This window comes from Weissella cibaria KACC 11862 (genome assembly GCF_000193635.1).
GTDB lineage: Bacteria > Bacillota > Bacilli > Lactobacillales > Lactobacillaceae > Weissella > Weissella cibaria.
Genome location: NZ_AEKT01000035.1, coordinates 1 through 57,671 on the forward strand (window position 1 = coordinate 1; position 57,671 = coordinate 57,671).

General features: G+C 43.6%; 55 protein-coding genes and 1 tRNA gene (1 of these 56 running past the window's edge). 3 read left to right on the forward strand and 53 right to left on the reverse strand.

The window, feature by feature from the left end:
• Window positions 1-84: 84 nt before the first annotated feature.
• The 3 genes from ESE_RS0107765 to yjeM all read right to left on the reverse strand — a co-directional run bounded on the left by ESE_RS0107765 (window position 85) and on the right by yjeM (window position 2,199).
• Window positions 85-156 (reverse strand) — tRNA-Gly (locus tag ESE_RS0107765).
• A 78-nt stretch (window positions 157-234) separates the two neighbouring features.
• Entirely contained in the window at window positions 235-609 is a 375-nt protein-coding gene (locus ESE_RS0107770) for a hypothetical protein (protein ID WP_010373603.1), read from the reverse strand.
• Window positions 610-714: 105 nt separating this feature from the next.
• Window positions 715-2,199, reverse strand: a complete 1,485-nt coding sequence (gene yjeM, locus ESE_RS0107775) for a glutamate/gamma-aminobutyrate family transporter YjeM (RefSeq protein WP_010373605.1) — start codon at window positions 2,197-2,199, stop codon at window positions 715-717.
• 255 nt (window positions 2,200-2,454) lie between these two features.
• Here yjeM and ESE_RS0107780 point away from each other — a divergent pair, with 255 nt between their 5' ends.
• Window positions 2,455-2,883, forward strand: a complete 429-nt coding sequence (locus tag ESE_RS0107780) for a hypothetical protein (RefSeq protein WP_010373607.1) — start codon at window positions 2,455-2,457, stop codon at window positions 2,881-2,883.
• Window positions 2,884-2,929: 46 nt separating this feature from the next.
• On the opposite strand, the gene ESE_RS11910 is transcribed toward ESE_RS0107780, so the two are convergent.
• From ESE_RS11910 to ESE_RS0107985, 41 genes are all read right to left on the reverse strand, one after another.
• Complete coding sequence (locus tag ESE_RS11910) at window positions 2,930-3,748, reverse strand: glycoside hydrolase family 73 protein (RefSeq protein ID WP_010373609.1); 819 nt, start codon at window positions 3,746-3,748, stop codon at window positions 2,930-2,932.
• A gap of 118 nt (window positions 3,749-3,866) precedes the next feature.
• Complete coding sequence (locus ESE_RS0107790) at window positions 3,867-4,868, reverse strand: nucleoid-associated protein (RefSeq protein ID WP_010373612.1); 1,002 nt, start codon at window positions 4,866-4,868, stop codon at window positions 3,867-3,869.
• A gap of 60 nt (window positions 4,869-4,928) precedes the next feature.
• Window positions 4,929-6,401 carry a HAMP domain-containing sensor histidine kinase gene (locus ESE_RS0107795; RefSeq protein ID WP_010373614.1) on the reverse strand — a complete coding sequence of 491 codons (1,473 nt, stop codon included), beginning with the start codon at window positions 6,399-6,401 and terminating at the stop codon, window positions 4,929-4,931.
• Between the two features lie 15 nt (window positions 6,402-6,416).
• Window positions 6,417-7,106: a response regulator transcription factor gene (locus ESE_RS0107800; RefSeq protein ID WP_010373616.1), complete on the reverse strand. Its 690-nt coding sequence runs from the start codon at window positions 7,104-7,106 to the stop codon at window positions 6,417-6,419.
• Window positions 7,107-7,204: 98 nt separating this feature from the next.
• Window positions 7,205-7,996 carry a YibE/F family protein gene (locus tag ESE_RS0107805; RefSeq protein WP_010373618.1) on the reverse strand — a complete coding sequence of 264 codons (792 nt, stop codon included), beginning with the start codon at window positions 7,994-7,996 and terminating at the stop codon, window positions 7,205-7,207.
• A complete protein-coding gene (locus tag ESE_RS0107810) occupies window positions 7,993-9,099 on the reverse strand; it encodes a YibE/F family protein (protein ID WP_010373620.1) in 1,107 nt (368 codons plus the stop codon). Before ESE_RS0107810 ends, ESE_RS0107805 begins: the two co-directional genes overlap by 4 nt.
• Window positions 9,099-10,043 (reverse strand): primosomal protein DnaI, encoded by a 945-nt coding sequence (gene dnaI / locus ESE_RS0107815; protein WP_010373621.1) that lies wholly within the window; start codon window positions 10,041-10,043, stop codon window positions 9,099-9,101. The genes ESE_RS0107810 and dnaI overlap by 1 nt, the downstream gene beginning before the upstream one ends.
• A 6-nt stretch (window positions 10,044-10,049) precedes the next feature.
• Window positions 10,050-11,405 carry a DnaD domain protein gene (locus tag ESE_RS0107820; protein WP_010373623.1) on the reverse strand — a complete coding sequence of 452 codons (1,356 nt, stop codon included), beginning with the start codon at window positions 11,403-11,405 and terminating at the stop codon, window positions 10,050-10,052.
• A gap of 15 nt (window positions 11,406-11,420) precedes the next feature.
• Entirely contained in the window at window positions 11,421-12,014 is a 594-nt protein-coding gene (gene coaE, locus ESE_RS0107825) for a dephospho-CoA kinase (RefSeq protein ID WP_010373625.1), read from the reverse strand.
• 3 nt (window positions 12,015-12,017) lie between these two features.
• Window positions 12,018-12,851: a bifunctional DNA-formamidopyrimidine glycosylase/DNA-(apurinic or apyrimidinic site) lyase gene (mutM, locus tag ESE_RS0107830; protein WP_010373628.1), complete on the reverse strand. Its 834-nt coding sequence runs from the start codon at window positions 12,849-12,851 to the stop codon at window positions 12,018-12,020.
• A 189-nt stretch (window positions 12,852-13,040) separates the two neighbouring features.
• The gene (gene polA / locus ESE_RS0107835; RefSeq protein WP_010373630.1) at window positions 13,041-15,755 is read right to left on the reverse strand and encodes a DNA polymerase I; all 2,715 of its coding nucleotides are present in this window, start codon (window positions 15,753-15,755) and stop codon (window positions 13,041-13,043) included.
• 98 nt (window positions 15,756-15,853) lie between these two features.
• Window positions 15,854-16,585, reverse strand: coding sequence for a Bax inhibitor-1/YccA family protein (locus ESE_RS0107840; protein ID WP_010373631.1), 732 nt, complete (start codon window positions 16,583-16,585; stop codon window positions 15,854-15,856).
• A 147-nt stretch (window positions 16,586-16,732) separates the two neighbouring features.
• Entirely contained in the window at window positions 16,733-18,073 is a 1,341-nt protein-coding gene (gene murC / locus ESE_RS0107845; protein WP_010373634.1) for a UDP-N-acetylmuramate--L-alanine ligase, read from the reverse strand.
• A gap of 100 nt (window positions 18,074-18,173) precedes the next feature.
• The gene (locus ESE_RS0107850) at window positions 18,174-18,608 is read right to left on the reverse strand and encodes a hypothetical protein (RefSeq protein ID WP_010373635.1); all 435 of its coding nucleotides are present in this window, start codon (window positions 18,606-18,608) and stop codon (window positions 18,174-18,176) included.
• Between the two features lie 16 nt (window positions 18,609-18,624).
• The gene (gene ytpR, locus ESE_RS0107855) at window positions 18,625-19,263 is read right to left on the reverse strand and encodes a YtpR family tRNA-binding protein (RefSeq protein ID WP_010373637.1); all 639 of its coding nucleotides are present in this window, start codon (window positions 19,261-19,263) and stop codon (window positions 18,625-18,627) included.
• 27 nt (window positions 19,264-19,290) lie between these two features.
• Window positions 19,291-20,364: a glutamyl aminopeptidase gene (gene pepA, locus ESE_RS0107860; protein ID WP_010373640.1), complete on the reverse strand. Its 1,074-nt coding sequence runs from the start codon at window positions 20,362-20,364 to the stop codon at window positions 19,291-19,293.
• A 25-nt stretch (window positions 20,365-20,389) separates the two neighbouring features.
• A complete protein-coding gene (udk, locus tag ESE_RS0107865; RefSeq protein WP_010373641.1) occupies window positions 20,390-21,022 on the reverse strand; it encodes a uridine kinase in 633 nt (210 codons plus the stop codon).
• Between the two features lie 40 nt (window positions 21,023-21,062).
• Window positions 21,063-22,433: a sensor histidine kinase gene (locus tag ESE_RS0107870; RefSeq protein ID WP_010373642.1), complete on the reverse strand. Its 1,371-nt coding sequence runs from the start codon at window positions 22,431-22,433 to the stop codon at window positions 21,063-21,065.
• A gap of 9 nt (window positions 22,434-22,442) precedes the next feature.
• The gene (locus ESE_RS0107875; RefSeq protein WP_010373643.1) at window positions 22,443-23,156 is read right to left on the reverse strand and encodes a response regulator transcription factor; all 714 of its coding nucleotides are present in this window, start codon (window positions 23,154-23,156) and stop codon (window positions 22,443-22,445) included.
• 158 nt (window positions 23,157-23,314) lie between these two features.
• Window positions 23,315-27,694, reverse strand: coding sequence for a glycoside hydrolase family 70 protein (locus tag ESE_RS0107880; RefSeq protein ID WP_123157484.1), 4,380 nt, complete (start codon window positions 27,692-27,694; stop codon window positions 23,315-23,317).
• A gap of 394 nt (window positions 27,695-28,088) precedes the next feature.
• A complete protein-coding gene (locus tag ESE_RS0107885; protein ID WP_010373646.1) occupies window positions 28,089-29,303 on the reverse strand; it encodes an MFS transporter in 1,215 nt (404 codons plus the stop codon).
• A 121-nt stretch (window positions 29,304-29,424) separates the two neighbouring features.
• Window positions 29,425-30,378, reverse strand: a complete 954-nt coding sequence (locus tag ESE_RS0107890) for a DMT family transporter (RefSeq protein ID WP_010373647.1) — start codon at window positions 30,376-30,378, stop codon at window positions 29,425-29,427.
• Between the two features lie 279 nt (window positions 30,379-30,657).
• Window positions 30,658-31,680: a WxL protein peptidoglycan domain-containing protein gene (locus ESE_RS0107895; protein ID WP_010373649.1), complete on the reverse strand. Its 1,023-nt coding sequence runs from the start codon at window positions 31,678-31,680 to the stop codon at window positions 30,658-30,660.
• 107 nt (window positions 31,681-31,787) lie between these two features.
• On the reverse strand, window positions 31,788-32,756 hold the full coding sequence (locus ESE_RS0107900; RefSeq protein ID WP_010373651.1) for a WxL protein peptidoglycan domain-containing protein: 969 nt from the start codon (window positions 32,754-32,756) through the stop codon (window positions 31,788-31,790).
• Window positions 32,757-32,879: 123 nt separating this feature from the next.
• On the reverse strand, window positions 32,880-34,013 hold the full coding sequence (gene rpoD / locus ESE_RS0107905; RefSeq protein ID WP_010373653.1) for an RNA polymerase sigma factor RpoD: 1,134 nt from the start codon (window positions 34,011-34,013) through the stop codon (window positions 32,880-32,882).
• 15 nt (window positions 34,014-34,028) lie between these two features.
• The gene (gene dnaG / locus ESE_RS0107910; RefSeq protein ID WP_010373654.1) at window positions 34,029-35,942 is read right to left on the reverse strand and encodes a DNA primase; all 1,914 of its coding nucleotides are present in this window, start codon (window positions 35,940-35,942) and stop codon (window positions 34,029-34,031) included.
• Window positions 35,943-36,245: 303 nt separating this feature from the next.
• Window positions 36,246-36,779 carry a 6-phospho-3-hexuloisomerase gene (gene hxlB, locus ESE_RS0107915; RefSeq protein ID WP_010373656.1) on the reverse strand — a complete coding sequence of 178 codons (534 nt, stop codon included), beginning with the start codon at window positions 36,777-36,779 and terminating at the stop codon, window positions 36,246-36,248.
• Window positions 36,780-36,802: 23 nt separating this feature from the next.
• Window positions 36,803-37,429: a 3-hexulose-6-phosphate synthase gene (hxlA, locus tag ESE_RS0107920; RefSeq protein ID WP_010373658.1), complete on the reverse strand. Its 627-nt coding sequence runs from the start codon at window positions 37,427-37,429 to the stop codon at window positions 36,803-36,805.
• A gap of 175 nt (window positions 37,430-37,604) precedes the next feature.
• Window positions 37,605-38,054 (reverse strand): universal stress protein, encoded by a 450-nt coding sequence (locus ESE_RS0107925; RefSeq protein WP_010373660.1) that lies wholly within the window; start codon window positions 38,052-38,054, stop codon window positions 37,605-37,607.
• Window positions 38,055-38,119: 65 nt separating this feature from the next.
• On the reverse strand, window positions 38,120-39,454 hold the full coding sequence (locus tag ESE_RS0107930) for an MFS transporter (RefSeq protein WP_010373662.1): 1,335 nt from the start codon (window positions 39,452-39,454) through the stop codon (window positions 38,120-38,122).
• A gap of 164 nt (window positions 39,455-39,618) precedes the next feature.
• Window positions 39,619-40,674 (reverse strand): SepM family pheromone-processing serine protease, encoded by a 1,056-nt coding sequence (locus tag ESE_RS0107935; RefSeq protein WP_029237496.1) that lies wholly within the window; start codon window positions 40,672-40,674, stop codon window positions 39,619-39,621.
• A 1-nt stretch (window position 40,675) separates the two neighbouring features.
• Window positions 40,676-41,155 carry a pantetheine-phosphate adenylyltransferase gene (gene coaD / locus ESE_RS0107940; protein WP_010373666.1) on the reverse strand — a complete coding sequence of 160 codons (480 nt, stop codon included), beginning with the start codon at window positions 41,153-41,155 and terminating at the stop codon, window positions 40,676-40,678.
• Window positions 41,156-41,157: 2 nt separating this feature from the next.
• A complete protein-coding gene (gene rsmD, locus ESE_RS0107945) occupies window positions 41,158-41,712 on the reverse strand; it encodes a 16S rRNA (guanine(966)-N(2))-methyltransferase RsmD (RefSeq protein WP_010373668.1) in 555 nt (184 codons plus the stop codon).
• Window positions 41,712-42,023 carry a YlbG family protein gene (locus ESE_RS0107950; RefSeq protein ID WP_010373670.1) on the reverse strand — a complete coding sequence of 104 codons (312 nt, stop codon included), beginning with the start codon at window positions 42,021-42,023 and terminating at the stop codon, window positions 41,712-41,714. Before ESE_RS0107950 ends, rsmD begins: the two co-directional genes overlap by 1 nt.
• On the reverse strand, window positions 42,020-43,252 hold the full coding sequence (locus ESE_RS0107955) for an FtsW/RodA/SpoVE family cell cycle protein (RefSeq protein ID WP_010373673.1): 1,233 nt from the start codon (window positions 43,250-43,252) through the stop codon (window positions 42,020-42,022). The genes ESE_RS0107950 and ESE_RS0107955 overlap by 4 nt, the downstream gene beginning before the upstream one ends.
• Window positions 43,253-43,395: 143 nt before the next feature.
• Window positions 43,396-45,240, reverse strand: coding sequence for a translational GTPase TypA (typA, locus tag ESE_RS0107960; protein WP_010373675.1), 1,845 nt, complete (start codon window positions 45,238-45,240; stop codon window positions 43,396-43,398).
• A gap of 102 nt (window positions 45,241-45,342) precedes the next feature.
• Window positions 45,343-46,125: an inositol monophosphatase family protein gene (locus ESE_RS0107965; protein WP_010373677.1), complete on the reverse strand. Its 783-nt coding sequence runs from the start codon at window positions 46,123-46,125 to the stop codon at window positions 45,343-45,345.
• Window positions 46,126-46,129: 4 nt separating this feature from the next.
• Entirely contained in the window at window positions 46,130-46,417 is a 288-nt protein-coding gene (locus ESE_RS0107970) for a UPF0223 family protein (RefSeq protein WP_010373679.1), read from the reverse strand.
• Between the two features lie 5 nt (window positions 46,418-46,422).
• Complete coding sequence (def, locus tag ESE_RS0107975; protein WP_010373681.1) at window positions 46,423-47,010, reverse strand: peptide deformylase; 588 nt, start codon at window positions 47,008-47,010, stop codon at window positions 46,423-46,425.
• Window positions 47,011-47,058: 48 nt separating this feature from the next.
• Window positions 47,059-47,541, reverse strand: coding sequence for a hypothetical protein (locus tag ESE_RS0107980; protein ID WP_010373684.1), 483 nt, complete (start codon window positions 47,539-47,541; stop codon window positions 47,059-47,061).
• 2 nt (window positions 47,542-47,543) lie between these two features.
• On the reverse strand, window positions 47,544-48,137 hold the full coding sequence (locus ESE_RS0107985; protein WP_010373686.1) for a hypothetical protein: 594 nt from the start codon (window positions 48,135-48,137) through the stop codon (window positions 47,544-47,546).
• Window positions 48,138-48,344: 207 nt separating this feature from the next.
• Here ESE_RS0107985 and ESE_RS0107990 point away from each other — a divergent pair, with 207 nt between their 5' ends.
• Window positions 48,345-48,557, forward strand: a complete 213-nt coding sequence (locus ESE_RS0107990; protein WP_010373688.1) for a DNA-directed RNA polymerase subunit epsilon — start codon at window positions 48,345-48,347, stop codon at window positions 48,555-48,557.
• A 1-nt stretch (window position 48,558) separates the two neighbouring features.
• Complete coding sequence (gene rnjA, locus ESE_RS0107995; RefSeq protein ID WP_010373701.1) at window positions 48,559-50,238, forward strand: ribonuclease J1; 1,680 nt, start codon at window positions 48,559-48,561, stop codon at window positions 50,236-50,238.
• Between the two features lie 51 nt (window positions 50,239-50,289).
• Here the strand turns inward: rnjA and ESE_RS0108000 are convergent, their stop codons facing one another.
• From ESE_RS0108000 to ESE_RS0108045, 9 genes are all read right to left on the reverse strand, one after another.
• The gene (locus ESE_RS0108000; protein ID WP_010373702.1) at window positions 50,290-50,769 is read right to left on the reverse strand and encodes a VIT1/CCC1 transporter family protein; all 480 of its coding nucleotides are present in this window, start codon (window positions 50,767-50,769) and stop codon (window positions 50,290-50,292) included.
• 24 nt (window positions 50,770-50,793) lie between these two features.
• On the reverse strand, window positions 50,794-51,324 hold the full coding sequence (locus ESE_RS0108005) for a flavodoxin domain-containing protein (RefSeq protein ID WP_010373703.1): 531 nt from the start codon (window positions 51,322-51,324) through the stop codon (window positions 50,794-50,796).
• Window positions 51,325-51,443: 119 nt separating this feature from the next.
• Window positions 51,444-52,130 (reverse strand): YjjG family noncanonical pyrimidine nucleotidase, encoded by a 687-nt coding sequence (locus ESE_RS0108010; RefSeq protein ID WP_010373704.1) that lies wholly within the window; start codon window positions 52,128-52,130, stop codon window positions 51,444-51,446.
• 262 nt (window positions 52,131-52,392) lie between these two features.
• Window positions 52,393-53,334 (reverse strand): diacylglycerol/lipid kinase family protein, encoded by a 942-nt coding sequence (locus ESE_RS0108020; protein WP_010373705.1) that lies wholly within the window; start codon window positions 53,332-53,334, stop codon window positions 52,393-52,395.
• Between the two features lie 139 nt (window positions 53,335-53,473).
• Window positions 53,474-54,004 carry a peptide-methionine (S)-S-oxide reductase MsrA gene (gene msrA, locus ESE_RS0108025; RefSeq protein WP_010373706.1) on the reverse strand — a complete coding sequence of 177 codons (531 nt, stop codon included), beginning with the start codon at window positions 54,002-54,004 and terminating at the stop codon, window positions 53,474-53,476.
• Window positions 54,005-54,021: 17 nt separating this feature from the next.
• Window positions 54,022-54,870: a MetQ/NlpA family ABC transporter substrate-binding protein gene (locus tag ESE_RS0108030; protein ID WP_010373707.1), complete on the reverse strand. Its 849-nt coding sequence runs from the start codon at window positions 54,868-54,870 to the stop codon at window positions 54,022-54,024.
• Window positions 54,871-55,273: 403 nt separating this feature from the next.
• Window positions 55,274-56,623, reverse strand: coding sequence for an FAD-dependent oxidoreductase (locus ESE_RS0108035; protein WP_010373708.1), 1,350 nt, complete (start codon window positions 56,621-56,623; stop codon window positions 55,274-55,276).
• A 254-nt stretch (window positions 56,624-56,877) separates the two neighbouring features.
• Window positions 56,878-57,045 (reverse strand): hypothetical protein, encoded by a 168-nt coding sequence (locus tag ESE_RS12370; RefSeq protein ID WP_010373709.1) that lies wholly within the window; start codon window positions 57,043-57,045, stop codon window positions 56,878-56,880.
• Between the two features lie 11 nt (window positions 57,046-57,056).
• Window positions 57,057-57,671, reverse strand: the 3' end of a protein-coding gene (locus tag ESE_RS0108045; protein ID WP_010373710.1) for an ABC transporter permease/substrate binding protein. 1,104 nt of this gene lie beyond the right edge of the window; the window shows 615 of its 1,719 coding nt (coding positions 1,105-1,719); its start codon lies off the right edge, out of view — the gene reads right to left on this strand; its stop codon occupies window positions 57,057-57,059.

Genomic DNA, 57,671 nt, shown 5'->3' on the forward strand with positions numbered 1-57,671 from the left:
AACTAAAAAATTCTTTAGTAAACTAACTTTACAAAGATTTTTATCTATTAAAAAAGTAGCAATCAACGATTGCTACTTCAGAAAAGCGGACGACGGGAATCGAACCCGCATTCCCAGCTTGGAAGGCTGGAGCACTAGCCATTGTACTACATCCGCACATATTACATGTTATTGCCTCAACAACATATAATATATTACACGTTAGTATTGAAACCGTCAACCCTTTAATTAATTTTATTCTGCTAACAAACTAACAAATCTAAATTTTTCAGCACGATTATCTTGTAAAAAATCATTCAGATCCTTGAAATTTGAGAAAATCTGGGTAATGTAATTATCCTTACGACGAGCTGGCATAACCCCATACCAGTTTAAATCAGTCATTTTATCATACCGGGTATTATCCATGAATACACCAATGACCTTTTGAACAGTGAGTTTAAAGTCTGGAAATTGCTGTGATGTTCGATGTGCAATCCCAACAGCCTCGTCGTAATCTGGGGCAGCCGTTAATAACGTGTCGATTTCGTCACCAATCATGCGAACTGCATACCAGGTGTGCTCTTCACTCGTTAATTCATCGATTGGGGTATAGTTTTCTTCAGCCATATGTGTAACCTCCTTCACCGTCATTAATGTTGTCTAAAAATATAGCACGTCTTCGAAATTTTGCAAAAGAAAAACGTGTCCAGAATGAACACGTTTTTCAAGATATTACAACTTACCGTGACGATTTTCGCCAAGTGTAAATAGTACCCAAGCCAAGACACCAAAGAAAATTGGTCCTGCGACCGTCCAGATTCCACCGAACAGATCACCAGTTTGGAATGGTGAGATAATCGTCAAAATGATTGAAATGATCGTCAATGCTTCGACTAGAATTGTAATAATCCAAGTAACCGTTTGACTCTTATAGAACACAAATGGTCGTTCAACATCATTGAGACGCTTAAACAATGGGAAAGCTGCAACCAGGAAGACATATGGTAGTGTTGATGACACATTACCCATATTTGTCAAAACCAAGTAAAGCTGCGTAGCACTCTTTCCACCGAATGAAATCAAAATGATTAGAATTGAAACTAGGATTGCTTGTGACCAGACTGCAACTGCCGGCACGTCATGCTTGTTCAAAGCAATGAACTTCTTTGGCCAAACTTCCTTGGGTGAACCCAAAATGAATGACTTCAAAGGCGCGTACGTCAAGACAAAGAATGAACCAACGTAAGCAAAGAACATTGAAATACCAGCAAAGCGGGCAAAAATCGATCCAAGCAAGACGCCACCAGCATGACTCATGCCAAATGCATCGCCTAATTGTGTACCAAGGTTATTCATCAAGACGTACGTGATGTTTCCCAAATTAACACTCTTATCACCAGCGATTTGTGCCCAATTAGATGAGGCACCCCAAAGCAAAATCGAGATAGCGTAACCAAGACCAATAATTGTTGTCGCAATTAGAGCGGCCTTTGGGTATGTCTTTTCGGCGTTATCAACGTCCTCCATGATACCACCCATTTGCTCCAAGCCAGCGTAGGCAAAAATAGCATACAAAGCGAATGAAATCATTTGCCCAATTGTCTTGTAGTCAGGATTACCTGAAACAAAGAATGAGTGCCAACGTAATGGCTCAGCAAAGTGGCCACCGTGACCGATTAGTACGGCAATTGAGGCCAATACCAGAATAACGTTCAAGGCCATTACAAACATACCACCAATGGCTGAAATACGTGAAATTGACTTAACACCACGGGTGACAAAGAAAGCAACCACAACGACGAAGACAACCGCAAGTACCCCAACTGTTTGGCCACCATTCATACCAAATAGTGACCACGTGGTCGTCATGTCTTTACCGAAGATCAACGTTGACAATGGAATCCAGACTTTTTGTGAGACTGAAATCATCCAGATAATCCATGAGGCAAGTCCGATGAACGTCGCAATGAACGCGATCTTCTTACCAAGTGATCGTTCCATCCATGAGTAGATACCTCCTTTAGCATCTTTAAATGATGCCCCAAATTCAGCATACATCATTGATGTTGGGAGGAAGAATAGCAATGCTCCCAGGATGTACCAAATAATTGCCGCGTAGCCCATACGTGCGAACGCAACTGGACCATTGGCAAACCCAAAGATGGTGGTAAACATCATCATGACAAGGGCGCCAAGGCCAATACGTTTCTTATCCATGAGAAAACTCCTTAAATATTCGATTATCGTTTATGAAAAATTCATAAATATACAGATAGGTATTTTACGCTTGTTTCCAGGTCATGACAATTCAACTCGTGAAATCAAATCGAAATGCCATTCGATTACAATCGTATTTTCATAAACAACAAAATTGAAACAAAGAAATCATTGTTATTCAATTGAAACACTTGACTGTTTTTTAATATGTGAAACAATAGATACATTAGTAATTACATGAATTGAGGGAATTCCATGACTGTCACGGTATACTCATTTTCTCACCGCACATCAGCGCTTAATGCGTTAAAGTCGGTTGAGAGTTTTTTCGAACGTAACAACTTGGCATATGAATTGGTTCAATTAAAAGACTCATCTGCCCTCCCCGTTTCTATCCCAACAATGCGTGCTATTTGCGCTGCCGAGGATCCAGAAGCGACTATTTTCAAAAATCCACGCGGGATGTCAATTGATGATTGGACCATCAATGATGTCATTGCTAGTCCTAACAAGTCATTGAAGTCACCACTGACAGTTGAGACGAACGACGCTGGTGAAGTTATCCACGTTATGGCAGGTATTAATGAAGACATGCTCGGGTTGTTTATTCCGCGCGATCGTCGTAAGAATGAGCTTCAGGCACTGCTACAAAAGTCTGCCGAGCTAGACGAAACTGAAGATTAAACATAAAAAGCACCACTTAACAAGTATTGTTAAGTGGTGCTTTTTATTACTTGATATCCAAAGCGGCTAGACGATAAGTTGTGATAACCGCATTCAAGCTTCGTGCATATGACGAACTTGTTGCGTACGTTCCTGTTAACGCCTTTGTTTCGTCGTAATAAGAACTCGTATTCTCTAGCCAAGTTCCCGAGTACATATCATGATTGCGCAACAAACTAGCATTAGCAATCATACTATCAACGGCTGAATCATAGCGAGCAAACGCAGCCGTCACTCGGACGGTTTTACCATCAACTTCTTCGTTAGTTGGTAAATCAACGCTATCCTGCCCATCAACGGCTTTAATCCCGAAATAATTGTGATAGACAGAGGCTAATGATGAGCGTCCAAAGTCCGATTCTAGTGCGGCTTGGGCCATCAAGACGGATGGACGCACACCATATGAAATGGCCACACGTTGTGCATCTGGCGCAATCGTATTAAAGAACGTTTCTGCATCGTCAGCTTCCTTATTCCAAAGCGTCGCGCGGATATCAAACTTACCATCCGTCATCTTAGGCATTGCCGCCGCGGGTAACGTACCATTTGCTAATGGTGACTCTGGAATCGGACTCGCTTCAGTTGTCCCCTTTGCTAGTTTCGCGACATGAATTGAAACTGAGCTTGACGAAAACTTAACCGGACCGACTGTCATGTCCATCTTGTCGAGATCCGTTGAAAAAGCATCCAAGTCAAAATCTTGGGTAGCAGGTTTTTGTTGTACTTTTTTATCTGCGTGTACAGTTAGCGTTGACGCCACACCAGCGCTAAATAGCGTCAGTGGCACGACAGCTAACAGGATTTTTTTCTTAAAAGGCCAGGCCATAATAAATGTTCCCCTATTTAATATCAATACATAAATTATAACGCGCTTCTGCGTAAAACAGGTGTGATAACCATGACAAAATCAAGAACTATCACGATATAATCAATTCAAATTTACTTTATGAGGTGAATTTGTTGACAATTGATTCAATATCTTTAATAACCAACGACATTGTACCGTCCGGATTATTTACAAATTCCACCTTACTGCGGTCTTGATAAATATCCATCGGAATGGCAATTTCAATCCCTGAGTCTAATTTGAAACGTTGGAGCCGGTATTTCTTTTCATAACGTTCCACATTTGGCACGGCAATTTCAGTTTCAATCTCTTTGTCTGCAATGACTTCTTGGTAAGCCTGTTTGGCGGAAATATTACCCTTAAAAACTGCCTCGGCAATATCAGCGGTATTAATTTGACCATCTTCCTGAACGGAATCAAAAATCGCGCTCTGGGTGGCAGCCATTGCTTCGTGTTCAGGCACATCAAACTTATCAGCAACTGTTTTTACGGCTCGCTTGATTGTTTTGATATTGTCTTTAGTAGAAACCTCGGGCTCCAATTGCAAAAAACGTTCTGAAAAATAATTGATGCGGTGACCATCAATCAAGTATTGCTTTTCAACCAACATATAATCGCCCGTCATTAAGTTAACAATAATACCTTCATCCGCTTTTTGATTAGCACCCGGCAAGACGGCCTGGTTAAGCACTAAGTTGTTAACAAGTTGATCATCACGATAGTCCACGATGTGGGCGTAACGTGGCGCAAAATTTAACTTAATGAGGCCGAAAAAGTCGTCAGTCCCTTCAGCAAATTCAAAACTTAATAAGTCACCAGCCGGTACGGCCTCACTAGCGGCAATATTATCAAATAATTTTTCAGCCAATTGTGTCGTCTTTTCGGCAAACGTTAGCCCATTATTATCATCAATTGTTTGCGCCAGATAATCTTCACCGGTTAATGTGCCTGGCTTATAATCACCGGTCTGAAATTTTAGAATGATTTTTTCCAGATAATCGTGTAGACCTGGCTGTGTCAAATCAATTTCAGCCTGTGAGGCAATTAGATTGCCAGCGTCTTTATCCAAAATGTGTAAAATAACGTGCTTTAGTATCATAATGCTCTCGATTTCTGTAAAAAAAGTTGCGACCGGAAAACAGTCGCAACTCATAGTTTACTATTTTTGTTGCTTAATAGGCAACGTGATTCTGAAAATTGACCCTTGTCCAATTGCTGATTCGAGTTCGATATGACCACCGTAACCCTCGACCAACTTTTGCGCAATACTCAAGCCAAGCCCATTACCACCTTGTTTACGTGAACGTGCTTTATCGACACGGTAGAAACGATCAAAGACGCGGGCTGCATCTTCTGGGCTAATCCCTTCACCAAAGTCTTGCACGGCCAACTCAACCATATTACCAGAACGCGATGCCGCAAAATGGATTTCCTTACGATTCTGACTGTACTTCACAGCATTATCAGACAAGATAATCAAGATTTGCTCTAAGTGATCACGGTTCATATTAACGATTGTTGGCCCCTTTAAATCATCATCCAGTCCAAACGTAAAGTCTGGGTGAATCATTTGGAAGTTCATATAAATGCCGTTAATCATATCCTTAACGTCCGTATCACCGTCTCGGAATGTCAACTCAACCTGATCCGCACGTGTTAAGTCAAGCATCTCAGAGACAAGGCCTTCCATGCGGCGCATTTCTTGCAAAGAAGCCGTAATTGATTCATCTAAAATTTTCGGATCATCCTTACCCCAACGATTTAATAACTCCATGTGTCCCTTAACAATGGCCACCGGCGTCCGTAATTCGTGTGAGACATCTTCAACGAACTGATGTTGTTGCAAAATAAAGCGCTGCATGCGATTCAACATATCATTCAATAAATCAGATAGGTCCGTTAGTTCGTCGGGCTTTCGATCCTCGTTAACAACCCGTGCTTGCGATTGCGGATCTGACTGAATCTCATCCACCACGCGTTTGATGTTGTTAACTGGCCGTAGTAGATAATCAGATAGCCAGTAACCCCACAAGGCCACCAAAAACAAGCCTAAGCCAATCAGAATAACAATAATCATATAAACGCGATTGAATGTCGCGTGATAGCTAGTCAAATGGTTCTCAATAACGACATACCCAATAACTTTATCGGCTGTGTTCCGTAATTCCTGTCGACCAACAAGCATCGCTGGACCATGATCGTGTTGTAGCGTGATTTCCTGATGCGTCACCTTACGAAAAGCAACGCCCTGCCCGCCAATCGGATAAACTTGTGCCCCGTTCGCATTGTAGACGCGAACCGTGTAGTCTTGCCGTGTGATTTGTTGCAACACAGGATCATTAACCACTTTATCTAGGTCATTTGACTTTGGACGCAACATGTCATCGACATTAGCAGGTAGCAACTTAGATTCATCTAAATTTTGCAACCGTGTTGTCACAACTTCAAGCGACGAACTAACTTGCTGACGCTCAGTCTTTAGCATCTGTGTCGAAAATGCTTGAATCATGAACCAAGCGAAAATAATAAATATTAAAAAAACACCGGCAGCAGAACCCAGGGCCCACTTCCACTTAAGTGAGAGCCCCTTCCGTTGCGGTGTTTCTTTAATAATGGATGTTTCACTACCCATTAGCGGCCCCCGTGATTACTGACGCATCACATATCCTGTGCCGCGAACGGTTTGGATATAAGATGCTCGTGAGTCTGGTTGATCAATCTTGTTACGCAAGTATCGAATATACACGTCAACAACATTGGTTTCGATTTGAGAATCATATCCCCAAACCTTCTTCAGCAACTCTTCACGAGATTGGACGACATTAATGTTCTCCATCAAAATCAGCAACAACTCGTACTCACGCTTAGTCAAATTAATAATATCGTTACCACGACGGGCAATACGATTTTCTTTTTCAACAGTTAAGTCACGGTAACGGACAACACTTTGGTGGGTACTGTGCTCTTCTGTTTCAATGTTAATACGACGCAACAACGCACGTACACGGGCCAACAATTCTTCGATCGCAAAAGGCTTCACAACGTAGTCATCCGCCCCATAGTCCAAGCCTGAAACACGATCAATCACTGAGTCGCGTGCAGTCATCATAATAATGGGGGTATTCTTTACTTCGCGCAAACGACGAGCAACTTCTAGCCCACTCAATTCAGGCAACATCAAGTCTAATAAAATTAAATCATAGTCGTTATCCAAGGCAGCTTGTAACCCGCCACGACCATTATCTTCCACATGCGTTTCGTAACCTTCGTGTTGCAATTCAAGTTCAACGAAACGAGCCAAATTTACTTCATCTTCAATAACAAGGACACTACTCATGTGTTATACCTCATCTTACTTTCTACAGGATATGGTCATTCCCAAAAAGTCATGACATATTTAAAACTAGCATAACATGGTTTTCTAATAAATCCTAGTTATTTGCCGTCATAATCGTGATTTGTCCCCATGTCCGTCTGCAATTGACGACGCTGTTGCCACAAAAAAATGGCCATCGTAATCGGCAAAATGACAATAACACCTAAGATAGCATAGAGCAAACTCAACATTGATGAGGTAAATAATTTCGCATTCACAATTTCACCTAAGCTATAGTGTAGTTTACCAAACCAAATGGCCAGACTCAAAAAATCAGCCATAAACCCAAACAACACCGTATTCACAGCGGTTCCAATAATTTGTTGGCCCAAATGCTGCCCGGATCGGGCCAGACCAGCCAACGACATGTTGGGTTGATCAGCCAATAACTCGCCAATACCAGCCGCAATTGCGATGGCAGCCTCAGCGATTGCCCCGAGGGTGGCTAGCAATGCTGCAACAATGCCCAGTGTGACAAAGTTAATATTGATACCCAGCGATAAGCCTTCGAGTTCTTCAGAATTCTCCTCAGCAAATCCTTGTGCCATCGCTAAATGTTCAGCTGGCAGAATCAAAATGACTAAGGCGAACATGACGATAAAGCTGGCCATTAGTGCAATGGTCGTTGTCCGTTCGTCAGCACCTGCACTTAGGATCGTAACCGTCAATAAAAACGCGCCGCCCACCAGTAGGACGGCCAAGGCATTAAACTGGAAATTAATCAGCATAATCATCACAACCATAATCGCAAAATTAATCCAGAGGCTGACAAACGCGCCGATGCCCTTCATGCCCCCGATGATAATCATCAAGGCGAGTAGAATTAACGACAACATTAAGGTGACACTCATGACAAAGCCTCCTTTCGTCGTTGCCATTTACGGACAATCAATACCCAAATAATTCCGGCAGGTACGGTTAAGACGATTCCGATGGCGCTGATTAACGTTTGAATCATCCCCAATGACATGTTCATCATATACGTAAAGCCCCAATTATTGCCATTTCGCAAATACAGAATTGCCATGGGAATTTGTTCGGCCATAAAAATTAAAAACAAGGTATTACTTAAGGCGCCAAAAATTTCTTGACCAACGTGACGTCCGGTTGCAATAATTTCCCGAATTGTCATGTCAGGCCGTTCTTTCTGAACACTAAATAACGTCGCAATCATATCAGTTGCTTCGTCCATCACAGCACCTAACACACCCACGAGTGTCATAGCCATAAACAAAGGCTTAGGTAATTGCGTAATATATGACATGAGTTCAAAGTGCAGGCCATTTTGCTTGGTAACCGTAAAGACAATCTCCGAAATTAAGAGCGCTAATGCCGTCGCGGTCAACACCGTTAAGAAAATTACCCACATTTGTCGATTTTTAAAGCCCATTACTAGTCCAAGCGTCAAAGCTGCCGCAATAACGCTAAAAATCAGAAACAGCCAAAAGATATTCCCATTGTCAGTTACCAAATCAAGCGTGACCGTAACAATAAACAACAAAATATTAATCCCAAGTGACAAAACCGTCAGTCGACCGGCCCGCCCCATTGAAATAATAAGAATACCAAGCACAAATATCATCACAGGCACCCAAACCGTGTCACGTTTAAGGGTTTTGAACTGCCAAGTTGCATCATCAGCCCGCGATAGGAAAATTTGATTATGTGGTTTTACCGGTTGATTAATGGCCATCGCACTGTCGTACGTATTAACTATCGTCAACACTTGTCCTTTATGTGTTGTGTTTAACAGCTTAACTGTTACACGCTGTGTGGTTGTCTTGACATTATTACCAAATTGGTCACTTGAACGACCTGTTTTGCTGGTTTGCACATGAGTTACCTCACCAATTGGGGTGTTGTACATCGTGGCGTTATGACGTAGGACAATCACTGACAGCAGGCTGATAAAGACCAGAATAACCCATGGCAAAATTCGCTTGTACTTTCCCATTAATCAATCACTCGTCTGTTCTCGCCTGCCATTTGAATTTCCTTCGCCAGGTATCGAATGCGTTGCATTAACCGTTCAGCTTTGACTGGCTCGGCGCCGTCTTTTGTCACGGTAAAGTGTTCTGTTTCCAGCTGATTCATCGAGAAATTTGAGGTGAAAAATGTCGGTAATTCATTTTGCATACGGTACTCTAAGATGACACCTAAAATATCGTCGCGAATCCAAGCAGTAATTGATTCAGCACCAATATCATCAAGCACCAAAATTGGCACCTGCTTAATCGTGTTAATTTTATCTTGCGGATTTTCCTTTGATCCAATGGCGCTACGCATTTCAACCGCAAAGCTTGGGAAATGCACGAGCGTTACTGGAATCCCTTCCTGCGCCAATTCGTTAGCCATTGCCCCCATCAGGTGGGTTTTACCAATGCCATATGATCCATGAATATAGAGACCACGATGGTATTGCTTAGGATTGGCAATATATGCACTCACAAAAGCAATCACAGCTGTGAATGCCGCGCTCCGGTCAGCATCCGCTTCTGAAAAATCATCAAGACGGGCACGCTCAATCAACTTCGGCATGCCAATTGACTGGACCAAGTTAGCTTGCATGCGTAATCGTTGCGCTGCCAAAGTCGCTTCATCTGGTTGATAGACAATAACAATGCGATTTTCAGCTAGCGCAAGAACGGGCTTATATCCAGTATGTACAACTGGCTTACCCGCCGCAGCATTCTTTTGCTGGGTATAGTATTCATACAAAACTGAGAAGTCTCGATTCACCAGTTCGCGTGATAATTCATCTTTATGGGTTTGAAAAAAATCCTTAATATCCGGTTGTTCGAACACTTCCTTTTGAATTGCTGCATAACGAGCATGCAAGTGTTTTTTATCCATAAATTGATTTAACGCTTCGCCTACATTAAATGGTTCATCTGCCATACGTTATTACTCCTTCTTTGATTGTTGTCTTCGCGCACGCAGTTCGGCAAGCGCATTTTTAGCCGCCGTTGCATCTTCATTCGAAACCGCCGTTGCTTTTTGATTTTCCCAATCCGGACGGGTCTCCTTAACAACCGGTTCCTTACGTTGCCAACGCTTTGCCCCTGACTTACCACTTTGTTGTGTCTTTTCTTGTCGTTGCTTCGTTCGCTTCTGAAGATAAGTCATCGCATCAACTGCTGTCGTGACACCAGCTTGCGCCCAGTCGTTCACAATTGTTTGTAGCAACGCTTTGCTGAGATTTGTTCGCTTTTCTACGACCGTAAGTTCGAACAACATGATGTTAAGGACTTCCGGCTTAATCTTATCCAGCTGCGCAATATCATTTAAAGCCCGCACTTCATTATCAGTCACAAACCCGCCTGCATTCTCACGGAGACTCTTAAGAAAAACCAACGGGGCAGTTGTCCGAGCTGTTTGAATAATACCAGCTGCCGGATTGCCAGTCGCCACCGGTTCATTAGGCGTTGTCGCTTTAGGCTGATTTTCAGTTACCTGTTGGACAGCATCTGAAACACGCTGTCCTTGCTCGTACGTTCGCCGTAATGTTTGGCGTAAATTCGTAATGCTTAGCTTACCGGAAGCATCGACAGTCCCTTGAATCAACCGTACTAATTCGACATCACTCAAGCCATAGAGACTCTTTTGAATAATTAAATCCGCTTGGTTTTGACGTAGGTCGTTTTGTGTAATACCGAAAGACTGCAACATATCAGCCATCAAGGTAATATTCAGTTGCTGATCACTCGCGGCAATTTCACGTTGCAACGTTGACTTGGTATCATCACTCTGGAACGGAGCGGCTGGCAATCGTTGGAAGGATTCTTGTCCCATCATATCGAAGAAGGACTTTGAGACATTCTGACCAGGAATTGTCGTTTCATTGGGCTTAGTTTCAGCAATTAGCCGCTCGAATAAATCATCCCCCAGATAGTGATGCAACAAACTTGATAACATGATATCTGCTAAAAATGCTTTCATTGCCATTGGTGGGAACAATTGATACGCCCACTGTACGCCAAAACTGGTTTCTTGCCGATAGGTTTTCAGTAGTCCCATTCCCTCAAGCTTTTCACGGGCAGTCAAAAACGTTTGCTGACTCATGGCTAATTCATCCAACAAATCAGCATGTTGATTGGCGGCATCCGTGGATTCGCCAAGCATCGCCCAGTTTAAGTACAAAGTAAATGCGTCTCGTCCAATGATTGGCAAATAAACCTTAGTCAATGACTGAACGGCAGCTAAATTGATAGGTTCATCGTAAATCAAACGATAGCGCTGACGAATACTAAATTCAGTCATCCCATTTGCTCCTTCTTAATGCAAAATTTCTGCTAACACGGCATCCACTTGTGCATAGGTTTCAGCAATTGTGCCAGCATTATCAATAACATAATCGGCCAATTGGCGTTTCTCAGCCAAAGGCATCTGCGAGTTAATCCGCTTTAAAGCAGCCTCTTCCGATAGATTATTGCGTGCCATGAGACGTTGTTTTTGCACCTCTTCCGGCACACTAACAACCATTACCGCATCGGCGCCGGCAGCGTTATGTCCTTCTAATAATAGTGGAATGTCCAATACAATTAGTGGTGCTCCTGCAGCTTCATGTGCGGCAATTTGCGCTCGCATGGATGCCTGTACCCGCGGATGCGTAATGGCATTCAATTGCTGCAATTTGGCGGGATTACCAAAGACAACCGAGCCAAGTGCCTGCCGATTGAGTGTACCGTCAGCTAGCAACATCTCTTCCCCAAAGGTTGCCACAATCTCAGCTAAAGCAGGCTCACCTGGCATAACGATCTCACGTGCAATGACGTCTGCATCCAACACGGGGATGTGTTGCTCTTTAAAGTGTGTTGATACTGTTGACTTACCAGTGGCAATCCCACCAGTCAATCCTAATTTAAACATGTTTTAATCCTTTTCTACTTGGCAAACCGGGCAAAAAGTTGTCCCACGTTGGGCGACTTTCATCTTTTCTAGTGGATGACCGCATCGCAAACAAGGTTCACCAACTCGACCGTAGACTTGCAGTTCATTTTGAAACTCGCCGGCTTCACCGAATGCTGTGGTAAAACTATGCACAGTTGTGCCGTGATGCTCGGTTGCCCGTGCTAATTCGGCAATAATATTATCACGAAGAACTGCTAATTCATCTTCAGAAAGCTTATTTGCTGGTGTCAAAGGATGAATCTTTGACTGCCACAGTGTTTCATCAACATAAATATTCCCTAATCCAGCAATATGACTTTGATCAAGCAAAAACGGCTTCACATGCATGCGTGATTTACCAAACTCTGCCACCATATAGGCTAAGCTTAAAGTTGACTCAGTTGGTTCGGGACCGATTTTGGCTAAACCAGCAACTTGTAACGCCTCCGCGTCGGGCACTAATTTCATCCGCCCAAATTTACGTGTATCACGATATAACAAATCGATGCCATCATCTAAGTGGAAAGTCACCAAATCATGCTTACCCGGCTCGGTTCCTGCCGGCACAGTATAATACGCCCCCTCCATTCGCAAGTGCGACACCATCGTCATCCCGCCGGAAAAGCGGAACAGTAAGTATTTACCGCGACGGTCAATCGCCTCAATTCGTCGCCCAGCTAGTTCAGCATCAAATTCCTCCGGTGATAGGCCGTCGACTGTTTTCTCCCACCACACGGCAGTACCTTGTACAGTTCGTCCAACAACTAAGCGGGTTAACCCGCGTCGGACTGTTTCGACTTCTGGCAATTCTGGCATCTGTCTTCATCCCCCTTTGGCATGTGCTCATTAACACTTTATTCCTAGGCTAGTACCCATGGATTAAAGCAAACTTTATGTTTTCGGTATCTTCTAGTCTACCATTTTTCATGTGACTTATTAACCTGGAAATACAAAAATAAGCATTAGCCGAAACTAATGCTTACAGTGTCAGTATGCTGTTAAACGTTACTTTGCATCATACCAAGTTTCACCTTCATGCGATGCCACAATCAAAGGGACATCCAATTGCATTGCGGAATCCATGACGCGTGGCACCAACTCATGCAAAATTGGCAATTCTGACTCAGGTGCTTCAAAAATCAATTCGTCGTGTACTTGCAGGAGCATTTTAGCTTGCAAACCAGCGTCACGCAACGCTTTTTCCATGTTAATCATGGCGATTTTAATAATATCAGCAGCCGAACCTTGAATTGGTGAATTCATAGCTGTGCGTTCCGCAAAACTACGTAAATTGAAATTTTTCGCCTTAATGTCTGGCAAGTAACGACGACGATGTGCAATCGTTTCAACATATCCTTGCTCGCGTGCTGCGGCGATAATTTCCTCAGACCACGTCTTCACCCCAGGATATTGCTCAAAGTACGTATCGATAATTTGCTTGGCTTGCTTTCGTGAGACACCAATATTTTTTGCTAAGCCAAAATCAGAAATGCCATATACAATACCAAAGTTAACTGCCTTGGCTTGACGTCGTATGTTACCGTCAACCGTCTCATCCGGGCCAATACCGAAAATACGACGCGCCGTCGCAGCGTGAATATCCTCACCATTGATAAACGCTTCTTGTAAGTGCTTGTCGCCTGTAATATGCGCCAAGACACGCAACTCAATCTGTGAATAATCGGCACTTAGAATTCGCCACCCCTTCTCACGTGGTACAAAGGCTTTACGAATCCGTCGTCCTTCTTCAATCCGGACCGGAATATTTTGCAGATTTGGATCGACTGACGACAACCGACCAGTTTGAGTTAGGGTTTGGAGATAACGCGTGTGTACCTTAGAATCCGAACCGTGAATTACACGTAGCAACCCCTCTACGTAAGTCGATTGAATCTTTGCAATTTGACGATAAGCCAAAATTGAGGCAACTAGCGGTACATCGCCCATTTGCTCCAAAACCTCTACGCTTGTTGAATAACCTGTCTTCGTCTTCTTGATTGGGGTGTAACCCATTTCTTCAAATAAGACCACACCTAACTGCTTTGGTGACTGCACGTTAAACTCGTGGCCAGCCTGTTGGTAAATAGTTTGCTCGAGTTCCGCTAGCCGCTCCGTTAATTTACTTCGCATTTCAAGCAACGTATTCGCATCAACTGTAATACCCGTCGCTTCCATATCGGCCAGTACGTACGTCAGGGGCAATTCAATGTCATCATACAACTGCGTTTGTTCGTGTTCTGTCAATTTCGCCATCAATGGGTCCTTCAAATATTGAATGGCCATGGCTTTGCGCCCCAAGTGTTCGAAAAGATCCTCATCAGCCTCAGGAATCGCGAATTTAGCGCCTTTACCATAAACTTCTTCATCCGTACGAACGGCGTAGTAACCATTTTCATGGGCCAAAGCCCCCATATCATTATTGTTGTCATTTGCGTCAAGCAAGTATGCCACTAACAACAAATCAAATGCGACGTTAGGCAATGTTAGGCCTAAGCGCCGTAATGCAACAATCGTCCCCTTCGCATTGAAGACGTTCTTTTTAACAGTTGCATCTTGTAAAATTCGGTTAACCGGTGTGCCTTGTACCAGTAGCTCAATGTCGCGACTCACAAAATAGCCGTGTTCGTTGTTACCAATCACAAAACCAACTGGGTTTGCCGTATGATAATTTTCATCGTCAAGCTCAAGATAAAAACTAATCTCATCACCAAGTTGCTCAATATGTGTTAGATTAGTGGCCGTTAATGAACGGACTTCTAATGGTGTATTGTTCATATCATGAGCCGGTTCACCATCGTCCCCATTCTGCATGCCCGTAGGTGCTGGAATGGTATGCCCCTGATTAGCCAACTTTACTAGCTGGGCCTTAAAATCTAGGTGTTGATAGAACGGAATAATTGCCTCGTAATCGGGACCGTTGTACGTCAAACTAGATAAATCATAATCAACTGGTGCATTTGTCCGAATCGTTGCCAAATCACGCGACAAGAGTGCATCCTCCTTGCCGGCAATCAACTTTTCTTTCTGCTTCGAGGTTTTCATTTCGTCTATGCGTTCATACATTTCAGGAATGGTGTGATATTCCTTCATCAGCTTGATTGCGGTTTTAGGACCGATACCAGCAACACCTGGATAATTATCACTTGTGTCGCCCTGTAACCCCTTCACTTCGACAATTTGAGCTGGTGTCAGACCATCATAGACTTCCGCAACCATTGCAGGCGTATAATGATCAATTTCGCTGATTCCCTTCTTAGTTACCCAAACTGAGACATCATCAGTCACCAACTGGGTCATATCACGGTCACCTGTCACAATGGTCACTGCATAACCAGCGGCCTCACCCATCCGAGCCGTTGTTCCAATAATGTCATCAGCTTCGTAACCCGGTAGCTCGTATGACTTAATCCCGTGTAATTCCACCATCTTACGTAACGGTTCAAATTGTTCAACCAGTTCTTGCGGTGTCTTATCACGATTGCCCTTGTAATCATCGAACTTACCCGTACGGAAAGTTGTTTTACCAGCGTCCCAGGCAACTAGCGCCAAATCTGGCTTAAATGGATCAACAATCCCATCTAATAGGTTATTAAAGCCAACTAGGGCATTAGTATGAAGGCCTTCGTGATTTACAAAGCGGTCAACCTGATTGATCAGTGCAAAAAATGCCCGAAAAGCCAGGGAATTACCATCAATTAAAAGTAATGTTGGTTTTGCCATTTTCATCTCTTTTCCGGGGATGCCCCCAAACGTTTTGATACTTAATATAGTAACAGAAAAACGGCACCTCCGCAGAGATGCCGTTAATAAAATTAAGCTTAATCGCGTGAGCCCCCGAAAGCCGTGAACAAACGCAAAATATAAATAAACAAATTGATGAAGTCCATGTACAATGACAAGGCACCTGACACAGCCAATCCTTGCGTCAATGTGGCGTCACCTTGTGAACCATACTCAATGTACATCGTCTTAAGTCGGTTCATATCATAAGCCGTCATAATCGCAAATACGACAACACCGACAACTGACAAGAACAAGTAAACAATGCTGTTAAAGAAAAACAAATTGATGATACCGCCAATAATCAAAGCGATTACCGATCCAAACAAGATGCTTGAAAGTGACGACATTGACTTCTTTGTTGTAAAGCCATACAAGGCCATTCCCGCAAACAACAAAGCCGTTGTGAAGAAAGCGGAAGCAATCATCCCCAAGCTAGTTGTCAATCCAATGACTGCAAAGGTTACGCCGTTCAACACAGAGAATCCCATTAGCATCCCGAATGCCTGCCCCGGATTTGTGTACACGCGACTAGAAAACAACCAGACAAATCCCATCATCACGGCAAACATCACCAACGATGACATTGTGCTACTAAATATTGCGGCGATTTGGGCGGCGAACAGCGTTACGCCAAGATAGGCCGTCGCGGCTGTTACTAACAAGGCCAACGCCATGTACGTGTACACTTTTTTAAAGAAATCATTTAGCCCCGTTGCGTCTGGATTTACCAAACGTGGTCCTTGTTGTTCAAAACCAAAATTATCCATATATGCTACCTCTTTCGTTGCCCCATTCGGCAATGGTTTGGTGTTTCAATTACTAACCCCATACTACCATTATACCAAAAAACCTTAGCACAAGATTAAAAGTCGCACTAAGGTTAAATAATTTTTTAAGCTAAAAGCCAATTTGGTCTACTGCAAATTCGTTTGCGTATTTGCCAAAATCTTTTCAAACGCAAATTCTGTGTTTTGCAAATCGCCGGCACCCATAAAGATAAAGACCCCATCTTCATGATCCAATAGCGGTGCAACGTCAGTTGGTGATACAATGCCACCAAACTTTGAAATCTTTGCACCCAGGTCCTTTGATGAAATATCGCCCGCTTGCTCACGAGCAGATGCAAAAATCTCTGTTAGATAGACTTTATCCGCGAGCTCAAGCGACTTCGCAAAATCATCTTGATACGCGATGGTACGTGAGAACGTGTGTGGTTGGAAAACCGCTACCAGCTCACGGCCAGGATACTTTTGGCGAGCAGCATCAAGTGTCGCAGTAATTTCTGATGGGTGGTGTGCGTAGTCATCGATAATGGTTACGGGGCCAACTTGCTTTTCAGTAAAGCGGCGCTTAACACCCTTAAAAGACAACAACTCCTTGCGAACCAAGTCGCCGTCAATCTTCTCAAAGTATGCAACAGCAATCACGGCCAAAGAATTCAAGACACCGTGTTGTCCAAACAAAGGGACTTCAAAGTTACCCAAAAACTCATCATGATAGTAAACGTCAAAACTTGAACCAGTTGTTGAACGCTTAATGTCTTTGGCGTAAAAATCATCAGTTTCTGGATTTGTACCATAGAAATAGACGGGCACATCAACTTGCATCTTGCGCAATTGTTCATCATCACCCCAAGCAAAAATGCCCTTCTTGACGTGATTACCGAAGTCTTCAAAAGCACTACGAACATCATCGACACCTGTGTAATAATCAGGGTGATCAAAGTCAATGTTCGTCATAATCGCATAATCTGGTGTGTAATCTTGGAAGTGTCGACGATATTCGTCCGCCTCGAAAATGAAGAACCGTGCATCTGGCACACCCTTACCTGTACCGTCGCCGATTAAGTATGATGTAGGTGCAATACCAGCCAAAACGTGGGCCAAAAGACCTGTTGTTGATGTCTTACCGTGTGCCCCTGCAACCCCAATTGACGTGAATTGCTTAACTAGATTTTCAACCATGTCTGGGTAAGTAACCAAATTAATCTGATCACCCAACGCCAACGCAGCCGCGACTTCCACCTGGTCATCATTAAAGGCATTTCCACGAATAACCGTCATACCAGGCTTAATGTTAGCTGCATCGAAACTATACATTGGGATTCCAGCTGCCGCCAATGGCTTTTGCGTGAATGTGTATTCATCAATGTCTGAGCCCGCGACTTGCAAGCCTTGATCATGCAGAATAAGTGCCAATGCACTCATGCCTGATCCTTTAATCCCAATAAAGTAGTATAACGTATCCTTGTCCATTATCTATTCTGTCCAATCTGTTTGTAAGTACTTACTATGATACCAAAAAAAGAGCTATTCGGCACGGGTGCCTCAGAGCTCTTTTCATAATTTTTACTTATCAGTTGTCAAAATATTGACTATCACCACGCGCAGCAACACTTGCTTCTTCAGACAAAATATCATCAAGGCTTAATCCTAAGCCTGTTATAACTTTGTGTGGCTTAGTGGGCATTGACGCTACGGTTGTTTGCTTGACTGGTGCTGGTTCAACCGGCTTTGACTCCTCTACTAGCGGTTCAACTTCTGGCAATTCTGGCATTGCGGGCACAACGCGTGGTTGCAAGACTTCAACCACAACTTGTTGCCGTGGCGTAACCATAGTTGCTTGAACCGGCGTCTCGACCGTGACTGAAGCCGATGACAAATTAACAGCATCTGTGTCTTCAGTTGCTAACAAAATATACGAGGTTTTAGCTGCCATTAGAGCCGCTACCTGACCATCATAGGTGTTCATTAAGCGCTCATAAAAAACAATAGGCCGACGATCAACCATGCGGTATCACCTCACCTTATTGAAATAATGCTTGTGCTTCCGCTGAACTTGCGTCAAATGGCGTACCAACTTCAGCAAAATCATCCGGCAAAATCAAGGCACCAGGCACTTGTGGTGCGTTAGGCAAACGCAATTCACGACCTGATGTAATCATGCCGTTTGAAGCGACACCGCGCAAAGCGCCCGGCCAAATAATTAAGCCAGATGGCATCATCGCACCAACCTTGGCAACAACCACCTTAATGCCTTGACGCATGTTAGGTGAACCTGACACGATTTGAACCCGTTCATCATTATCAACAACCGTCGTTGTAATTTGAAGGTGATCTGAATCTGGATGTGGTTCAGCCTTTTCGACGTAGCCAACGACAAACTTAGGCGTTTCATCAGCAACCAACTCTGCTTCAAAACCGGCTTCAACTAAAACAGCATTTAGCTTAGCAACATCATCTGACGTCAAAAATACTTGACCAGCCGTTTCGGGCAAATCCAACATCGTTGACGCATGCAAAAAATTAAAACCAAGCGTCATGTTCTGCTCATCTGCAATGCGGACAACATTCTCTTTTTGTTCAAACGTGTGCTCAGCAGCTGGGGCCGTTAACACAACTAATACATCACCCATTCCGGCTGGGTTATAGCTGGCAATCAACATATTGTCAGTCTCCATTTCTATTATTAATTAATCACCGTACACAATATCGTGAACGGTTGTCTTATCTAATTTACGAGCAAGGGTCTCAACCAGCGCTTGGGCAGCCTCAAAATCAGCCACTGACCAAACTGTCTGGTGCGTGTGAATATAACGGGAAGCAACCCCCAAGGCAACTGAAGGAATACCGTTATTTTGTGATTGCGCGCCGTGTGCGTCCGTGCCACCCTTCGCCACAAAGTACTGCAACGGAATGTGGGCGTCATTAGCTGTATCAAGCACAAATTCCTTCAGACGCAATGGCATAATGACACCCGGATCAAAGACGCGTAACAAGGCGCCCCCGTCCATTTGGCCTTGCGCCTGATCTGACTTGGTATCATCAGCGGCGGAAGAATCTAATGCAAAGAACAAATCTGGTTGTAGTTGGTTGACGGCTGGGCCGACCCCACGCAAGCCGACTTCCTCTTGAACATTAGCGCCCATAATCAAGGTATTTGGCAATGCGTCATGTTGCAAATTTTCAAGCGCGTTCAAAATTGTCACTAATCCAAAGCGATTATCCCAACTCTTTGAAACAACTCGCTTACCATTAGCCAGCATAACCGTTTTGACATCAGGCACAATAAAGTCACCCGGACGAATACCAAAAGACCAAGCTTCGTCATGCGATGTAAAGCCACCATCAAAAAGAATATCTTCAATCTTCGGCGCCCCGTTTACGCCACCTTCGCGTAAGAAGTGCGGTGAGACTGCTGAAGAGACAACTGGATACGATGCGTCACGAGTAAAAAGCGTGAACCGTTGCGCTGAAACGGTATAAGGATTCCAACCGCCAACCGGTGCCACAACTAACATGCCTCGAGCCGTAACTGCTGTGACAATAAAGCCCACTTCATCTAGGTGCGCGCCAAACATCACACGTGGTGCATCTGCATCCGTATGTTTACGGATACCGTATAGGCCACCAAGACCATTCTGCACAACTTCGTCAACTAAGGGCGTCAAATCATCACGAAATGCCTTTCTAATGGCATGTTCTTGACCTGATGTGCCTTGCAGTTCGGTATACTTAACAATTCGATTCCAAATTCGTTCTTCCATCTTGCAATCACACTTTCTTATCTAATTACTTGTGTAAGTCTAAAATTGCACGTATCTGTGCTTCCAGCATGCCGATTCCGACAACATTTGCACCACCTTCGGGCAAAATAATATCTGCATAGCGCTTAGTTGGCTCAACAAATTGGTGATACATTGGCTTAACTGTCGCCAAATATTGGTTAACCACCGATTCTGTTGTACGACCACGCTCGACAATATCACGTTGCATCCGACGAATGAAACGCAAATCATCATCTGTATCAACATAAACCTTAATATCAAGCATATCGCGAAGTTCAGGTTCTGTGAATAACAAAACCCCTTCAACGATGATAACGTCGGCGGCAGCAACTGTCACCGTCTTGTCTGAACGCGTGTGTGCTGCGTAATCGTAAGTTGGTTGCTCAATTGTCTCACGTTGCAACAATTGCTTAAGCTGTGCAATCAACAAGTCATTATCTAATGAATCTGGGTGATCATAGTTTGTCGCAACACGTTGCGTCATACTTTTATCACCTTGATCCTTATAATATGCATCCTGTGGAATCATGACCACAGACTCGCCCTTCAAGCGTTCAATAATTTCGCGGCTAACAGTTGTCTTTCCAGACCCTGAACCACCCGTAACCCCGATAACAACTGGACGTGAGTTAGACATTTTTCAATCCTCTTTCTTCAATACACTTTTTATATTATTACTATTGTAGTGGCAAATTCACCGTAATGGTAGACCCAACGCCAACTTGACTGTCAAGTTCAATCGTTCCTTGCGATTTTGAGACCAAATCCTGCACAATTGCTAAGCCCAGCCCGGTGCCGGGGATTGCTTGGTTCCGTGACTTGTCAATTCGATAAAAGCGTTCAAAAATCCGGCTTTGTTCTTCACTTGAAATACCTAAACCAGTATCTTTCACGGCCATCACAAATTCACTAGCCGTCACCATTGCGGCAACCTTTACGAGACCACCTGGCCGATTATACTTAATTGCATTAACAATTAAGTTCGTTAAAATTTGTCGAACGACACTTTCGTCCTGGTTAACTGTAAACGACGGACTAATTTCATTCTGGAGTTGTAAGCCTAACGTATCGGCGGCTGGTTTATTTGCCTCAAATATTTCTGTCGCAATATTCGCAACATTCACCGGTGCAACCTTCGACAAACGCTCTGGTGATTTTGCTAATGCTAGTATGTCTTCAGTCAATGCCAACAAACGACTCGTCTCACTTTGAATGATATGCAAAAATTCATCCAAAGCCGCCGGATCATCCTTGGCACCAGCTAATAGCGTCTCAGTGAAACCAGCGATTGCCGTTAAGGGCGTTCGTAATTCATGCGATGCATTAGCAACAAACGCACTCTGCATGTCCTGCATCTGCGTAACTTCAGTCATATCGTATAACAAAACTAATAGTTCGTGGTGTCGTTCGCGGGTTTCATAGTAAACTAATGACACATCAAGCATGCGATTATCAAACTTAACCAATTCGCGAACTTGCGTCTCCATTTTTAAAGCTTGCTCCAACAACGAAATTAAGCGGTGATGCTTAATAACATCCGAGTAATCGCGTCCTAATGCGTCGCGGTCAACAGCAAGCATCTCCTGTGCTTGGGCATTCATTTGAATAATCGTGCGTTCTGGTGTAATACGCAAAGCGCCTAATGGCATATTTGTCATTAAGGCAGCTAACGTGCTACCTTGTTGTTGCAATAATTTGATGCGATCGCGATTTAAGCGTTGCACGTCATTAATCGCTTCCGCTAGCGGTGCTAACGAATCATCAGGTCGCATTAAGATATGCCCAGCTCGCGTATTATCAGTATGTAAATCACGCAGTTTATCAATAAATATAGCCATGTGGGCATCACGACGTTGTTGTTGTAAATCCAAAGCCAAAGTCGTGGCACCTGACAAAAACATCGAGAGTAATACCAGCACATGGAATTTTAACGAGACAACTTGGTCGCCTAACGCAGACGCCACAAACAAAATCAGCCAAATTAAAACTGCATATAAAAACCAAAAAGCAACAAACTTTTTGGCGTTTTGCATTAATTCTGTATGCATCCGAGCCTCCTAATCTACCGCTTGATCATCAAACCGGTACCCAAAGCCACGCACGGTTTTTAAATGAACTGGGTGTTTAGGATCGTCTTCCACCTTATCGCGGAGATGCGACAAGTGCATATCAACCATTCGTGTATCGGGGCCAGCATAATCGTACCCCCAAACACCGTGCAGAATTGTTTCACGGTCTAGAACACGTCCTTCACGATCTGCCATATAAGCCAATAGCTCATATTCCTTTGGTGTTAGCTTTACAATTTCACCCTGTCGTTGCACAACCATCTTATCAAAATCGATTGTTAGATTACCAAATTGTTTTAGTTTCGTTGGTGTTTTCGCTACTTGCGGTTCTTGTTGTTTATCCAAACGACGCAAAACCGCCCGAACGCGCGCAATCACTTCACGTGGACTAAATGGCTTCGTGACATAATCGTCCGCCCCAATTTCGAGACCCAAAATTTTGTCAACTTCGTCATCCAAGGCGGTAATCATAATAATTGGAATACGATTCTGTTCGCCTCGCAGTTCTCGTGTTAAGTCAACGCCACTCTTACCAGGCAACATGACATCTAGCAGCATCAAATCAATAGGATGATTCGCCAGCTGATTTCGTGCCTCGTCACCGGATGTAGCAGTCACGACCTCGAAGCCTGATTTAGTCAGGTTGTATGACAGTAGCGTCACCAATGACGGTTCATCATCTACAACTAAAATTGTTGCCATATAACAGACTCCTCAAAATATTAATTACTAATAAGTTTAACACGAAAAGACGCTTGCGCGCCCGCTAATTCTGAGTCCCAATGCAAAAATGAGCACTTATTTAGTTATCGAAACTAAAAAAGACGATACAAAATCGTCTTTTCTAGTCCATTATTCAGTTAAAACGTCACCAACGTACCAACACCAGTTTGCGCATCAAAAGTGTACGTTTGGTGCGTTAGTGGATCGGTCACGGTACCACCCTTTAGTTGCACACCATTAGCATCAAAATAGCGATACTCACCATTAATACGCTGCAAACCGGTTACCATTCGTCCCAAATCATCAAAATAGTACCATTTGCCATCATGAAACGCGTAATCTTGTTTGATTTCAGCGCCTGTTGTGCCATTAAAATAATGCACACCGTTAGTATCATAGACAAAATCATCTTTTACCTGATGATTATTATCATCAAAATACAACGTGTCTTGGCCAACCGTAATTTGTCCGCGTGCCAAGTCTCCTGCAGCATCGGCGTACAACCAATGTCCATCTGTATCAAGAATAAACTGTTGCTTCACGAGATTACCACTATTGGCTTCGTAGTACCGTGCCTGATTATCGTCAGTTCGAATGAGCACTGCTTTCGCTTGGACACCGTTTGTGCCGAAATATTGTTCATGGCCGTCAACAGTCAAAGCTTGGTTACGAACAACGTTACCGTCTGCATCAACCCGGAACGCATTTGCTTGGTGGTCAGTCACATATTGATTAATGACCAGGCGACCTGTTTTATCATAGTACTGACGTTGACCATCCGCACTTTGTACAAACGCATCCGTCAGAGCAATACCGTTTGGTAGGAAGAAATACTGGTCTTGGTGCACACGTTGCTTACCCGTTACCATGACGCCCTGATCATCAAAATAATACAGCGCCCCATCGTCACCCATAATGAAGGCATCTTTGGCCGACGTACCACTCAATGTTTCAAAATGATAACCATCTGCCTCGTGATAGAATCCGGTCATCACTGGTTGTCCGAGTAATTGCTTTGGTAAGTTCACATTACCGTCATTTGCCGTCACCTTGTAATAAGCATTTGTACCATTATCACGTAGCACATAGCCAGCTCCACGGCCTTGAATTGCGGTACCATTCAAATACTTAGCTGACCATTCTTTAATTTTTACTGAATCATCAATGGTTTGTCCGGTTGAAATTTGACGTGTCGTAAATAAATCAGGGTAGAGCGCACGTAACCGCTCAAGGAACTCACCACCGTACTGTTTCTGATACTCACCGCCACCCCGAGTGCTCGTCACATATAAAATATGTTGGATGTCAGAGTGTGTATCTGGCTCACCCATATTGTTTGTTCGGGTGACTTGTACCAATTCCTTACCTGGTAATGTATACAATTGATCCGGCACAAAATCAGCCATTACTTGCATGCCATTTGCATGCAATGCTTTGATGACGTTCCGCAAATCCGTATCATCCCCATACTTAGTTGGCGTACCAAACCCTAAATCATAACGGTCAGTGAAGGCATAGCCATTTTGAATAATCGCATCCAAAAAGGTTCCGTCGGTTGAAGACCGGTATTGTGGCGCTAACTGTACCGAAGTTATTCCCCAATCGTGTAACTGGTCAGCATGATTGGCTAACACAACGTTGGTGTACGTGTCATGGCTTGTTGGCATAGCCTGGAAATTCGAAAATGATTCAAAGATGACTTGACTATCTAAAGCCGCATTAGAATGGTAGGCAGATCCATCCGTTGAACTGTTGGTTGACGCAGTAGATCGCGCATCCTGGTTCGCTGGTGCACCAGTTGGCACCCACATTGCCAAGAAGCCTGACACTTGTGGATTCAACACGCCATATACGTCATGGTTATTGAAAATTAAATCACCCTTATTATCGGTATAACGAATTGGAGCATCATCGTCATTATAAATGGTTAATCCGGTCGCGGTCGTTAGTACAACTGCTCGGAATGCTTGATTCGCGTGCGCAAGTCCCATGTGTAACACCACGTTATCTTGTTGTCCCAATTGCAACTTTGGGTTGTTGCTAATAATTAATCCCACACCCTCAGTCCGAGTCTCAGCATTTCCTAAATCACTGGCCGTCATGGCACCCTTACCAAACCGAACGCTAGTCAAGACGTCGTGCTGGTCAACCGCCATCGTTTGTCCACCAGCTACATACTTCGTGCGCGCTTGTAACATAGCCGAAATCGCATCAAAATAGGGTGATTTTGTCGCCATGAATTGCCCATCGTCAGTGTACAAGTCACCATAGTAAATTCGTGGAATAACATCCTTGTTCGTTAACAGCATGGCGTATGCAGATGGCATATTGTAGTGCGTGTAAGTTTTAACGGCCTTCTTTTGGTCCGCATTGTAAATCTTAAACGCTTCTGCCATTTGTTCTTCCGTAGGCATTAACCCGTTTCCTGCTTCTGGATGTAGCTTCGTCACGATTTCAGCAATGACTGTTTGCACTTCGCTATCATGGGCACGCACAAACGAGTAACTAGGTTGCGCCGTGTTTTCTGTATCATCATTAGCACGGTTGGTGAGATAGAAGTCCATAAAGCGTGCCATGGTGCCACGTTGTGCCTCTGGCTTGGTTAATGACCAAATCAACTGTGTGTGCATATAATCATCCATCGTTAATTGATCATTGCCGTGTGCTTGCATATACGCCGGATCGTTATGGCTCCAATCCTCAAGTATTGAAAGATGCTTATTTGATGTCGCGTCAGTCGTGGCCATGCCATAGGCATCACGGAAATACTGAGCTGCTAGTTGAAGTAAATCAGCATCGACATTATCGACCGCATCAATCCGTATGGCATCAAAATTTGCATCCGGATCATCAGCTGTAATATCCCCAAAATGCATCAAGTAGTACAACCAATTCAATTGTTCTGCCTGAACTTGTGGATTTGAATTGTCAACGTCATTTGCCAGCAATAATTCGTAACCGCCAAGCGAGTCATCAATGTGATACAAGCGTTCACCAGTCTGATTTGTTGGCGTGCGATTCATGAGGCGATAATCCGAATTAGCGTCTGTGTCGCCGTTATTCTCAAATGTTAGCGCCCCACCTTGCAAATGATCATCATTAACATCTTCACTGGTTTTATTCCACTGTGGCTGTGTCACAACAAACGCGGCCATTAATTCACGTAACCAGGCCGTTGATTGGCGCACCGTAATTTGGTGCTCAACGGCCGCTTGAATAGCATCGGTTGCCGCAGTTAGCGTGGCTTCTGAATCGGCAGCTGACACACTTGCATTTGACATATCTAATGCGTGATTCATGTAGTTCACGTAATCGGCCTGAGTTTGTTTTGTTGGCCACCAAGTTGCTAACAGTGGTCGAAATTCAGTTGGTTGCGATTCGCGCCACGTCTCACCATTTTCCAAAATATCGGTTGGGCGATACCAAGTATCAGCCGTCAGGTAGCCAGCCATCGAATCAAAATCTGCTGGTGTCGTACCATGTGCTGCATTATGTTTGATATTGTCGTCAGGAACCGGTTCCGTTTCAGGGTTGAATTCAGGATGATCAGCCGGTTGTCCAACACCTGTTTGATCATCAAAATACATCATCTTGTCATCAACTGACGTGGCAATGCCTTTCAGCATTCGACCTTGCTCATCAAAATCATAAACCTTGTTTGCAATTGTTTGGATTCCCGTGACAACATGACCTTGTGCGTCGAAATAATACGTATCTCGATTCGCTGTTTGGCCGAAATCATTCTTGATTTGATAGCCGCTTTGATTAAAACCGTAGATAACGCCATTGACTGCTTGCGTTTGCGTTAATGCTCGTCCTTCTTGTCCATCATAATACGCACGGTTACCATCACTTTCACGCCAATCACCCTTGACTTGTTTGCCATCGGCGTCAAAGTAAACCGCAAACGTATCAATCGTTTGTCGACCGACTAACTTTTTTCCAGCTCGATAATAGACCCAATCACCACCTTCATCATGGTAACCATCTGACACGGCGCTGCTTATCACTGCTGATTCGCTTGTGGCTGTTGTCACTGAAGATGCTGAACTACTCGTGGCCACCGAACTAACGGTTGCGCTAGTCACCGCCGCCGACTGACTGCCAGAAGCATCACTAGTTGTTGCCGCTAGTGATGACTTAACAAATGATGATGACATTGACCCTGACGAACTCGTAAATTGTGATCCAGTATCTGGCACAGCGACGCTATCACTCACTACGCTTGCACTTGCACTTGTACTATCAACTACCGTACTTGAACTGTCAGGCAGGTCACTCGTGTCAACATTGACTGAGCTTGAAGTCGACGCCGATGCCGGCGTCTTAGTGGCGGACGTGTCTTCACTGGTCTGTGTCGTCTGTGTCGTCTCCGTTGCACGTTGTTCACTTGGTAATACAGTATCAGCCTGCGTGTTACCAGCGAATGCCAGCCCAACAAACAAAGCACCGGCAGCTACCCAAAACTTTCCGGACTTGTACATCTTTTTTCTAAACTTCTGTGACTCGTCTTGCAAAATTATATCCCCGTATTCTATTCATATCCCCAAGGCCTTGGTGTAGGGTTCACCTTAACGCGGACATAATCTCTCTGTCAATTTTTTCACAATGTCATTTTAGAACCGGTTCCATTTTATTCATATGCAAGCATAATGAGACTCGTTAGTTAAATTAGTGCTTTTTATCCAAATTGCCTTAAGTCACAGTACCCCATCCTTACTCAGAACATTAGTTCCACGGGTACCCTTTAGTTTACAACTGTAAATCTAATATATATAAAATATAAAAAACATACAAAAATTAATTATTGATATTTCACAAACCACCGTTATTGGTAGCACAAGTAAATAAAAAAATGCCGATGAATTAACAGCTACTAACTGTCAAATCATCGACCATAAAGATATTATGTTAATTAAAATGTTGCGCATGTCTGTTGCTAATAAACTTAATTGCGATCATACCGACAACCATCATCATCCCAAGCAAAAAGACTGTCCATTCGCCCAATTCAGACACCCCATATCCAAAGGCAATTGTTATAATCGGCGCAAATAAATCTGTCGCAAAGAAAGAAATACCAAATACCCGTCCCAAGTATGCTGGCGCACTCTCTTGTTGACGGACCGTATTAATCTTAATAACAAACGATGCACGAGCAAACCCATTCAAGATAACCAGACCGATAAATACCCATATTTCTTGAATAAATGTGCCGATGATAAAAGCCCCACCTAGAACAAACAGATCCCAATAAAGCGTATTTAACGAATTAAATTTTGGTAAGCGCGCTAAAATTATGCCCGCAATAATACCTGCAACTGCCGCCAAAGTTAAGGCAGTAGAATATGACGAAGCTGAGCCATGGTAATTATGCTGAATCAGAAATGGCATCGCAATAATAAATCCTTCAAAGAAGAAATTGCTCCACATCGTTAGTAACATCGATTCAAATAATTTTGGTTGGGACAACACGTATTTGTATCCACCAACTAAACTGGCTAGAAATGACTCCGATGGCATATTAGGATCTTTTGGTTGCGGCTGATATCTAATCGCCAAGTTCAACAAGACCGTAACGACAAGCATCACACCAAACAACTGCAAAAACGTTTGCAAGTTAATCCATTTTAAGTGAAGCAAGAGACCACCAACTAATGGTCCAAATGCTTGTCCCGTCGAGAAAGCTGCGCTAGCCCATGCGTTAAAACGGGCCAAGGCACTTGACTTAATGACATCTGGCAAAATTGCGCGCGCGGCTGGGTACGCAAACGAGACATCCACATTCAAAATGAAAGTTAGTAAAAATAATACCCAGAGCTGTGGCTTAGTCGGATCAATCAGCAACGATAATGTTAAAGCGCCGATGGCACCAAATAAATCTGCGCCTAACAACACCCATTTACGATTAAAGCGATCCAGCACTGAACCAACATAAACATCATTTAATAAGTAAACCAAAAAGCCGAAACCTGTTAGCCAACCTAAAATTTTTGCATTGCCATAGCTAGACACTAAAAACCAATTCAGGCCAAACCGATAGACACCATCTCCAAACACCGACGCAAAATTCGACGCAAGGAGTGGAAAACTAAATTTCGCTAAGCGCTTATCATTTTCAATCATATCAGTTCACCTCCTACCTATAATTCTCTCCAGTGTATCATAGCTCACACATCAGTAACACCGAAAAAAAGACCATGTACGCAGTATTATTACCGCACACATGGTCTTTTTATCGTATTAATTAAAGAAACTTGATAAAGACAACACCAACAGCCATCACAACAACACCCAAAATTTGAATACCGTTAACACTAGCCTTGGCTGAACGCCACCAGCCAAATTGTTGTACAAGCATTGAACCAACAATTTGACCGATCAATCCCATCGTAATCGTCAAACCAGCACCAATCTTTGGCACTGACAAAACACTGGCGAAGACGAATAGACCACCCAAGATACCGCCAAGCCAGTTCCACGACTTAGCTTGCTTTAACTCAGACACCTTAGGCAAGCGCTTATCAACCACCAAAGCAACGATGGTAATCAAGATAAACCCAACAAAGAATGAAATGAATGAGCCTTGTGCTGGGGCTTGCAATAACGCTCCCAAGTGACCGTTAATTGCTTGTTGCATTGCTGACAACGTTCCAGTAAAAATTGCCCAGATTTGCCAACCAAGCAAGACTGGCTTTGTTTCACTCTCCTGAATGGCCTTATCCATTGCTTCCACATCCTTGTTTAGGACGTTGGGCAAAACAACCGCTACAACAACACCAGCAATCAACACAATTAGCCCGATGACTCGCATTAATGTCAAAGGTGTTTGTGCCGTACCAAACCAACCAAAGGTATCAATAATGGTACCCATTAAAATTTGACCCAAAATTGGCAAAATAACCGTCTGAATTGCACCCAAGCGTGGGAATAGCAACACGTTCGATGTCAAATAGACAGCACCAAGCACACCACCTAGCCAAATCCAAGCCGGATTTGAACTGATGAACGCTCCTGATGGGAACACACGGTGTGACATAATCGCGCTCAAAACGCCTAAAAAGATTGAACCAATTAAAAATGAAATTGCCGCTGAAATGAATGGTGAACCAACCACCTTCTTCATGTCAGCGTTAATTGGATTTTGGTTTGCCAACATAAAACCAGCAAAGAGTGACAAACCTAGAAATACAAGAACCACAATTCTTCTCCTCGAAACTTACTTATAATTATTATTGCTTTATTATTGTAGTTCTTTGAAAATGAAATGCAAGCATTTTGAGCAAGCGAGTTTGTGAAATTTGGTTCTTTTTCAATTTCAATCTCTTATATCGATAGGGTTTCTAGCAACCGTTCACTCATAAAGTCTTCACAAGCTTGTGAAAAGAATTTCCGTTAATTGTTTCAGCGAATCAAAAAAATCGCCATTCAAACCAAATTGAATAGCGATCGTCTAAACACCATACGTCAGGTGTTACGTTTAATTATCTTTTCGTTTCAAATCTTCCCGTGTGCCACCACGACGCTTTCGGGCAGGCAGTAAGTATCGCCCAAGTAAGAATACGGCTAGGAACACAATAATTGGTCCCACGGCCAATTTCCACCAATTACGTGGTTGTTGCCAATCATTGCCCGCGACTGCCGATCCAGTTAACTCAGCTACCTGTGCGGCAGTGACTGTTAACGTTTTAGTGGCTGTCTTAGTCATATCAGCTGTTTTAACCTGAACCTTAACGGTATACTTACCTGGCTTAATCGACTTCACTTTGTCTTTAATTTCAAAGTTAAAAGTTGACTTTGGTGCCATGTCAACGCGATGTGATGTCTTTTCAAAAACTGTTTTACCGTTATTGTCCTGAACCTTGGTTGCCACAGTTGCATCATTCACGAGCTGATTAGCGTTATTTGTTAATTTAACACCAATGACGCGTGCGCTCGTCAATTGTGTCAACGCAGCACGGCCGATTTTCACATCTGCCGATACCGGCGTTGTATCATTTTGCAAAATAACAGGTATCTCAGAGGCAGTGTTTGCACTCGTCGTCCGGACGAATGACACCCCACCAACTAACTGACCTTGAATCGCATGGTCCGGCATTTTAATCGTCCCAGCAACTGACGTTTCACCAGCAGCCGGTACAGTCACCGTATTTTGAATGGTAATATAATCACCAACTTTATACGGCACTTGACCTGTCACGTTTTGGCTACCCGTCACATAATTGATGATGCCATTATCAAGGGTGGTGGCTGTCCCGCCTGTTAACTGCAAGTCAATCGGCTTTTTTGTGTTATTTGTAATATAGAATGTCACATGTTCTTCTTGACCTGGTGCCAACTTTAGATCAATCGCTGATAAGTTATTCTTATTAATCTGAGTAGCTGGAATCGAAGCCGTTATATCATAATCCGGCAGTTTAGTGTCATCCGCATGACCCGTCACACCAACCGCACCAATCGTAATTGTTGATGCGATAGCAAGTATTGCTGTTCGCAAGTTCATAAACCCGTACCCCTAATTTTCTCTAACTAAAGATTAATTATAGAATGTCTGCTAATAAAATGCACGTAGTAGCCATGGCCAAATACCATTAATTTGTTCGTCATTAACTAGCCATTCGGTTGGCTTTTGGAAATCACCCAATAACTAATAGCCGCAATCGCACCAATGCTTATCAAACCAATTCCGACTACCCACGCCGAAAAGCCCCGTACTTGCTGCTCCTGGTGCGCCATCCTGACCGTTACCGGTTGATTCCAGGACTGGGTCAGCCCTGATGTTTTCACATGAACGGCTAGAAGATACTTTCCCGGCGGTAATTGTTTATTTTTACGGGAGACTGTTAGTGGCCACGATGTATTTGGTGCTAACGAAATTTGTTTGAACGTTGCCGTCATGATCGGTTTATTAGTTGCGATATCAGTTAGTGACGCCGTACCTGAGAGATCATTTACAAATCGTCCAACTTTATTATTAATCTGAAACGCAATGCCTGTCCGATTCGGTAACGAAATCGCCGTTGGCTGCGACAACGACAACGCCACTTTAGGTAGTTTTGCCTGCGCACGGGCATGAACAGCAATCGTATATGACAGGGCGTGCGCTAACTGAATTTTGTCATTGATATCCTGTTTCGCTTTGACCGCTGTAAATGACACCCCGCCTGCCATCAAGCCAATGTCCGCTGTATTAGGCATTGTAAGCGTTGCTGTGACCGTTTTTTGGCCGTCTGCGGGGATGACAACGGTCTTTGCGATTTGTAGGTAATTTGTCATCTGAATCGTCGGCGCTCGATTCTCCGTCAATGGTTGATATGTAATACGACCGCTACTTGATGTAGTGGCATTACTCGGATTAACCGCAATCCGCAGATCGTCATCTGTATGGTTAGTTAGAATAAAAGATAACTCTTTTGTAGTACCTGGTGCTAATAACAAATCATAGTATGCCGTATTAGACGGTTGCCGTTGTTCAGAAATAGCCGTATCGATTGCAACTGAAAAATCACGTTCGGCAGCTTGAATACTGCCACCAAACAAAAGGATGCTCCCCAAAAGCATTAATAAAAATCGTCGCATTTCCCTCTCCTGATGCGATGCCCGCAAAAAATTGCCCGGCTCGGTATGTTTAACTGTGAAAAAATAAGTATTCTGCCGTTACTAAAAAACCGAGGCATTCGCCCCGGCCCGTTAGTTTTAATTTTAATCCAAGAAATCACGCAATTGCTTTGAACGTGATGGGTGGCGTAGCTTACGAAGTGCCTTGGCTTCAATTTGACGAATACGCTCACGCGTAACCCCAAATACCTTACCAACTTCTTCCAACGTACGTGTACGACCATCTTCCAAACCAAAACGCAAACGCAAAACGTTCTCTTCACGATCCGTCAACGTATCCAGCACTGATTCCAATTGTTCCTTCAACATTTGATAAGCGGCTGAATCTGCAGGCGAAATGGCTTCATTATCTTCAATAAAGTCACCCAAATGTGAGTCATCCTCTTCACCAATTGGTGTTTCCAATGACACAGGCTCTTGGGCAATCTTCAAGATATCACGAACCTTGTCTGTTACGATGTCCATCTCGGCACCGATTTCTTCTGGCGTTGGCTCACGTCCCAAGTCTTGTAGCAAGTTACGTTGAATACGAATCAACTTGTTAATTGTTTCAACCATGTGCACAGGAATACGAATTGTACGAGCTTGGTCGGCAATTGCACGTGTAATCGCTTGACGAATCCACCATGTGGCATACGTTGAAAACTTAAATCCCTTACGGTAATCAAACTTTTCAACCGCCTTCATCAATCCCATGTTTCCTTCTTGAATCAAGTCCAAGAATTGCATACCACGACCAACATAACGCTTAGCAATTGACACCACCAAACGCAAATTAGCTTCTGCCAATTCTTGCTTGGCTGTGTCATCGCCTTGCTCAATACGCTCGGCCAAAGCAACTTCTTCGTCACCAGTCAGCAATGAGACACGACCAATTTCCTTCAAGTACATCCGGACAGGGTCATTAATCTTCATACCAGTTGGCGCATCAGCAGCTTGCTTCAACTCCTTTTCTGACAACTTAGTTTTCTTGTTTTCCAATGCACGCGCAGTTGGCTCTCCCTTTTCGTCAACGATTGAGATTCCTGCGGATTCGATCTTTTCGTATAATTCATCGATTTGATCAGCATTCAAACGCATTGGCTTAACCAAAGCATCTTGGAGGGCATTTTCCTTGATTTCTTTATCAGCTTTGAACTCCTTGATGATGTTCTTCACTGCCTTATCAAACTCAACTTGATCAAACTTAGCTGAGATAGGTGCTTGCTTTTCTGCCATAGCGGCCTCCTTAAGTTACTTGTGTGTTTGTTGTTCACGAAGCGCAGCCAAATATTCAACACTTAGCTGAGCAACTAATGCATCATTGTGCATTTGATTAGCTTCTTTAATTTGTCGTTGTAACCTATTAATTCTATCAGATAATGGTGCGTCATGACTAATAAATTGAATATATTCATCAACTTGCGAACGATCCGTGAATAATTCAGGCGCGTAAGTATCTAACGTGGCCAATATTCTAGTCAAATCCGCTTTCTGTACGTAGTCCATAAAGCACGCCATATCAGTGATTGGCTGGTTACCATGCTCTGAGCGGTAACCTGACGCAAGCATCATAATCGTTTCATAAGGTACATCAGCAAAAGTGAAATCTGGTGTGTTAGTTACTTGTAGCCAGACGTCATTATCCTGCAACATCCAAGCTAGCAACATTCGCTCAGCTTGTTCAACCCGCGAAATTGTCGGTGCAACCGGTGCTGGGACAGGTGCGGGCGCACTGTCTTGCCACTCATCATATGGTGCCGCACCAAAATCAGCATCGGCAACGCGCTCACTTTGACGTGGACGCTTGTTATTCGAACGTCGCGGATTAGACCGCCGAGCTTGTTGTTGCAATAACAACGGCCGTAACTGATCCTGTAAGGCATCCAAACCGATGTTGAACTCCTCACCAATTTGGCGCAAATAGGTTTCACGCATAATCGGCTCAGTCACAGTTGCAATCGTCCCTAACACATCACTAACATAGGCAAACATTTCTGTTTGATTTGTTAAATCGCGACCCATCCGTAAATAACGGATATTAAAAGCAATCGGATCTTCCGTATTATGTGATAGCACATTCAAAAATGCTGACACGTCATTCGCACGTAAAAATTCATCTGGATCTTGGTTATCTGGAATATGCACAACCGTGGCTGCCATTTTACCGTTCTGTGCCACTAAGTCGAGCGCTCGTTTTGTCGCCCTTTGCCCAGCGTCGTCAGCATCATAACTGATACTAATCTTGTCGGCCATTCGTGACAAAACCTGGACTTGTTCCGTTGTCAAAGATGTTCCCATTGAGGCAACACCATTTTGAACACCTGCTTGGAATGCAGCAATGACATCCATAAATCCTTCGAATAAGACAACTTGTTTTTGCTTACGGATGGCGCCTTTGGCCAAATCCAAATTAAACAATTCTTGCGACTTATTAAATAACGGACTCTCTGGCGAATTCATATACTTCGCCTGTGAATCGTCATTCGATAAACGACGTCCAGAAAAGGCGATTGGGTGCCCCGCAGCATCACGAATTGTAAATAGTACACGATTCGTGAAACGGTCATGCAATGACCCATCGTCCCACTCAATAAATAGTTCAGACGCTCGCAATAATTGATAGTCCACGCCCTGTTCATTGAAATAATTGTATAAAACATCATTTTCAGGGGCATACCCTAACATAAAGGCGTCAATCGTGCCGTCATCTAAACCACGCTCGTGTAAGTACGTCAGTGCAGTATCACCAGCGTCGGTGTTAACGAGTAAATGATGGTATAGCTTCGTTGCATCTGCATACAGTGATCGTAAGGCTTTTGTTTGTGGATCAACTGTTTCAGTTGGCTCATCTGCCGTGTAGGATGCATCAAGGTCGACGCCCGCAAACGGTGCAACCTTCGCAACTGCTTGTGGGAACGTTGCATTATCAATATCCATGATAAAGCTAAACACGTTGCCCCCACGACCGCATGAGAAGCAGTGATAAATTTGCTTATCTTCATTAACTGAAAACGAGGGCGTACGTTCATCGTGGAACGGGCACAGCCCAAACAGATTACGCCCTTGTTTTTTCAGTTGTACATATGGCGAAATGACATCAACAATGTTGACACGCTCGCGAATTTCTTCGACAAGGTGTTCTGGAATACGTGTTGCGATAGTCATCACCCCCATCTCTTAAAATGAACTTTTCCAGCTCCTATTATTATACGCCGGAACGTACAATATGCAAGTAGCTTGTCAAGCCCCTATAATCTAGTAAAAGGCCGGTATATTAACATTTTGTATTTCAGCTTAAAATATTATGTAAACTAACGCAATCTACATTTCGAGTTAATTGTCTGCCATTTTGGGGTTGTTCCATTTGACAAATACCACTAGTAAAAACCGCATTGTTTGGCACTGATCGAATCGACCAGTCACGCAAACAATGCGGTTCATTTTTCAAAGCAATGAAATGTCTAACGACTATTCAAGATTACTGTGACGTGCTTTCATAAACGACTCTGTAATTTGATAGCGTTGCATATAATCCATCGTAAAGATGTCACCAAACAACCAAACCGACTGTTCAAATAAACTGCCCATCGGTTGTTTCGTAGCTGTATCGGCATCAGCAAACTTGCTTTTGCCTGCCAGCAGTGTCACAAATTGTGACTGGCGTGCAATTGTACTATCCGTACCGGTGCTCCATAGCCAGATTGTCGCACCTACGTCACTAGCAGTTGCCGCAAATTGAACAAGTTGCGTTGTTTCACCAGAAGAAGACGCAATGACTAACAAATCAGACGCTGTAATTGCCGGTGTCGTTGTTTCACCCACAACAAACGCTTGTTTACCCAACTGCGTAAGACGCATTGCAAACGACTTTAGCGCCAGACCTGATCGTCCAGCACCAGCCAGGAAAATGCGTTCTGATTGATTTACGAGACCGAGTAGCGCTTCGTCATTCACATCATCTACATTTTGTGCCAACTCCGTTAAAACTGTTTGCCAGTTCATCTAAAGGCCTCCAATCTGTTTAATTAGCCTAGCAACTTCTTAAATTCAGCCGCAGCAGCTGTTGGATCATCAACCGTTGCAATTGCACCACCAATAATCAACAAATCAGGATTGGCTGCCTTGATTTCGTCAGCTGCCGCCAACTTGATGCCACCAGCAATGGCTGTCTTAGTGTTAGTGACATTAGCCTTAATCACACTGAACTCTTCAAATGGATCTTGACCCAAAGCCTGTAAATCATAACCCGTGTGAGTACCAATGTAATCGGCCCCAAACGCATCGATTTCACGGGCACGCGTTGCAACATCGCGTACACCAATCATATCAACCAAAAGTTCCTTACCCGCATCGTGAGCAGCCTTGACCGCATCTTGGATTGATTGGTCTTCCGCAACACCCAAAATAGTCGTGATGTCAGCTCCGTACTTAAAAGCTTGACCAACTTCATAAGAAGCCACGTCCATAATCTTTAGGTCAGCAAGCAACGTAATGTCAGGGAAAGTCTCGCGAATCTTTTGCAAGCCTTCTAGACCGAAGTTAATTACCAAAGGTGTCCCATATTCGAAAATATCAATACTATCCTTTGTCTTCTCAATCAATGCGATAGCACCTTGTACGTCTTCAAGATCAATTGCTAATTGTAATTTCATCGTTTAAAACACCTGCCATTTCTTTGTAGTAAGTAATAGTATGGACTTCTTTTGCCATTTTGCAAACTTTTAAGTCATAGCGACGCCAGAAAAAAAGACACCCACTGTCTCAAAACAACAATTGGTGTCTTTTAGAAATTTATCAACCGGTTCCCACAGTTAGCTGATAATTTGTTTATTGCCGGACAACCATGACCGTAACCGGCGCATTCGCTGCAACGTAGCCCGACTGTGTCCCAAAATAGCGATCAGAAAGCGTTCGTTTCGAGTGTGCCCCGATTACAACCAAATTAGGTTTAATAACTGGAATGATGTCACGGACAATCACTTTACCTGGCTCACCGTCACGCAAGACAGTTGCGACCGTTTTGACACCTGCATCAAGGGCTTCTTGCCGGTATCGTTTCAAGGCATTTTCGACGTCGGTGCGCGCATCAGTCGTTCGCTCCTTTGAAAGCGCATCAAACACATTTAACTGATCTTTTTCAAAAATAGACGCGATAATCAACACTGCCCCATCCTCATGGGCTTGGTGGATAGCGTTAGCCAACGTTAATTGACCTAACTCAGAATCGTCCACAGCTGCCAAGATAATGGGATAATCCAATTCATTTTCTGTTGTCATGTTCCTGTCCCCCGTAGCTTTAATTGCCTACCCGTATTATACCGTGTATTTAGTCGAATTTCAGCTTATTTTTGGGGACGATTAATTATAAATACAACCAATGATACAACAACAAGCACTGCTAATACGACCACACCTAGTTGCGATCCGCGGACGACCCCGGTATTCGCATGTGCTGCAACAGCACTTGCAAAGATCTGGGCAACAACCGCCGTAGCACTAGCGCCAATAAACTGGGTTAACGTATTCAAAATGCTGTTGCCATCAGCGTTATCGGCAGCAGGCAACGTTGCCAATGTAATCGTCATCAGGTTGGCATATGACAGTCCAATCCCAACCATCAATAACATGTGTACTGCCATCAGTAACCAGAAGTTTAATTGTCCAAACAACCCCGCCATTAGCAGCAAAGCGATTGTTGCAATCGTTACTCCCGTCAAAATTGGTTTCGTAGCGCCCACCCGATCTAACAAGCGACCAGAAATTGGTGCCAGAACTGAACCAATCACAGCCCCAGGAAACATAAACAATCCAGCGACTGTCGCGCTAACGTGCATGCCTAGTTGCAAATAGTTTGGCAAAATGAATGACAGCCCCAACAAAATGGCTTGGTAAACCAAAAAGCTGTAAAGAAACGCATTAAACTTGCGGTTACGCAAAATACTCAAACGAAGCAAGGGCTGGCGCTTATTAAATTGGAAGTAAATTACCAACACAACCAAAGCAATGATAATCCATAGCAGTGACATTTTTTCGATTGCAATTAACAACAATCCTAACCCGAGACCTAGTGTTATAAAGGCCGGCAAGGCAAATTTTTCAGTTTTTTCAACTGATTCAATGGGCATACTGGTTAATCCCATCACCAGGGAAATGACTAAGAGTACAATCAAAAACCAGAAAATAGCCCGCCAGCCTAGACTATTTAGCAATACCCCACCATACGTGGGACCGATGGCAGGGGCAATCGAAGTTGTCATCGTCCCAATGCCCATCATCACACCACGTCGATCACTGGGCGACTTAGTTAAGATAATATGAAACATCAACGGTAGCGCGATTCCTGTTCCGATACCTTGTAAAACACGCCCAACTAACAGCACACCCAAACTTGGTGCAAAGGCGTCAGTAAGCACCCCGAGAATAAAGGCTAAATTCGCAATAATAAAAAGTCGGCGTGGCGCAAAATTACGAATCAAAAACGCGGACACCGGTACAATAACTGCAATCGCAAGTAAATAACCCGTTGTTACCCACTGAATACCATTTGCTGTTGTGCTAAACTCATGCATCAACTCAGGGAACGTGACATTCATTGATGTTTCAATCAAAACACCACTAAAACTCATAATCCCGGCAGCTAGTACGGCTCTAAGTACGTGCCATTCCTTTGCTTGCATCTCCTATCGACCTCCTAAAAAAAATAAAAAAGGCGCGACACCACTGCTAATCGCAATGATGTTACGCCTCTGTGTTCGGCTCTTAACGAGCTATCTGTACGAAACAACTTGTACTAAATTAACAGAATTTTCCAATCCTGTCAAAACGAACAGTCATTCTTAATTTAATGAGTTTGCAAATAGTTAACTGCTTCAGTAAAGGTCTTAACCGGCACAATCTTCATATTCGGTGCATATTTCTTGGCCGTTTTAACAGCCAATTGATAATTGGTTAAACCATCTGACTCCAGCGCCAAGTTACTCTTAGTTGGCTTTAAATATGGTGCGAAGAAAATTTTGGCACCTGCCTCATGGGCAACAATAACTTTCTTATCGATACCACCAATTTCACCAACATTGCCGTCCTTATCAATTGTACCTGTCCCAGCAATCTTACGGCCGGCGGCTAGATTTTGGTTCGACAAGGCGTCATACATTTCCAGCGAAAACATCAAGCCACCCGATGGGCCACCGATATCGCCCATGTTGGCTGAGACTTTACGTGCTGAACTAACCGACACATCATCTGTCAGGGCGATACCAATTCCTGGCAACTTTTTAGTACCGGCTAGTGCCACTGACTTTCCAGTTGCCTGTTTAGCTTTCTTATTCCGCTCATAGGAAATTGTTAGTTTCGATCCAACTTTATTTGACCGAATGTAATCCTGAAAACCCTTCGCAGATTTGAAGTGATGATTATCAACTGAAGTAATCGTATCACCCACTTTTAAAGCCTTTTTAAAATTAGAATTGTCCTGAACCGCCATCACATAAATACCGTTAAAGGAACGTTTATAAGGAATTTTTGCTGCTTTATAGGCCGTTGCCTTAGCTTCGTTGACAGCTGAATCCATATAAATCTTGTTAATGGCGACGTTATCTGCAGATGAACCGCCACCGTTCGCCTCATAAGATGTCATCAGCGATGCCGTTGGATCTAGCCAAGCCATGATGGCACCAATACCGTTCACTTGTGACATGTAAACTGCTGTAATCATAAACTGACCATCAAGTTTTGGCTTTTTACCATCGACTTTAATGTAATGACTCAAATCATCAGCTTCTCCAGGCGTTTCAGCATACAAGGGTAATGGGCAAACTAAAACTAGCAGCATTAATATGCCGACAATAATGCCGGATATTTTAAGCCAACGTCGTTTCTTATGAGTTGCTTTCGCCATATTACTTACCTTGCACTTTTTCAATTAAAGCAGCGGCTACTGGCGCAGGCACAAGGTCATGTACGTCAGCGCCAAAACTGACAACTTCTTTCAAAATTGAGCTAGAGATATTTTGGTGTTCTGGTCGTGCCATCAAAAAAACAGTTTCAACTGTGCCTAAATAGTGATTCATTTCTGCAATATCACGTTCGTACAAGTAGTCCGTTTCGTTACGTAAACCACGCACCAATGTATCGGCTGCAATCTCTTTCATGTAGTCAACCGTGAGGCCTGTCATTTCGCGTACTGAAACATTGGGTAAATCAGCCGTCGACGCCTCAATTAACCGAATCTTTTCTTCAGGAGAAAATAAATACTTCTTCATTTTGTTTGTACCTACGCCGATGACCACTTCATCAAACAACTTCGACGCACGACGAACAACATCTAAATGCCCATTTGTAAATGGATCAAAACTTCCTGGAAACAATACCCGACGCATATTTACTCCCCCTCATATTGATAAAGCGTCACAACGGTGATGCCATAATCTTTTTGCTTAATGAAACTGAACCCTGGTATGTCCTCTGGTAAATTCGCGAACTGATCCGTCTCTGCAACAACCAACGCATCTGGTGCAATCAGGTTTGCGGCTTGCAGCTTGGCCAAATCGGCCAAAATAGTTTGCTTAGCGTATGGTGGGTCAAAATATAAGACATCAAATGGTGTCGATCCCATCAAACGTTGAATGGCAGCGTCTGCTGTACTCTTAATAACCGTAAATTTTTCTGGTGCCTTTGTAACCGCAATGTTGTCATTAATCGTCTTAATGGCTGCAAACTGACGATCAACCAATACCGCTTCATCCAAGCCTCGTGACACACCTTCAATACTCAAACCACCTGAACCGGCATACAAATCTAATGAGCGTCCACCGTCAAAATAAGGGCCAATCATGCTAAAAATAGCTTCTTTAACCTTATCTGTCGTTGGTCGCGTTGCATCACCTGGGACCGCCTTTAGAGGACGACCACCAAATTCTCCACTAACAATACGCATTATAATTCCTCTTCTTCAGCTGGTTCATCAGCCAATTCTGATGGATCAACAGATAATTCAAAGCCGTCACCTTGGCTACCTACCGTGGTATCCACGTCTGGCCAATGTGACAACTCTACTGATGACACAAAACCCAATCGCTCAATCAACGCAGATTTTGTTGCGACATCTGCCTCGTTCATATAAATGACAGCATACTTCATTTTTTCTGAAATATAACTCACCACGCCAAAGCGCCGTAATTGGCGTGCCTGTCGCACATTCTTTAGGTGGACAATGACACTGCGCCGCTGGGTAACTTCAAATGTCATACCGACGCACGCTCCTTTTCGTATTCTTGTTGTTGTTTAATCAAACCGATAACATTAAATGCAATGCCAAACGTTATTCCCCATGACAATAATGATGATCCACCATACGAAATCATTGGGAAAGTCACCCCAGTAATTGGCAGTAATCCGACAACCCCACCTAAATTAATTAAAATTTGAATGGTGATGTAGGCTGAGATACCATACAACATCAAGCGGTACTGCATGCTTGGCGTCTGGAGTGCAAAGTGAATGAGTCGCCATAAGATGAAACCAAATACGGCTAACACAATCAAAATTGACACAGCTCCCAATTCTTCACCAACTACCGCCATAATGAAATCGGTATTCGGCTCTGGCAAATAACCCGTTTTTTGAATACTATTACCAAGGCCGCGCCCAAATAAGCCGCCATTGCTAATCGCATAGTAAGAATTAATCAATTGGTGACCACTGTCTAAATCTGCCCAGGGATTGGCATATGTTTCCAATCGCTTTAATTGGTAAGCCATCAAGCCAGTCTTACTAATTATCGGTAGCAAATACGGTAAAGCAACCAAAAAGGCGACGATTGCCAAAATATAGAAACTCAAGCCCCGTACTTTTATCCCTGACGTAAAGACCATCGTCAGAATAATAAATGTTAAGATAGCCGCACCACCCATGTCAGGCATCGCAACAGATAGAATCACACCAAATAACGGTGGCAAAATATCATGAATATTCAATCGCTCACGAATACTATGCCAGGTTCGACTTGAATCAAGTTGCCGATGTGAAAAGCGGTAAGCAAACCATAAAATCAAAGCAATTTTAAAATATTCGACCGGTTGAAATGATAGAAATCCAAAATTAATCCAGCCCTTGGCCCCAGACACAGGGTCGGTAAATAGGAACGTGTAAATCAGGACTCCAATTAAAATATAAACTGAGAACACAATTATCTTGCTGATACCTTTTGAATGCCACCGAATTGGGATAACGGTCATCACAATCATTGCGATCAATGCAATAATTGCAAAAAGGACTTGTTTTCCAAAAAAGCTTAACGCGGAACCACTCGCCATGTTAGTACTCGACGTGAATACCATTCCCGTCCCGAAGACCATCAAGGCAACGATTGCGATTAACATCTGGATGTCCATGTATTTAACTTGTTTCACAATCATTTTTAACACTTCACGCCAAAAGACAGATAGACTGCCCCGCCGTGCGTTAATTTTTTGCATAGGAGAACCCCTTTACTGTCTTTAATTGCTCTTATAATTTTAGCACAAAACTAGCAGTTCCTCTCAGGCCTTCATGAAATTACAAAAAACTCCTGTGACCAGCAATCTGGTCCACAGGAGTTTTCTTAGTCTATTTTAATAGATTAGCCTTGTTGGGCAATCTTACGACGCTTAGCAGCCTTCTCACGCTCAGCCGTAACCAAAATTTGCTTACGGATACGAACGTGTTCTGGCGTTACTTCAGCGTATTCATCGTCATCCAAGAACTCCAATGACTCTTCAAGCGTCATATCACGTGGCGTCTTGATTGAGGCAGTTTGGTCCTTGTTTGATGAACGAACGTTAGTTTGGTTCTTGGCCTTAGTAACGTTAACTGAGATATCGTTGTCACGGCTGTTCATACCAACAACCATTCCTTCATAGATATCGTCACCTGGGTGGATGAACATCGTTCCACGATCTTCAACTCCCATGATAGCGTAAGTCGTTGCAGTTCCTTGGTTAATTGAAACCAAAGTACCGTTACGACGACCAGGGTTCCAGTTCTTAACAACCGGTGCGTACGTCTCGTACGTGTGGTTGTAGATACCGTAACCGCGCGTCAATGACATGAACTCAGTTGAGTAACCGATCAAACCACGTGAAGGTACCAACCACTCCATACGAGTCGTACCCGTACCAGTTGGCTCCATGTTGCGCATTTCACCCTTACGTTGGTTCAATGAATCGATAACTGAACCTGAGTACTCGTCAGGTGTATCAATTTGAACTGCTTCGAATGGTTCTGATTCAACGCCATCAATCTCCTTGAAGATAACTTGTGGACGTGAAACTTGCAATTCAAAGCCTTCACGACGCAAGTTTTCGATCAAGATTGACAAGTGCAACTCACCACGTCCTGATACCAACCATGCACCAGCTTCATCAGTGTCATCAACACGCAATGAAACGTCAGTGTGCAATTCGCGACGCAAACGATCTTCCAATTGGCGAGCCGTCACAAACTTACCTTCGCGACCAGCAAATGGTGAATCGTTCGTACGGAACGTCATTTGCAACGTTGGTTCGTCAATACGCAAAATTGGCAAAGCATCCAAGTGGGCTGGATCAACAACCGTTTCACCAACTGAAATTTCTTCCATACCTGAAAGAGCAATCAAATCACCAGCAATAGCTTCGTTAATTTCAACACGGTCCAAACCAATGAAACCAAACAACTTCGTTACACGGAAGTTTTGGTGCGTACCATCAAGCTTCATAACCGTAACGTTATCTCCGACCTTGATCTTACCACGGAAGACACGTCCAACACCGATACGTCCAACGAAATCGTTGTAATCCAACAATGAAACTTGGAATTGCAATGGCTCGTCTGAGTTATCTTCTGGGGCAGGAATCGTTTCGAAAACAGTGTCGAAGATTGGTGTCATTGTGTGCTCTTGCGTAGCCAAGTCAGCATCCAATGATGATGTTCCGTTCATAGCTGAAGCGAAGATAACTGGGAATTCCAATTGATCTTCATCCGCACCCAATTCGATAAACAAATCAAGCACTTCATCAACAACTTCGTTAGGACGAGCACCTGGACGGTCAACCTTGTTCACAACAACGATTGGCGTCAAGTTTTGCTCAAAGGCCTTCTTCAAAACGAAACGAGTTTGTGGCATCGTACCTTCAAAGGCATCAACAACCAACAAAACACCGTCAACCATACCCATGATACGCTCAACTTCACCACCGAAGTCCGCGTGCCCTGGCGTGTCCAAGATGTTAATTTGCTTGTCGCCAACCTTAACGGCCGTGTTCTTGGCCAAGATCGTGATTCCACGTTCCTTTTCAAGATCGTTTGTGTCCATGGCACGATCGCCAAGTTCAGTACGCATATCAAGCGTGTCTGATTGCTTCAACAATTCATTAACCAACGTCGTCTTACCGTGGTCGACGTGGGCAATAATTGCAATGTTACGGATGTTTTCGCGCTTTGCCAAAATCCTAATTCTCCTTGACTATACGTCACTTTTTTACTCTAATCGGTGTAACAACTAACAAAAGTGAGCCGCTTACACGCGGCCCACCTATAGAAATAAGCATTAAAGGTCACGTTCAATTGCCATAATATCACTATATGCTTGTTGTGTTGCCACTAGAACTGTTCCTGATATTAACATATTCATAGGTTGGTCGTCAATTTTTCCGACTTTAAACCCTAAAGCTTCACCAAGCAATGTCCCCGCAGCATAGTCCCACGGCTTCATATTGCTGGCATATCCAACGGCCTTACCCGTCAGAACATGTAGATAAGAAATGCCCGCCGAGCCATACACACGGAACCCTAAAGCGGCCTTCGCCACTTCAGGAAACCCAAATTGCTCATATAGCAGGCGTGCACCAGACAAAATAATCAATCCGTCAGCCAAGCCCGTATCTTTTGGTGTCGCCAGCGGTGTGTCGTTGTGATACACCCCGTATGCCGGACCACCGTGGATGATGTCATGGTTAACAACATCCATAATCCAAGCCATCACTGGCTGACCATCTTCATACAATGCCAACATTGTTGCAAATTCTGCCTGTTGCTTCACAAAATTCATCGTCCCGTCGATTGGGTCAACAAACCAAACTCGGCCGGCCATGTCGTTAACCGCATCCCCAAAACCTTCTTCACCAAGAATTTTTGCTTTAGGATCAAAACGACGAATCGCATCAACATAAAATTGTTCTGTCTCGCGGTCCACATTAGTGACTAAATCGCGATGACCTGCTTTTGTATCCACGCGCATGCGCTGCGTGACGCGTTTGAGCACCGTATCGTGTACCGTGTCCAACCAACCTAATACAGTCTGATCAAGCTTTTTTAATTGCGCTTCATTCATACCGTTAGCCTTCCATTTTTAGCTGTTTCTTATCACTTTGCTTTGCGGCTTGGATGGTGCGATAGATACTATACCCTGACTCACCACCAAATTCCCGATCAAGTTGCTTTTCTTCAGCTTTACTAGGGACAACTTGCTTAAACGCATCGTAGGCCGCTAATAATTTCAATCGATCAATCCCAGATTCATAGGCCGTAGCTACAGCAGAATATAGACCACTAACGGCAATAATATCAGCCGTTGACCAACCGTCTAACATTGGGTAATTAAAATTCGAATCACCGTTTGCCATACGAATTACCCAATGTAACGTGTGCCATCAGTTTCATCCCATGGCGCCGTCTTGCTGATGTGATCGTAGTATAGCGTGCCATGCAAATGGTCAATTTCGTGTTGGAATACGATGGCTGGGTAGCCTTCCAACTTCAATTCTTGCGCATCGCCATTTTCATCTTGATACTTAACGGTAATCCGGTAAGCACGCTCTACATATCCAGGAATATCTTCGTCGACTGACAAGCACCCTTCACCCATTGACAAAGCCGTTTGCTTAACAGACTGACGCGTGATGACTGGATTATAAATCGTTCCTTTAAAGAAATACGTTGGGGCCGCATCTTCATCGATGTCAGTATCGTCAACATCTTCATCAGGAATCAAAATTGATGAAAATTGTTGTGAAATGCCAACTTGTGGTGCCGCAAGTCCAACGCCTGGACGAAGACCACACTTCTCGTTCTCTTCTTCGTTTTGTGAGACAACTAAGTACTCCATCATGTTCTTAGTTGCTTCCTTTACCTCGTCTGACAAAGGGAAAGTCACCTTAGCTGCTTGTTGACGCAACACAGGATCGCCATCACGGACGATATCTTTCATCAAATACATCTGCTCATCTCCTACAAAAAATTCTTAATAATACTAGTATAGCAAACTCTAGACCGGTTGATTCAACTTACGTAAATCTCGTAAATACGCAGCCGTTTCTTCATTAACAATATGTGCGACATCGACGTGCAACATTGGCTTACGGTTGTCATACCAGACGTCCGTCACAACCAACGCCATATCGGTCTCTGACGCACTGACTAGATTTTCATCCTGCGAATAGTCACGTAGCGCATTATTCAACGCTTGCCGGACCACGACAACTTCTTGGCGCTCCCGGTATGGTAGTTCGAACTCGAATGCCATGACTTCATGGCCCCAAATATTAGCCACCAACGTTGAAGTTGGTCGTTCCATTGTGAACAACAGCAAGTCATTGGCTAATTCCTGGAGCGCGACGGTCATACCAGCGTTAACAACTTGTTGTGAGGCAATAATCTGTCGTTCAGTCAAACGACGTCCATATCGTCGGTAGATGGTTAATGCCACCAACAGTAACCCAACTAATAAAGCCACCCAAACTAACCACATGATTATTTACCTCGTGAATCGCGGTAGCCCGCCAGCATACGATTTAACTTTTGGGCCACGAAATTCGTTTGTTGCTTATCCTTTTCACTACCAGCAACAACCCGTAACGATTGGTACGTTGCCGCTAATTGGACAAAATCATGATAAAGGCGATCCGTTGAAGTTGGTCGTTCTGGCAATTCTGAAAAATGTTGCGCTAACGTGAAATCGTTATAATTACGAACGAAATCTGTTAACCCAGTCACAAGAACAAAGTGGCCCGTTTGACGCTTAACCAAATCAATTGCTGACAACGCATCGACCATTGCAAACAATTCTGCTTCATAGGCGGATGAAATTGCTTGATGTCGCACGGCATTCTGTTCAGCCGGCGTATCAGTTGATAAGATGACTGAACCACTTAGTGCACGATTTGCCATGGTGTCCCATTCCCCACTGACATAAATGTAAGTTGCAATGGTTGATGGTAACGTCATTTTCAGTTGATTAGCCAGCGCCACTTCTTCTGGTGTCGTTGTTGGCACATAAGAACGCTTGAACTTTCCCTGTACGCCGCGGACATTATCTTTTATTTTTTCCCAGATGTTCTTACTCATCTTTGCTGTCCTCCGTCTTCATTACTTCAAGTTTAACCGAAAAGCGGATAAAAAACGACTACCCAAATCTGATGCATGATTTCAAATATATTTAGGATACATGTGCCTTGGTTTCGTTGAATATGGTATTTGGACGGTATTTCTGATAAAATTAGTTTTAAGATTGTTCGGTACAAGACAGTAATAAATTAAGGAGATTAACCGATTATGATTTTTAAGGTTTACTACCAACCTACTAAGACACAAAACCCAAAGCGTGAAAACACGCAATCACTTTACATTGATGCTGCTGACCAACCAGCTGCACGTTTAGCAGTTGAGTCAAACACAGACTACAATGTTGAATTGATTGAACAATTGTCAGAAAAGGCTTTGGCTTACGAGCAACAAAGTCCCAACTTTAAGTTGACGGAGTTCTAATATGGTCATGAATCTGGATATTCGTCCAGACGAGACTGCAGTATATGCGCTTGGTGGCCTTGGGGAAATTGGAAAGAACACTTATGGTATTCAATTTGGTGATGAAATCATCGTCGTCGATGCCGGTGTTAAGTTTCCAGAAGATGAACTATTAGGAATTGATTATGTGATTCCTGATTACACCTACCTCAAGGAAAACCGCGACAAGATTAAAGCTTTGGTTATCACCCACGGTCACGAAGACCACATTGGGGCCATTCACTTTTTCTTGAACGCAGTTAACGTCCCTGTATATGCTGGCCCTCTCGCCTTGGCATTAATTAAGAACAAGTTGGATGAGCACGGATTGTTAAACAGTACCGAACTTCACGAAATTGATGAAGATACTGTTCTTAAGTTTGACAACATGAGTGTTGAATTCTTCCGTACGACGCACTCGATTCCAGATACATTCGGAATTGCAGTGCATACGCCATCAGGAACAATCGTTGAGACTGGTGATTTCAAGTTCGACTTCACCCCAACAACTAAGCAGCCACCTAACGTACAAAAGATGGCCCGCATCGGTTCTGAAGGTGTCCTACTATTAATGTCTGACTCAACGAACGCCGAACGAGCTGAGTTTTCAAAGTCAGAACGTTGGGTGGGTAAGACAATTGACAAGTTGTTTGATGAAATCGATGGCCGCATTATTTTTGCCACGTTCGCATCAAACATGTCACGTGTGCAAATGGCGACTGAAGCTGCCCTCGCCCACGGACGCAAGATTGCCGTCTTCGGCCGTTCAATGGAAAGCGCCGTAACGAATGGTTTGGCCCTTGGCTACTTGGATATTCCAAAAGAAATGTTGGTTGATGCGCACGAAATCAATCACCTTCCTGCTAACGAGGTCTTGATTTTGTCAACGGGATCACAGGGAGAGCCAATGGCTGCCTTGGCCCGCATTGCTAACGGTACACACAAGCAGATTTCAATCCAACCGGATGACACCGTTATCTTCTCAAGTTCACCAATTCCTGGTAACACACAATCTGTTAACCGCGTCATTAACGAACTTGAGGAAGCTGGTGCCACTGTTATCCACGGTAAAATCAACAACATTCACGCTTCTGGTCACGGTGGCCAAGAAGAGCAAAAGTTAATGTTATCTTTGATTAAGCCAAAGTACTTTATGCCTGTTCACGGTGAGTACCGGATGTTGAAGGTTCACGAAGGCATGAGTCATGAAGTTGGTGTGCCAAAGGAAAACACGTTTGTCCTTGATAACGGGGATGTCCTTGCTTTGACCGCTGATTCAGCTCGCGTTGCAGACCACATTCCTGCCGAAGACACGTATGTCGATGGAAACGGTATTGGTGATGTTGGTTCTGCCGTGTTGCGTGATCGCCAAATGTTGTCACAAGACGGTTTGGTTGTTGTGGTCGCAACAATTGACTTGAAGAACCAAGAAATCACAGCCGGTCCTGATATTTTGTCACGTGGCTTTATCTACATGCGTGAGTCAGAAGACTTGATCAATGAAGGTCGCAAGGAAATTTTCCACGCGATTCTAACAGCGATGCGTGAACCAAACGCTAGCGAGCACAGTATTCGCAATGCGGTTGTGTCACAACTACAACGCTTCTTGTACGAGAAGACTAAGCGTCGCCCATTAATCTTGCCTATGTTTATTTTGATCTAGGCCGTTAATAACAAAAAGCGAGTTTACCCATTACCGGTAAACTCGCTTTTTCTATAGCAAATAATTTAATAATGCGCCAATCCCATAAGCAACGCTGGCTGCCACATAACCAACGAGTAATGTTAACCCAATTTCAGCCCGTTTTGATTTATTGGTCAATTCAGCTTTGACCATCCCCAGCAGCGCCAAAGCTACCCCTACAATCAGGAACGAGATTGGAAAAGCCACAGTTGAACTATGAATCACAGCATTTACAATTAAGTAAGCACTCAACGGAATTAACCCAAAAACATTAAAGGACAAAAATGTTGCCACGCCATCCTCAAACGCCGCCCGTTTTGTCTTACCGGCCGTTGCAGATAAGTAGGCACCTGCAGCCATTGAAAATCCATCGGCCAATAAGTTAGAAAAACCCAAGATGATAATGACCACATTGGAAATATCTCCACCAACTGAGCCGGCAACGACCGCAAAAGTGGTAATAATGCCATCTAACCCGCCATATACAATTGGTGACGCAAAACGTTTCATGAAAACACCACCCTAACTGACTCCCTATTCAAGCAACGATACCGCATCATGAATTTTAGTCATATCGGTCATATCAGCCTTACCCTCTTCAAACATTTCAACAAGTCGCTGTTCAGTTGGTGTGCGATCTGCTAGCGCCTTACGCTTTTCAAAACCGTACATCACCCGCAGCAACATCTTATCTGACATACTAATGTCGTCAAAGACAATTTTGCCACCCAAAAGTTGCATGGTGGCATTTGGCATATAATCCAGCATTTGTTCCTGTAAGAAATGAATCGTGGCGTGGTCTTCTGGTGATGTCATCCCAACGACAAACACTTTGACAACCTTAGCCGGATCGAACACATGCGAAATCTCTGGTAGTCCCATAATAACCCGTCGGTAAATTGGCGCAAAGACATAGACTTTCTCAATACCTGGCTCACTCGCTAAGGCTTGACATTGCTTCAAGTCACACAAAGGTAACCCCATCAGCGTTGCGAAAGCCTGCGCATACCTCTCAGTTGTGCCATATTTTGATGCATAAATAACAACCCCATTTGTTTGTTCCATCGGAATCCCCTCCTAGCATGTTTCTTTATCATTCATTATATGCCAGGTGTTTGACCGCTGTATGCTGCCAAAAAGAAAACCATCCACTTTATTTAAGGGGATGGTTTGATATTTTTGAATTATCGTCGCACAATGTCTGGAATTGTGTCTAATTGATTAACTTCGTATGTTGCTTGATATGGCGTGTTGTTTGCCACTTGGTGTAAGTTGACCCAAAGCGTATCAAGGTGATAACGGTTGCCGCCCTGAATGTCCGATGCCAGGCCATCACCAATCATAATTGTGTTGCTGCGCGTCATAGCCGGTTGCTTGTTAAATATCGCATCGAAAAACTCCGTGGCCGGTTTAGCATGGCCAATTTCATCCGATGTCACCATATCATCAAAGTACTTCATAAAGCCGGTATGGGCCATACGTTGTTCCTGCGTGTGTTGCTCCCCGTTTGTGCCCGCAATCAATTTATATCCTTGCTTGGTCAATTGTTGCAATAGCGCCTCCGCGCCATCCAAAACATAGTAATTCTCATTTAAATATCCACGGTACTCTTTTTCAAGTGCAACACCATCGACATCACGACCAAATTGATCAAACAGCGTTGCAAACCGGGTATTGTGGATTTGGTCCTTACTAATTTCACCACGTTCATAAGCCGACCATAATCCCCGATTAATTTGTTGATACTTATCAAACGCTTGGCGAACATCTGGCACTTCGTGATCACGAAAAACATTCAACAAACCAACCTCTTCGCCTTTACGGAAATCCAATAAAGTATCATCTAAATCAAAAATCAAATGTTTATACACTATCACGACCCCACTTTCATATTCTCAGTGTAACAAAAACAGGCAGCCAAAAGCTACCTGTTTTTTAAGTCGTTAGGCCTTATGCCAGTCCCACTTAACATATGCATACGTCAAGAGATATAGCACAAGCGTCGTCGCGAACAACTCCAAGAGCGTTGCCATACGAATGCCTTCTTTCTAAAAAAATTGCACAAAAACTCACTTAATCAGTGTAACACTGTTTTTTCACATTTTAATGAAATGTCCAAAATTCCGGTCAATATTACCAAAATGGATAAGGCTGCGTTGTTGCTACCATATCAAACGCCCGCGAGCCAAGTTCTTCACCGTCGGCATGGCCAAATTCTAACCGCGCTGTTCGAATGCGAATTTGGGTAGCCGTAAAGCGATGAACTTCCTTGTACTGATAGTGTTTACCGCGCATCAATTGCGCTAGAATGACGAATAGTTTAATAAACACTTTGGGACGCTCAATCACAATCAAGTCAATTAAACCGTCTCTTTCATCGGCATCCGGCATAATTTTAATGCCCCCGCCAAAATATGGATGATTTGACAATGTCAGTAAGTAGCCCCGATTAAAGTAATGCCGGCGCTGATTAACATCTAACTCGATTTGAAAAGTATCTTGCAGACTAAATGTCTTGAAGAGTGCTGACAAATAGACTAATTTACCTAACTTTAATTTATTCAATATTTTCTTGTGTGTGGATGCGTTAGCTAATTTGACCGTTGTTGCATCAAACCCAATGCCAACATTATTCACGAAGTAGCGGTGTTCCCGCTTAATCGCATCCACATATTCACCAATATCGATTCGTTCTGGCGTACCCGCGGTCACGTTGGTCAGAATCCGTTTAAAGCCCGCAACTGGGTCAGTTGGTAATTGACGGGCTCGTGCAAAGTCATTGCCTGACCCAGCAGGAATATAAGCCAATGGCAACTGATTTGCATTGCTGTACGCCATAGCACCATTTATTGCTTCATTGAGCGAACCATCCCCGCCCACGATGACGAGTGTTTGATCCGAAGCCTGTTGATACTTTGCAAACAGGCGTGTCCATTCTTTAATATCACCTGCGCGTTGCGAAAAACGAACCTCATAGTCCGTCGCTTGCTCCTTCAGGTACGATTCAAGCACTTGCCAACTTGCAACGGCTTGTCCAGAACTTGCCGCTGGGTTGACCAAAAACGTAAAATGCATGCTATCGTCATCTCTCTTTCATTTACTCCATTAGATAGTATACAAAATTCATACGATTTAGTCAGCAACATCCATGTCTCATCATAATTCCTTCAAAAAAACCACACAACCCAGCCGAGTTGTGTGGTCTGTTACGTGGTTAGTGTGTTGTGCTACCCCAGAACTTCTCTTTGTATGCATCACGTGATTGCTTTTCTTCGTTGTAGCGCTCAACGTTTTTACGATAGAATTCCTGGTGATATTCTTCAGCTTCCCAGAAAGTTGTGGCATCTTCAATCGTTGTCACAATCGCATCATCTCCAAAAATGCCCGATTCTTGCAAAGCAACTTTAGACGCCTCAGCAATCTGTCGTTGCTCAGGTGAATTAACAAAAATCACAGGTCGGTAATTGTCACCGCGATCTTCAAACTGCCCCATCGCATCAGTCGGATCTGCCGTCTGCCAATATAAGGCGACCAAATCTTCGTATGAGATTGCATCGTCGTCAAACCAAACTTTTACGGCTTCGGTGTGACCCGTTTGGTGTGCCTTAACTTCTTCATAGGTTGGATTATCCTTATGACCACCCGTGTAACCAGAGCGGACGAGTGAAATACCTGTTAATGTTTCAAATGGTTGGACCATGCACCAAAAACATCCACCTGCAAAAATTGCTGTTTGTTCTGCCATATTGTTATCCCCCTAAATTACTTTAACTTGATATCCCACGCAGGGATTTCTGCTGATCCATATAGCTGCTTCATGTGCTTCTTGGTAGCCTCGGTTTGATAGGTTTTAACCACTTGCTTGTATACCTTTTTATTTTGCGTACCCTTACGTGCAGCAATGATGTTAATGTAACCCTTGTTAGCTTTATTAACCGGTTCCACGAACAACGCCTTGTCAATATCCAACTTTGCATCAAGGGCGTAATTGGTATTAACAACTGCCGCATCAGCACCCTTCAACGCGGCAGCAGTTTGGTCTGAAGAAACTTCCTTAATTTGGAAATGTTTCTTGTTCTCCGTTACATCCTGAGCAGTTGGCAACTTGGCGTCATGGTTGTATTTAATCAATCCCGCGGCCTCTAGGACATCCAACGCACGTTTTTCATTCGATGCGTCATTCGGTACGATAATCGTTGCTTTTTCCGGCAAATCCTTCAAAGACTTGTGATTATCAGAATAGATACGAATTGGTGTCACATACGTCTTACCAATCCCCACTAACTTATTCTTAAAATGCTTATTTTGAACATCGAAATAATTAATCGTTTGGAATGAATTCAAATCGATCGAACCATCAACTAATGCTTGATTTGGCTTAACGTAATCCGTGAACAACTTCAACTTCACATCGATGCCATACTTCTTCTGCGCATCTTTTTTGACATATTCCCATAATTGACGGTCAGAATCTCCAACCAAGCCAACGGTTACAGTCTTTTCGTTCGCAGCGGAAACTGCCCCATCATTTGTTACATACAAAGCCACTACAGCTGCTAAACCAGCCACTGCCACTGCTGATACTAATACTTGCTTTTTATTAATTGTCATAATCTCCACCCCTAGTTGTAAATAAAAAAACCGTTTCTATACACATTCTCAATATGAGAAGTATAGAAACGGTTTAAGCCCGTGGTACCATTCTAAATTCGCTTGTTCAGTCACCTGAAAAGCCTCACAACGTGCGGACAGGGAGCGAAATGATGCTATGTCGATACGCGTGTTTGTTAACGGTAACCACCCGTGTGTCGCTTATGAACTTGCCATTCACAACACCCAATCACAGGCCATTTTCTGAGTACTACCGCACGCTACGTCTCACCACCCGTAACTCTCTGAACTTTGCTAGCAATCGTACTTCCCTGATCATCTTGTTTTTACTAACTATTTATTCGTTTTTTCTATGAGTATTATATTAGACAATACTCATTTTATTGTCAAGCTTTTATTAGGATTAATTTTTGTTTTGTGCATCACTAACCGCTTGTAAGGCCGTTGCACCTACAAAATTAACCGGTTGCGTAAAGTTAGGTTGGAAGAAGAAATCAGCCATCGCCAAATCGTCAATGGTCATTTGATTTTGAATGGCCAATGAGACAACATTCGCCGCTTGCGTAATGTCATGCTTTGACATAAAGGCCGCCCCCAGCACTCGCCGTGTTTTGCGATCCCAAGTTAACGTTGATAACACTGGTGTCGTCGACAACATAAAATCAGGTCGATAATCTTCCTCATGAACCGTTTCAACGACATCTAAGCCCCGCGCTTCAGCAGACCCCTTGTTCAGCCCGGTTGCTGACATGGCATAACCATACAATTCCACTGCCGACGTTGCTTGCGTCCCTGAGTAAGCCAAGTGATGACCATCAATGTTACGTGCAACGAGCATCCCCTGGCGAATCGCATTCGTGGCTAATGGAATATAGTCATAGGCTTGCGTTGGATTGTAGAAAACAGTCGTGGCATCACCAGCGGCATAAACGTCAGGCAAACTTGTTTCCATATACGCGTTCGTTAAGATGGCCCCGTTTGGTAGCATATCAACTTGGCCCTTGAACAAGTCCGTATTTGGTAAGAAACCAATCCCAAGCACCGCAATATCCGCTTCATAAGTACCTTGATTAGTTGTCACTCGAATACCGCCATCTGCGGCATCTTCAAAGCCGGTTACCAGTTGTTGCAAAGCTAATGTGACATCGTTTTCCTGGAACGCCGCTTCCAGACGATCAGTAATTACTGGACTGAAGTTCTTAGGCAACACGCGATCAAAACCATCGATTAGCGTAACTTTCTTACCAGTTACTGAAAATTGCTCTGCAATTTCGGCCCCAATGTAACCTGCACCAATTACAACCACACGCTTCACATCATCCGCCACTTCCTTAATTCGGTTAGCGTCTTCCCAAGATTTCACCATATAAATTTTATCATTATCGATGCCTGGAATCTTTGGGACTAATGGCTTTGAACCAGTTGTAATAACAATTTTATCAAACGTCTCATCTGCAAAATCACCGGTCAATAGATTCTTAGCCCGAATACGCTTGTTTACCAAGTCGGCTTCAACAACTTGGTGTTGCATTTTCATTGTAATTCCTTGTTCAGTCATTGAAGCTGGTGTTTCATAAAACATACGTTGTTCATCCGAAACGTGATTACCTACCCACAAAGCAATCCCACATGACAGGAACGACACCGTCGTGTGCTGTTCATAAACCGTAATGTCAGCCTCAGCATGCAATTGTTTAATTTGCGTCGCTGAAAAGGTTCCTGCGTGTGTGCTACCAATTACTGCAATTTTCATGTTATATACCCCACAACATTTTTCAATTATTATCATTGTGCAATTATCAACAACTATTTATCGACATTATTCACAACTAAACCCACTGATGAAACAACCGTTTGTTCCATTTACAAGTGTAAATAAGTCCGATAAATTAGATAACTCACAAACTAATTGTAACTTACTGAGCAAATACGTCAAGCTATTTTTTAAATGAGTAGACGAAAAAACCCGAGACAAGCGAATTCCTTGTCTCGGGTTTTATAACCTCATTAATTGTCACGCCATTGTTTAACAAGCATGACGGTTCCCGTCATTGCTCCTAAAAGCAACATTGCTTGTGCAAACAAAGACTTGTCTGCTAATAACGTCATACTGATAATAATCACTACTGCCAGTACCACGAAATAGATACAGGCATCCTCAATTTGTTCGGTCATACATCCTCCTATTACTTGAACCAAGCATCAACCTGCTTAGGGTGTGCCTTAATCCAATCCTTGGCAGCTTCCTTCGCTGATTTACCATTTGAAGTTGCGAGCATTACTTCACCCATATCTTCTTTGGTCCAATGGAAGTTCTTCAAAACTTTGTACACGTCTGGCTTATCAGCTTTTAATCCCTTACGCGTAAACGTATTGATCGATTCTGCCTTACCAAATGATTGCTTTGGGTCCTTTAGATACTTCAAATCATACTTTTGGAACATCCAGTGGGGCTGCCACCCCGTAATCACGATGTCCTTATGTTCTTTAATCGCCTTACCTAACGCAACTGCCATGGCACCTGATGATGATGGCGTGACCGTCCATCCCTGTTCCTTAAGACCATAGTCTGCCAGAGCCTTGTCCGCAGACTTCATCACACCAGCCCCCGGCTCAATCCCGGTTACAGTCTTACCTGCTTGTGTGGTCAAGTCTGAAATCGACTGAACATTCATGTAGCTTGGCACGACAAAACCAGTTGTGGCGCCAGTCAAATTTGGTCCTAATAAATCAATTTGATCTTTGTACTTCTTATATTGTGCAGCGTGTGTATTAGGTAACCAGGCAGACACGGATGCATC

Coding starts and splice junctions, on each gene's coding strand:
- ESE_RS0107770 (WP_010373603.1), bottom strand. CDS start 609: ATGGCTGAAGAAAACTATACCCCAATCGATGAATTAACGAGTGAAGAG.
- ESE_RS12370 (WP_010373709.1), bottom strand. CDS start 57,045: ATGACCGAACAAATTGAGGATGCCTGTATCTATTTCGTGGTACTGGCA.
- yjeM (WP_010373605.1), bottom strand. CDS start 2,199: ATGGATAAGAAACGTATTGGCCTTGGCGCCCTTGTCATGATGATGTTT.
- hxlA (WP_010373658.1), bottom strand. CDS start 37,429: ATGAAATTACAATTAGCAATTGATCTTGAAGACGTACAAGGTGCTATC.
- ESE_RS0108020 (WP_010373705.1), bottom strand. CDS start 53,334: ATGCATTTTACGTTTTTGGTCAACCCAGCGGCAAGTTCTGGACAAGCC.
- udk (WP_010373641.1), bottom strand. CDS start 21,022: ATGTCTAACTCACGTCCAGTTGTTATCGGGGTTACGGGTGGTTCAGGG.
- ESE_RS0107780 (WP_010373607.1), top strand. CDS start 2,455: ATGACTGTCACGGTATACTCATTTTCTCACCGCACATCAGCGCTTAAT.
- ESE_RS11910 (WP_010373609.1), bottom strand. CDS start 3,748: ATGGCCTGGCCTTTTAAGAAAAAAATCCTGTTAGCTGTCGTGCCACTG.
- ESE_RS0107875 (WP_010373643.1), bottom strand. CDS start 23,156: ATGGCAACAATTTTAGTTGTAGATGATGAACCGTCATTGGTGACGCTA.
- ESE_RS0107935 (WP_029237496.1), bottom strand. CDS start 40,674: ATGGCGAAAGCAACTCATAAGAAACGACGTTGGCTTAAAATATCCGGC.
- ESE_RS0108030 (WP_010373707.1), bottom strand. CDS start 54,870: ATGACAATTAATAAAAAGCAAGTATTAGTATCAGCAGTGGCAGTGGCT.
- ESE_RS0107820 (WP_010373623.1), bottom strand. CDS start 11,405: ATGACTGAATTTAGTATTCGTCAGCGCTATCGTTTGATTTACGATGAA.
- ESE_RS0107980 (WP_010373684.1), bottom strand. CDS start 47,541: ATGTGGTTAGTTTGGGTGGCTTTATTAGTTGGGTTACTGTTGGTGGCA.
- ESE_RS0107900 (WP_010373651.1), bottom strand. CDS start 32,756: ATGCGACGATTTTTATTAATGCTTTTGGGGAGCATCCTTTTGTTTGGT.
- ESE_RS0107790 (WP_010373612.1), bottom strand. CDS start 4,868: ATGATACTAAAGCACGTTATTTTACACATTTTGGATAAAGACGCTGGC.
- ESE_RS0107795 (WP_010373614.1), bottom strand. CDS start 6,401: ATGGGTAGTGAAACATCCATTATTAAAGAAACACCGCAACGGAAGGGG.
- ESE_RS0108035 (WP_010373708.1), bottom strand. CDS start 56,623: ATGAAAATTGCAGTAATTGGTAGCACACACGCAGGAACCTTTTCAGCG.
- ESE_RS0107840 (WP_010373631.1), bottom strand. CDS start 16,585: ATGGATAATTTTGGTTTTGAACAACAAGGACCACGTTTGGTAAATCCA.
- ESE_RS0108000 (WP_010373702.1), bottom strand. CDS start 50,769: ATGAAACGTTTTGCGTCACCAATTGTATATGGCGGGTTAGATGGCATT.
- hxlB (WP_010373656.1), bottom strand. CDS start 36,779: ATGAACTGGCAAACAGTTTTAACGGAGTTGGCACAAAATGTAGATGAT.
- ESE_RS0107930 (WP_010373662.1), bottom strand. CDS start 39,454: ATGCAAGCAAAGGAATGGCACGTACTTAGAGCCGTACTAGCTGCCGGG.
- ESE_RS0107870 (WP_010373642.1), bottom strand. CDS start 22,433: ATGCATACAGAATTAATGCAAAACGCCAAAAAGTTTGTTGCTTTTTGG.
- ESE_RS0107895 (WP_010373649.1), bottom strand. CDS start 31,680: ATGAACTTGCGAACAGCAATACTTGCTATCGCATCAACAATTACGATT.
- ytpR (WP_010373637.1), bottom strand. CDS start 19,263: ATGTTGATTGCCAGCTATAACCCAGCCGGAATGGGTGATGTATTAGTT.
- ESE_RS0107990 (WP_010373688.1), top strand. CDS start 48,345: ATGATTTTTAAGGTTTACTACCAACCTACTAAGACACAAAACCCAAAG.
- mutM (WP_010373628.1), bottom strand. CDS start 12,851: ATGCCAGAATTGCCAGAAGTCGAAACAGTCCGACGCGGGTTAACCCGC.
- ESE_RS0107955 (WP_010373673.1), bottom strand. CDS start 43,252: ATGCAAAAAATTAACGCACGGCGGGGCAGTCTATCTGTCTTTTGGCGT.
- murC (WP_010373634.1), bottom strand. CDS start 18,073: ATGGACAAGGATACGTTATACTACTTTATTGGGATTAAAGGATCAGGC.
- dnaG (WP_010373654.1), bottom strand. CDS start 35,942: ATGACTATCGCAACACGTATTCCAGAACACCTTGTCGAAGAAATTCGC.
- rsmD (WP_010373668.1), bottom strand. CDS start 41,712: ATGCGTATTGTTAGTGGAGAATTTGGTGGTCGTCCTCTAAAGGCGGTC.
- ESE_RS0107925 (WP_010373660.1), bottom strand. CDS start 38,054: ATGACAACAGAAAATGAATTGGATTATCCCATTATCTTGGCAGCTGTG.
- ESE_RS0108005 (WP_010373703.1), bottom strand. CDS start 51,324: ATGGAACAAACAAATGGGGTTGTTATTTATGCATCAAAATATGGCACA.
- coaE (WP_010373625.1), bottom strand. CDS start 12,014: ATGTTTAAATTAGGATTGACTGGTGGGATTGCCACTGGTAAGTCAACA.
- ESE_RS0107950 (WP_010373670.1), bottom strand. CDS start 42,023: ATGACATTTGAAGTTACCCAGCGGCGCAGTGTCATTGTCCACCTAAAG.
- ESE_RS0107805 (WP_010373618.1), bottom strand. CDS start 7,996: ATGAGTGTCACCTTAATGTTGTCGTTAATTCTACTCGCCTTGATGATT.
- ESE_RS0107970 (WP_010373679.1), bottom strand. CDS start 46,417: ATGGCAAACGGTGATTCGAATTTTAATTACCCAATGTTAGACGGTTGG.
- ESE_RS0107810 (WP_010373620.1), bottom strand. CDS start 9,099: ATGGGAAAGTACAAGCGAATTTTGCCATGGGTTATTCTGGTCTTTATC.
- coaD (WP_010373666.1), bottom strand. CDS start 41,155: ATGCGTCGGGTATTGTTTCCAGGAAGTTTTGATCCATTTACAAATGGG.
- dnaI (WP_010373621.1), bottom strand. CDS start 10,043: ATGGCAGATGAACCATTTAATGTAGGCGAAGCGTTAAATCAATTTATG.
- ESE_RS0107800 (WP_010373616.1), bottom strand. CDS start 7,106: ATGAGTAGTGTCCTTGTTATTGAAGATGAAGTAAATTTGGCTCGTTTC.
- ESE_RS0107885 (WP_010373646.1), bottom strand. CDS start 29,303: ATGATTGAAAATGATAAGCGCTTAGCGAAATTTAGTTTTCCACTCCTT.
- polA (WP_010373630.1), bottom strand. CDS start 15,755: ATGGCAAAACCAACATTACTTTTAATTGATGGTAATTCCCTGGCTTTT.
- pepA (WP_010373640.1), bottom strand. CDS start 20,364: ATGGAAGAACGAATTTGGAATCGAATTGTTAAGTATACCGAACTGCAA.
- msrA (WP_010373706.1), bottom strand. CDS start 54,004: ATGGCAGAACAAACAGCAATTTTTGCAGGTGGATGTTTTTGGTGCATG.
- ESE_RS0107985 (WP_010373686.1), bottom strand. CDS start 48,137: ATGAGTAAGAACATCTGGGAAAAAATAAAAGATAATGTCCGCGGCGTA.
- rnjA (WP_010373701.1), top strand. CDS start 48,559: ATGGTCATGAATCTGGATATTCGTCCAGACGAGACTGCAGTATATGCG.
- def (WP_010373681.1), bottom strand. CDS start 47,010: ATGTATTTGATGAAAGATATCGTCCGTGATGGCGATCCTGTGTTGCGT.
- ESE_RS0107850 (WP_010373635.1), bottom strand. CDS start 18,608: ATGGTTGATCGTCGGCCTATTGTTTTTTATGAGCGCTTAATGAACACC.
- rpoD (WP_010373653.1), bottom strand. CDS start 34,013: ATGGCAGAAAAGCAAGCACCTATCTCAGCTAAGTTTGATCAAGTTGAG.
- ESE_RS0107965 (WP_010373677.1), bottom strand. CDS start 46,125: ATGAATGAAGCGCAATTAAAAAAGCTTGATCAGACTGTATTAGGTTGG.